This is a genomic window from Halorubrum aethiopicum (genome assembly GCF_001542905.1).
Taxonomy (GTDB): domain Archaea; phylum Halobacteriota; class Halobacteria; order Halobacteriales; family Haloferacaceae; genus Halorubrum; species Halorubrum aethiopicum.
Genome location: NZ_LOAJ01000001.1, coordinates 1 through 54640, shown reverse-complemented (window position 1 = coordinate 54640; position 54640 = coordinate 1). Strand labels below are relative to the sequence as shown.

Sequence of the window (54640 nt, the reverse complement as noted above, 5' to 3'; positions counted from 1 at the left end):
GTCGGTACAGAAGGGACCCGTCGCGGGCGCGGTGCGGTCCCAGACGAACTCGTAGACGTAGGTGCTCGGGGCCGCCGATCGGTGGTGGTAGTCGACCCACTCCTGGGCTCGCTCGCCCGGGAACTCGGTCACTTCGGGTGTTACCGTGTCACGGTCCATACACTGCCGTGGATCCCGACGGCGAAAAAACGGGGGGCTACCATGGGAGGAGGGTGCGCGAGGAACGTCTCCGGGGACCGCGTCCGCGTTTCGGCTCGTTCGGCTCGCTCGACGCCGGGGGTCGGGTCGGTCAGTGCTGGGTCGGGGGTCCGTCTAGTGCTCGATGTACGTGGTCTCCCACTCCGTGCGCGCGTCTATCTCGCGCCGCCCGCGTCGGGTGAGCGTGTAGTAGTTCGTCCGGCGGTCGCGCTGTCCCTTCTCGACGAGCCCCTTCTCGACGAGCGTGTCCAGGTTCGGGTAGAGCCGGCCGTGGTGGATCTCCTTCTCGTAGTAGTCCTCCAGCTCGTCCTTTATCGCCAGTCCGTGCGGCTCTTCGAGGCCGGCGATGACGTAGAGCAAGTCGCGCTGGAAACCCGTGAGGTCATACATGCTGGTGTCCGGACATATACGCGGAAAATAAATAAATATACCGTTACATCGAATCCCGAATACGGGGCCATCCGACACGTACCGCAGCGAAGTGACCCGTTCAGTACTGTCAATCGAAAGACCATCGTTCCCGTATCGAGGGCCGTTTTCGGCGTGCGAGTGGTGTTCGAGAATAGACACGAACGGGTCGAAACGTCGGGATCCGTCACCGGCGAGTCGAAGGATCGCCGACTCTCGGCGGCTCCGGTCACGACGGGTCGATGAGCCGAGGGCTCCGGGTTCGTCGTCGACTTCGAGTTCGATCGTCGAGAACGAACGCGGGCCCCACGCGGAAAAAAGCCGCGTGAGGCGAGCGTTCGAAATTGGTCCCCGCTGACGCTTCGGCCCTCCAGACGAAGCGTCACCCGACAGTACCGGGTTGATACTAATAAACCTATCGTGCGCGGGTCACATGTGTTCCTCTTCTAACACCCATCCGAGCGCGCGCTTGTAGTGGGTGAACAGTTCCTCGACGCCCCGGTGGGACATCTCCTCGTCGGCCAACTCCTCGCACAGGAACTCGTACTGCTCGCGGACCTCCTCTTCCGAGCGCATGCGAACCGGTAGGGCAGGCCGACTCAAAGGGTTGTGGTCGCCGCCGAACGCCCGTCCGGATCGCCGCCGAACGCCCGATCGAGATCGGTCCGGCGCGACCGCGAGCGACACGCCTATACGGCGACCGCGGATACTGGGTGGAACGATGGACGATCGGACGCGCGAGTACCTTCAGGGGCGGTTCGGGGACTACTACCGGAAGACCTCGCTGTCGCCGCCGCCGGACGCACACCTCCGCGAGTGGGGACACATCCCGTGGACCCCGGGCTCGGGCACGACGATGGTCCGCCACCAGTCGATGTACGACCTGGGCGACCTCGACACGTTCTTCGCCGACAACGCCCCGCGACACGCGTACTTCTCGGCCGCGCGATACGACGACCCGGGCGCGTCGACCATGTCGGAGAAGGGGTGGCGCTCCGCCGACCTCGTCTTTGACCTCGACGCCGACCACCTCCCGGGGGTGGACCCGGATGAGGCGACCTACCGGGAGATGCTTTCGGCGTGTAAGGAGGCCCTCCTGCGGCTGCTCGACTTCCTCGAGGACGACTTCGCGTTCGAGGACCTCTCCGTGGTCTTCTCCGGCGGACGCGGCTACCACGTCCACGTCCGCGACGAGTCGGTCCGGGAGCTGGGAAGCGAGGCCCGACGGGAGGTCGTCGACTACGTCCGCGCGATAGACCTCGACGTCGACGGGCTGATCCGCACCGTCTCCGACCGCGGAACCACGAAGCGCGTGCTCCGGACCGAGGGCGGCTGGGGGGCGCGCGTCCACGAGGCGCTCGTCGAGTACGCCGACGACCTCCGGGAGATGGACGACGAGGACGCCCGCGAGCGGCTCATGGAACTCGACGGGATCGGCGAGGGCCGCGCCGAGACGATCCTGGGCGCGTTCGACCGCAACCCCGACGCGGTCCGCGAGGGCAACGTCGAGGCCGGCGGGCCGGGCGTGCGCCGGCTCGTCTCCGCGCTCGCCGCCCGGGTGGCCGCGACCGACGCCGCCCCGATCGACGAGCCGGTGACGACCGACACGCGCCGGCTCATCCGCCTGCCCGGAACGCTCCACGGCGGGTCGGGGCTCGTCGTCACGCCGATCGACCGCGACGACCTCGACGCGTTCGACCCGCTTCGCGACGCGGTCCCCGACCGCTTCGTCGGCCGCGACATCCGGATCGAGACCGACGAGGACGCGACGGTAGAATTAAACGGCAAGAGGGTCACACTCCAAGCCGGCGAGAACACCGTACCCGAGTTCGCGGGCGTCTTCCTGATGGCCCGCGGCGAGGCGCGGAAGGCCCCCGAACGATGAACCTGGACGAACTCCGATCGGTACAGGCGAAGGAACGCCGCAAGGACAGCCTCCAGCACCTGCGGGACGCCTTCTACGACGACGTCGCCGCCTACGTCTCCGACCTGCGCGCCGCGCGCGACCGGCGCGCGGAGCAGGTGGACAACCCCTTCTCCGACGACGACGTCCGGCGGATGTCCGACGAGCTCGAGACCGCGGAGGAGGTCGCGGAGGCGCTGTACGAGCGCCGCGTCGGCAAGGTGGTCAAGCTCGCGTCGTTCGCGGCGGCGGACATGTCCGTCGAGACGGAGGGGATGACGAGCCAGGAGCGCGCGCTCTTCGACGACCTCGTCGCGCGGATCCGCGAGAACAAATCGGAGGTGCTCGCGACGCTGGCCGGCGACGCGCCGCCCGCCGGAGGCGACGCGTCGCCCGGCACGCCCGACGCGTCTCCCGGCACGCCCGGCACTCCCACGGATCCGGGTTCCTCCGGCGATCCCGATCGGCAGGACGCGACGGACGCCGTCCCGCCGGAGGTCGAGGAGCCGTCTCCGCCGGAAGCGGACGATCCGGTCCCGCCCGAGGCCGAGGAGCCGGCCCCGCCGGAAGCCGATCCCGATCCGGACGTGCTCGCCGGAGCGATGGGCGGCGATCCCGCGAGCTCGGCCGACGACGGGTCGTCTTCGGACCTTCGCGGCCCGACCGGTTCGACCGACTCCGCAGCCGGCTCCGCCACCGACGCCGAACCCGGTGCCGCGAGCACCGACGGCGGCCCGACGCCCGTGGAGCCCGACCCCGCGCCCCCCGGCGCGCCGGGCGCGGACGGTTCGGTCGACGGGGAGCCGGCGTCGGCGGCGAACGGGCCGGCCCCGGCCGAGGCGGACGCGCCGTCGCCGGCGGCCGACGCCGACGTGCCGGGGATCGACCGCGAGACGGTCAGGATCACCCGCGACGTCGGCGAGATATTCGGCGTCGACGAGCGCGAGTACGACCTCGCGAGCGAGGACGTCGTCACGCTCCCGACGGCGAACGCGGAGCCGCTCGTCGAGCGGGATGCCGCCGAGCGGATCGAGTGAGTCTCCGCCCGCTTTTCACGCCGGTCTTTTAAGCCGCTACTCGACGGCGTTCGACCATGGACGACGAGGGAAGCGTGGGAGAATCGATCGAGGAGCCGTCTCCGATCCCCGCCCGCGTCCTCGGCGCGGTCGCGACGCTCGCCGCGCTGGGCGGGATCGCCCTCGCGATACGCCTCGACCCGACGTTCTCGTGGACGGCGGACGCGCTCTCCGACCTGGGCGTCCGCGACCGGAGCGCCCCGGCGTTCAACGGCGGGTTGGTCCTCGGCGGTCTCGCGGGGCTCGGCTACGCGGCCGGGCTGTGGGTCCGCGCGCGGGAGAGCGCGGCGAGCGCCGCGGGCCGACTTCGGGCGGTCGTCTTCGCGCTCGCGATGGTCGCGATGGCCGGCGTCGGCGTCTTCGATCTCACGAGAGCGCTTCACGCGCCCGCGGCGGTCGGGTTCTACCTGCTCGTCACGGTCGTCTTCGGGATCGACGGGCTGGCGCGGCGAGACGCCCGGACCGGCCGGGTCGCGCTCGCGTTCGTCCCGGTCCACGTCGCCGTCTGGGCGACGTTCCTCGCGGGGCTCTGGCCGGTGACGGGGCTCGCGCTGCCCGAGTTGCCGGGCGCGTTCATGCTCGCGGCGTGGGTGTGGCTCGTCGGTCCCCTGCCGGTGGTCCGCCGGCGTTCCGTCCCGAGTCGCGGCGGCGATACCGACGGACACTAACCCGGCCGCGCGGTACGGACGCCATGGACGTCGAGTTCCTCGGCGGGGCCCGCGAGGTCGGCCGGAGCGCGGTCCTCGTCGACGACTCGCTGCTTCTCGACTACGGCCTGCTGACGGCCGACCCGCCGCAGTACCCGATCCGCGACCCCGAACCCGACGCGGTCGTGGTCTCGCACGGCCACCTCGACCACGTCGGCGCGGTGCCGGCGCTTCTGAAAGGCGACCGGCGGCCGCCGATCCACTGGACGCCGCCGACCGCCGACCTCGCGCGGGTCCTCGCGCGCGACACGCTGAAGCTCCACGGGAACAGTCCCCTGTGTCCCTTCTCCGAGGAACACGTCGCCCGCCTCGGCGAGGCGGAGGTGCGCCACGGCTACGGGGAGCCGTTCGCGGTCGCGGGCGGGGTCGACGGCGGCGGATACGAACTGACGTTTCTCAACGCGGGCCACATCCCCGGCTCCGCGCACGTGCTCGTGGACGACGGCGACACCCGTCTCCTGTACACCGGCGACTTCCACACCGACGACCAGCGACTGGTGTCGGGGACGACGGCGCGGCCCGACGCCGACGCCGTGATCTGCGAGTCGACCTACGCGGACGTGACCCACGAGGACCGCGCCGCGGTCGAGGCGCGCTGGGCGGAGCGCGTGCGGACGACGATCTGGGAGGGCGGCACCGTCGTCGCGCCCGCGTTCGCGATCGGTCGGACCCAGGAGCTGCTGCTCGTCGCCGCCGCCAATGACCTGTACCCCTACGTCGACGGGATGGGGATCGAGGTGACGCGACTGCTCCGCCGGCACCCCGAGTTCCTGCGCGACGCCGAGGCGCTCCGGCGCGCGACGGGGGCGGCGCGGTTCGTGACGGGACGCGACGGCCAGCGCGAGCGGATCGCCGCCGACAACGCCCTCGTGATCACCACGAGCGGGATGCTCGCCGGTGGGCCGATTCACTCGTACCTCCCGAGGATCCGAACGAACCCGACGAACGCGGTGACCCTGACGGGGTACCAGGTCGAGGGGACGCCCGGCCGGGAGCTACAGGAGCACGGACGGCTGGAGTTGAACGGGCAGGTGCGTCCCGTGAGCGCGCGCGTCGATTCTTTCGACTTCTCCGCGCACGCGGACCGGGAGGGACTGGAGTCGTTTCTGGACGACTATCGCGACGCGCGGGTGCTCGTGAACCACGGCGACCGGTGTGAGGCGTTCGCGGAGGACCTCCGGACGGAGGGGGTCGAGGCGAGCGCGCCGGAGTTGGGCGAGCGGGTGGAACTCTGACGACCGGATCTCACGACGCGACCGTGTCGGCGGAACTCGTGTTCGTGCCGTTTGTGGAGGTCGAGTTCACGGAATCGTTCAGTACTAACAGGTCACGGAGTGGCTGCGTTCCAGCGAGACGTTGACTCCCGAGCCGTTTCCGGTCGCCACGAACGTGAAATGGACCGTCTCGCCGGACGAACAGGACTCCGAGACCTCGATCCGTTCTGCCTCTCCCTGCGTGAGCGTGACGCTCGCGTTCTCACGATCCTGTCCGTCGACCTCGACCGTAACGTCGAGCGTCAGTTCGCCGCTGAACTGGTTGTGGTACTCCGCCTCGGCGGTGGCGGTAGTGGAGTTGTTGACGGTTTCGGTCTCGATGGTCATCTCGTAGCCGAGGTACGCGTCCTCGTCGTCGACCACGTTGGCCTCGATCCCGCGATCCGCCTCCATCGCGGAGAAGCCCGCGGTGCCGAAGACGAGTCCGACCGCCGCGGTGAACGCGAGCACGATGCTCAGGGTACGGAGCGCGCTCACGCGGGCCGGCGGCGTTCGGGTGGTGGTCATCTCTGAGTCGACTCGTTCGGATTTACTCGATCTTTCGGAGTTCGGGCGGCTTCTCCGTGTTGCCGAGGCGGGCGCGGCGGCCGACGACGTGGTGGACGACCGACGAGACGCCGAAGGCGGTGGCGGTGAAGACGCCCACGTCGAGCGGTTCGAACGCGGCGAACCCCGCCGCGCCGGTCGCGACCGCGAGCAGGAGCGAGGCGGCGACGCCCGCGAGCCCGACGTAGTAGAGGCTCCACGGGATCTCCTTGCTTCCCAAGGCTTCGACGTAGATGTCGAGGTCCTCGAGCGCGGGCGTCGGCTCGACCACGTTCTCCTCCTCGTTGAGGTCCACGATGTCCTTCTCCTCCAGTTTCGGCAGGTGGGTGCGCTGGAGCGTGCTGTACACGTTGCGGCGGTCCTCGTACTCGACCTCCTCCGGATCGACGTCGAGTTCCCACGCGGTGACGTGCGTGGACAGGTTGGACACCTCGATCGGGTCCTCCCTGCGTTTGAGCGCGTGGATGACGAACCGCCGCCGGCGGTTCGAGAGGACTTCGAATATCTCGTCTTGCGACAGTTCACCCCCGTTTCCGTTCGACTCGCTCGCCGTGGTGATCGCGAATGTCATCTGGGGCCCTCCGTGGTGTCCTGCCGGCCGGAAACCCCCGTAGTCCCGAACCGGCGGATCTCGCTTGGAACGTGTGTGAGGAAGTGGCATAAAGAGGTTGGATAATTAACTTGTAAGTTTCCGTTTTCTGATGATTGAAGCCCGCGCTCTGGACTCGCGAGAGGAACGGCTGAATCGCGGAACGGATCGCTTTCGATCCCTCATGGACTACTCAATGCCCACTATACGACTGCCTGAACCCTGCTGTGTGGGTAGTGTGGTATTCACGAGCATGGATCGATGTGGCCGTGAGCCGCGCTCGAAGCGCATCGAGCAGGCCCCGGAGGTCCATCGAGTCCGACCCGCGTACATGTCGAGGATCTCATAACGAAGTACCTTCCTCCACATGCCCTATCCGAGCGCTCTCGGCCCGGACGTCCGGGTTGCGGGGGTGCCCGAACGCAGGTGAGATACGATATGGAACGGCGCAAGTTCGTGATCGGTGTGGGATCGCTCGCTGCCGGCGGGGCAGCTGCAACAGGGACGGGTGCGTTCACGAGTGCGGTCGTGCCACGTAGTGCCGACGTTACGGTCCAAAACGACTCGAACGCATATCTCCAGCTCGAGGCTGGTGGAGCCCGTGGCGTTGGAGATCGGATCGGTCAGGAAAACGGCGAGCTATACATCGACTTCGACGACGAGGCGACCGGATCTGGTGTTAATGATAACGCGAGATACCAGATCGGCGCGATGAATGACGACGCGTTGGGCGACGGGATCTCCTTTGAAAGTCTCTATGATGACGATAGTACTCCGGCAGCGGCAGGGGACGGGGAGCCGTACGTGGAATCCTCGGATACAGATCAGTCAGCGTTCGTTGTTCGCAACATGAGCGGACAGACGCTCGATCTCGAGATCGGTATGAATACCGCATCGGCAAACGCTGGTGCGACGGTGTACCTCCAAGGCAAAGCGACTGCTATCAGCGGTGATGATGGATCAACTAGCACTGACGGCTCGAGCCAGCTAGACGGAGCGACGGCCACCAACACCAGCGAACTCGATCTCAGCGATCCGACTACTGGTCAGGATGGCGCCATGGAAGCCCTGAGCTTCAACAATGCAAACGATCCGGATGAGGCAATTCCTCCGGGGGCATCGGTGTACGTCTCCATCCAAGTGGACACGCGCGACGGTGATACGCCGGACGGTCGTTCGCTGGCTGAAGAGTTGACGATCAGTGCCAACGAGGCTGCAGACCCTGGCGAGGAATAATCGAATAACAGAGAGGTGTTCGACAGCCTACGACTACGCTGTCGACGGCTCTACTCCCCTTTTGATACGTTACCACCCACGAGATAAGAAAACGATGAAACGACTCATGCCCGCGGCCAGACGTAAGTTAGCGGTGCCACGAAGAGTGACCACGATGGGTATCGGAGCGTACGGGGAGACTCACCACGATGATCGAAGAGCCACCTAGAACGAGCAATGAAACGAAGAAAACTGCTCCTCGGATTGAGTGCGACCGTTGCGGGTGGTAGCGCGACTCTCGGAACGGGAGCGTTTACCACGGCTCAAGTGAATCGGGAGGTAGATATGTCGGTTGTCAACGACTCGAAAGGCCTCGTTGCTCTGATCCCGAACGACGAGGTTGCCGGTGTCGATGAAGGTGACAACGGTCAGCTATCGATCTCTATCACTGACCCGGGAATAAACGTCAACTCTCTCTACCAGTTCGGTTACCTTACCCACACGTATCCCAATATAACGCCGGATTGGTTCACGGTGGAAACGACGGATGATCCGATCGGTACCGATACCGATGACTTTAAATCCGCTTTCCTGATCGCGAACCAAACAAATAGCACGATGAGTGTCACCTTCACCTTAGATCCGACCAGTAGTAGCTCGGATGCCGGTGACACGAGATTCCTGTTCGAGATTCAGAATTCGAATGGAAAACTGACCGAAGTGCGGTACCCAAGTCAGACGGTAGCACCGTCGCTAGAACTCGATCCCGGTGACGCGTTAGGAGTCTCTTTCGTCGTCAACGCGCTTAACGGCGATGTCGGTGACTTCTTTACTGCGTCCCTAGAAGTTGAGGCTTGGGCTGTTTCCTAATCGATTTTTATTGACTCGGATCTGTAGGAATGTGTTCTGCTATGACATGGGATATCGAACGAGGAGTACCGGGTCCGTCTTACAGGTTACAGGTCCTTTTCACTATCTGAGACCATCGATCGATGCCCCATCGAGGACCGATTACTTTGGTATCTGTAGGTTGATGTTCCTACGATGCGTGCCCGCGGTTCGACGACACTGCTGGTCCTCGTCGTCCTCGGAGCTACCGCCCTAATTTTCTCCACCGGCGCCGCCTTCGTCGACGGCCCCGCCGACCGCCTCAACGACGAGGTCGCCCTCCAACCCGGCGACAACCCATACACCTACCTCGACGAGAACGGCGAACTCGTCATCGACGTGACCGAGGACAATCCCCGCCTCGACGCTGGCGGCGTCAACGTCGACGCGCTCACGGTCGAGGACGACCTCTTCTACGTCCTCTACAACGGGAGCGAGCCCGCCGAGGTCTGGATCGAACACGACTCGCAGGCGGTGACCTTCGTGATCGAGGGCCAGCCGGCGGAAAGCGGCGAGGATCCGGCACTCCTGACGTCCGAGGACGAGACCGTCCCGGTCGGCGTCAGGGTCGACACCCGCGTCGCCGACCTGATGCCCGGCGACCGGATCATCGACGAGATCTCGGTTCACGCGCGCCCCGCCGAGCCCGAGGCGATCACGCAGGAGGGCGGCGGGAGTGATGGAGACGGGGACGATGGAGACGGGGACGATGGAGACGACGATGACGAAGACGGCGATCCCTCGGACCCCACGGTCCTCGTCGACTCGCCGGATCCCACCGCCCGCCAGGTCGAGGTGTACTCGGTCGCAGTGGAGGAAGAGACCGAGGTCGACCTGGAGGGACTCGAGATGGGCGATCCCGCGATCCGGCTCGACCGGCTGTCGTTCGTGCGGAACCGCTCGGGCGATGTGGAGTTCTCGATCGAGGGAAGCGAGGAGCTCCCGGAGGAGATCGACCCCGTGGACCGGTCGGGCGTCGACCCGCTCGGCTACTACGCGGTCGCCTTCGCGGAGCCCGACCAGCCGATCGAGGCGGCGACCGCGGAGGTGGTCGTGGAGCGCGATCTGCTCCGACGAGCCGGCGTCGAGCCCGCGGACCTCGCGGCCTACCACGAGACCGGCGACGGCTGGGAGGCGACCGAGACGCGGGTGATCGGCGAGACCGACGGGACGGTCCGGCTCGCGATCGAGTCCGACGGCTTCTCCGCGTTCGCGCTCGCGGCCCACCGCCCCGCGCTCTCCGCTGTCGACGCCGCGGTCCCGACCGAGCGCGTCGCGCCCGGCGAGGCGACGACCCTCGAGGTGACGCTCGCGAACCGCGGTCCGGCCCCCACCAGCGACGAGCCGGTCGCGGTCAGGGCCGTCGACGCTGACGGGAACGCAGTCGACGCGCTCGCGGACGGCCCCCTCTCCGTGGACGTCGCGCCGGGCGAGACGGTCACCCGGACCGCGACCGTGCGACTCGACGACCCCGGAGAATACGACCTCGTCGTCGCCGGCGACCGGCTGGACGGCTCCGCCACCGTCGCCTCGCTCGCCGTGCGGGAACCCGAGCCGGACCCGGAGGGATCGGACGACGGAACTGGTCCGGACGACGGGACGGGGACGGACGACGGGGCCGGGACGCGATCCGACGGGACCGATCCGGACCCCACCCGCGGGACGGGGTCCGACGGCGAGGAATCGGTATCCGACGGGGGCGTGAGCGCCGACGACGCGGCACCCTCGACCGATCCGGGGTCGGCGAACCGGACGGAGCCGGCCGCGTTCGACCCCGCGGATTTCGCCGGGCTGGCGGTGCTCGTCGCCATCGTGCTCGCCACGCTGTTCCTGGTGCGGCGCGCGCCGCGGTGATCGACGAGGGACGAGGCCGGACGCGGTCGGACGGCGGTCGGAGAACGGATCGCGGGCTCCGGGAAAGGGTCGGAACTTCGAGAAGGGAGGCTCGCGGCGGGGTCCGGACCGATCCGCGGTCTACTTCCCGCCGTCGGTGTAGGCTCGGTCGGCGAGCACGCGCTCCGCCGCCTCGTTCGCCTCGGCGGGGGTCGGACAGTCGCCGCAGACGACCTCGTCGGCGAGTTCGCCCGCCAGCGTGTAGACGGCCGCGCCGTCGGCGCGCTCGGCGACCCGCTCGAACGTCGGCCGGTAGCCGGCGGCGGCGCGCTGGCCGATCTCGTCGAGCGAGGCGTCGATGGCGTACTCGAGCTGGCGAACCGCTTCCTCGGGTCTCATACGCGCCCATCCACCCTCGACGTACTTAAGTATACTCGGATTCGGAACTGAGTTAATACTGTCGCGATCCCCCTTCGTCGCCGGATCGACGTTTATACGCGTCCGGGAGCCGGATCCGGGGCCATGACCGACGTAGACGAGCGCGCGGCCCTCGCCGAGCGGGCCGCGCGAGCGGGTGCCCGCGTCGCGAGCGACGCCTTCCGGACCGACATCGACGTGGAGGCGAAAGGCGAGGACGACGTGGTGACCGAGGCCGACCGGGCCGCCCAGCGCGCCGTCATCGAGACGATCCGCGAGTCGTTCCCGGACGACGCCGTCGTCGGCGAGGAGGAGGACGCCCGCAAGCGCGTGCCCGACGAGGGGCCGGCGTGGGTGATCGACCCGATCGACGGCACGCACAACTTCGTCCGCGGGATCCGCGTGTGGGGGACCGCGGTGGCGGCCGTCGTCGACGGCGAGCCGGTCGCGGCCGCGACGGTCTGTCCCGCGCTCGAGGACGTCTACACCGCCGACGCCGACGGCGCGTACCGCAACGGCGAGCGGCTCTCCGTCAGCGACGCGACCGATCCCCGACGGGGAACCGTCGACCCGACGCTGTGGTGGGGTCACGACGCCAGAGCGGAGTACGCCAACGCCTGCGAGGCGATCGTGACCCGATTCGGCGACATGCGCCGGCTCGGCGCGGCACAGGTCGTGCTCCCGACGGTCGCCGCCGGCGGGCTGGAGGGAACGATCTCGAACCTCCGAGCGAACCCCTGGGACTCCGTCGCGGGCGTGTTCATGATCCGGCAGGCCGGCGGGCGGGTGACGGACCTCGAGGGGAACCGCTGGCGGCACGACTCCGTCGGGCTCGTCGCCTCCAACGGCGGCCTCCACGAGGACGTGCTGGCGGCGGCGCGGGCGATCGAGGGCGAGGACTGAACCGCCGGTTCGAGTCGTCGGAGCCGCGTCCCCGCGTATGAACGGTCTCCCCGTCTATCGGCCCAGATCCGCGTGCGCCGACGCGAGGTGTCGCGAGCCCAGCGCGGCGAGAAGCGAGAGCTCGCCCGCCAGCGCGCCCACCGCGATCGCCTCCGCGAGCGCGTCGGCGTTGCTGCCGGCGGGGTCGCCGCCGCCGCGAACTCCCAGGACCTCGAGACCGGCCGCCTGCGTCGGGAGCTTCGTCCCGCCGCCGACCGTGCCGACCTCGAGGCTCGCGATCGACACGGAGACGTAGAGGTCGCCGTCGGCGGTCGCCTCCGCGGTCGTGATCGCGTTCGACCCCTCGACGACCTGCGCCGCGTCCTGGCCGGTCGCGAGGAACATCGCCGCGACCGCGTTGGCGACGTGGGCGTTGAAGCCGAGCGAGCCCGCCTTCGCGGAGCCGACGTGGTTCTTGCGCGTGTTGATCTCGGCTATCGCCGCCGGCGTCGTGTGGAGCCGGTCCTCGACGACCTCGCGGGGGACCTCGACGTCGGCGGTCACCGACCGACCGCGCCCCTCGACCGCGTTGACCGCGGCGGGTTTCTTGTCCGAACAGAGGTTCCCCGAGAGCGCGACCAGCTCGGCGTCGGTCTCCGCCTCGACGACGTCGCAGGCCTCGCCAGTCGCGATGGTGACCATGTTCATCCCCATCGCGTCCTTCGTGTCGAAGCGGAACCGGAGGTAGACGTTGTTGCCGACGACGTACGGGGTGACGCCGCGGAGTTCGCCGTGGCTCGTCGTCGACTCGGCGGCCTCCCGCAGGGCCGGCTCGTTGTCGCGGACCCACTCGACGAGCGCCTCCGCCTCGGCCACGTCGGCCACGCGGAAGACGGGCGCGCGGGTCATCGAGCTCTTCGTGACGCGGGCGGTCGCGCCGCCCGCCGCGTCGATGACGGAGCAGCCGCGGTTGACCGAGGCGACCAGGGCCCCCTCGGTGGTCGCCATCGGGAGGTAGCGGTCGCCGTCGAACGCGCCGCCGTCGACGGGCACCGGCCCCGCGACGCCGAGCGGGACTTCGAGCCCGCCGATCATGTTGTCGATGTTGGGGTCGGCGGCGGCCGCGTCGAAGGCGTACTCGCCGACCGCGTCGAGGTCCGCGCCGGACTCGTCGGCGACCAGCCGGCGGCGAACGGTCGCGGCCGTCCCGGCGTCGACGTGGTCGTCCAGTTCGTGGAGCCGCACGTCGCCGTCGCGGACGCGCTCGAGGAGGTCCTCGGCTGTGGGATCGGTCATGCCCGCGTCTCCTCGCGGCGGGCGCTAATGCGTGTCGGTTTCGGGGGTCGGATCCTACCCGCGGACGAACTCCGAGAGCCGCTCGCGGAGGCTGTTCGGGCCCAGCGTGAGGTAGTAGGCGTCGCCGCCGTCCTCGTAGTAGCCGTCGATCCGGCGTTTCACCTCGAAGCCGATGTGCTCGTAGAAGCCGAGCGCCCGCTCGTTCGTGGTCCGCGCGTGACAGGAGACCGACTGGTACTCGTCGGCCACGTCGGCGACCAGCCGCTCGCCGAGGCCGCGTCCGCGGTGGTCAGGGTCGACGGCGAGAAAGAGCACGTAACCGTCCCGTCGGACCGAGGCGAACGCGATCACCTCGTCGTCCTCGAAGAGGAGATGCGTCGTGGACCGCCGGTAGGCGTCGGTGAAGAAGCCGCGTCGCTGGCGGAGCACCCCGTCGACGCGGTGGATCCGCTCTTTGAGTTCCCACGCCTCCCGGACGTGTTCGGCGTCGCCGGGCGGGTCCGTCCGTCGCTCCACGTTGACGCTCACTGGGAAAACGTAACACGCCTGTAGAATATAACTCCACCGGCCGCGCGCCGACGGCAGGCCGGTCCCGCGTCGGTTCGGTCGACCAACCGAAGCGTTTTGACGGACTCCGCCGTGTCTCCGCCATGGTCGGCGAACCGATATCGGGTCGGAGGCGGCTCCGGAGGGCGTTCCTGACGGGCGTGGCGGTGATCGTTCCGCTCGTCATCACGGTCGTGGTGCTCACGATCGTCTTCAACGCGGTGTACGACTACCTCGACGCGTTCTCCTCGGCGATCGCGGTCGTCTCCCCGGAGTTCGTCCTGCCGGGCGTCGGACGGGTCGGGCGCGAGCTGTTGATCGAGATCGTGACGCCGGTCGTGTTCGTCGCCCTGATCCTCCTCATCGGTCTGGCCGTCGAGTCCACGCGGTACGGGGAACTCGCCGTCGACTACGTCGACCTCGCGATGGAGCAGGTCCCCGGGATCGGCTCCGTCTACGAGGGGTTCAGACAGATGAGCGACGCCATGCTGGAGTCGGACGGCGGGAACTTCCGGGAGGTCGTGCTCGTCGAGTTCCCCACGGAGGGCACGTACACGCTGGCGTTCGTCACGAGCGAGACGCCCGAGGCGGTCGCCGCTCCGACCGGCTCCGCCGACGGCGAGGGGATGCGGACCCTCTTCATGCCGATGGCCCCCAACCCGGTGATGGGCGGACACGTCGTCTTCGTCCCCGAGAGCCGGATCGTGGAGATCGACCTGACGGTCCAGGAGGGGATCCGCGCGCTGGTGACGAGCGGCGTCGCCCTCGAGGGAGCGACGGACGATATCGGGGGGTTCTCGGACGAGGAGCTCCGCCACCTCTCCGTCCCCGACCGGGTGGAGGGGTGGCTCGACCCCTCGAGCGACGACGACGATGACAACGCGGAAACCGACCCGACCCGAACCGACGGACCGTGACCTACGAACTCCGGGACCACACGGCGGACGTCGCCGTCGAGGCGACCGCTCCGACCCTCTCGGCGCTGTTCGCGGCGGTCGCGGACGGGCTGACCGCGGCGAGCTGCGAGTCGGTCCCCCCGGCGGTCGGCGAGCGGTTCGCCCTCCGCGAGACCGCCGAGAGCCGCGAGGCGCTCCTCTTCGACTACCTCGACCGGCTGATCTACGAGCGCGACGTGCGGCTCGTCCTGCCCGCGGACCACGAGTGCCGAGTGATCGAGCCCGACGGGAACGACGACGGGGACACCCCTGCCGACGGCGACGCGCCCGCCGACGCCGACGTGCCCGCCGACGGCGACGACCCCGAGTGGACCGTCGAGGCCAGCGCCCGCGGCGTCCCCCTCGACGCGGTGGTCGCCAGGGAGGTCAAGGCGGTCACCTACTCGGAGATGGCGCTCGAACGGCGCGACGACGGGTGGTACGCTTACGTCGTCTTCGACGTCTGAGCCGGGCGAACCGCCGAGGCGACCGAAACCGTTATGATCTGTCGTGACTATTGTTACCGTATGCCACGAACCGAACCCGACGAGCGGAGCGCGTGGCGCGCGGGCGCGGCGGCCGGGCTCGTCGCGGGCGTCGCGATGGGGCTCGTGTTACACGGCGCCCTCGGGCTGATGCCCACGATCGGCGCGCTCGTCGGCGTCGAGACCGTCGCGGCCGGCTGGATCGTCCACCTGTTCAACAGCGCGACGTTCGGCCTCCTGTTCGCGGCCGTCTTCGACCGACCCTTCTTCGAGGACCTCCGGAGCGACGCCGGCGGCTGCGTCGCGCTCGGGGTCGTCCACTCGGCCGCGCTCGGCGTGGTAACCGGCGGGCTGTTGTTGCCCGCGTCGCTCGCGCTCGCCGGCGCGACGTCGCTGCCGGTCCCCACGCTCCCGCTGCCCGGCGTCACAGCGAGCTTCGAGTTCGGCGCGGTCATCGCGGTCGCCCACCTGCTGTACGGGGTGGTGTTGGGGCGCGTCTTCGCCGGCCTCACCCTCGCGGACGACGACGTCGCGTGGCTGCCGGGCGATCCCGCGGACCGGTAGCGATCCGCCCGCTCCGACGCTCCCGCTTCGACCCGCCCGCCCTCTCGACGACCACACGTAACGCCCTTCCCCTCCGCCGTCGAACCTCCGCGCATGACCACGCGCGAGTTCGACGGGATCCGCCTGGAGAAGGTGCGAGAGCACGTCTGGGAGATCCCGCGCGAGGGGGAGATGAACGTCCCGGCGCGGGTGCTCGCCAGCGAGGACCTCCTCGAGGAGATCGGCGAGGACGACACCCTTCGACAGCTCAAGAACGCCACGCACCTCCCCGGGATGGTCGAGCCCGCGCTGTGTATGCCCGACGGCCACCAGGGGTACGGGTTCCCGGTCGGCGGCGTCGGCGCGATCGACGCCCGCACCGGCTGTATCTCGCCCGGAGCCATCGGGTACGACATCAACTGCGGCGTCAGGATGGTCCGCACCTCGCTCGAGTACGACGACGTCCGCGGCCGCGAGGCCGAACTCGTCGACGCGCTCTTCGAGGCGATCCCGTCGGGGCTCGGCGGCGGCGGCGTGATCGACGGCGACGCCGACGCGATCGAGGGCGCGCTGGAACGCGGCGTCGAGTGGGCGGTCTCGGAGGGGTACGGGATCGAGAGCGACCTGGCGCACTGCGAGGACGAGGGCCGACGGCCGGACGCCCGCCCGGAGTTCGTCTCCCAGAAGGCCATGGACCGGGGCCGCAACCAGATGGGATCGCTCGGCTCCGGCAACCACTTCCTCGAGGTCCAGCGTGTCACCGATGTCTTCCGCGACGAGGTCGCCGAGGCGTACGGCCTCTCGGAGGGGCAGATCGTCGTCCTCATCCACTGCGGGAGCCGCGGGCTCGGCCACCAGACGTGTAACGACTACCTCCGGCGGATCGAGACCGAGCACGCCGACCTCCTCGAGTCGCTGCCGGACAAGGAGCTCGCGGCCGCGCCCGCGGGATCCGAACTGGCCGAGGAGTACTACGGCGCGATGGGGGCGTGTATCAACTTCGCGTGGGTGAACCGCCAGCTGATCACCCACCGGACCCGCGAGGTGTTCGGCGACGTCTTCGACGCCGACCCGATCGAGGACCTCGGGATGGAGCTCCTGTACGACGTGGCCCACAACATCGGCAAGAAGGAGACCCACGAGGTCCCCGTCGGCCCCGACGGCCGGCCCGCCGTCGCCGAGGAGGCGGTCGACCGCGCCGACCGCGAGCTGTACGTCCACCGCAAGGGCGCGACGCGGGCGTTCCCCGCGGGCCACGAGGCGGTCCCCGAGTCGTACCGCTCGGTCGGCCAGCCCGTGATCATCCCCGGCAGCATGGGCGCGGGATCGTACGTGCTCCGCGGCGGCGCGGAGTCGCTGTCGGTCTCGTTCGGCTCCACGGCGCACGGGGCCGGCCGGCTGATGAGCCGGACGCAGGCGAAACAGGAGTTCTGGGGCGGCGACGTGCGCGACGACCTCGAGCGCGAGCAGGCGATCTACGTGAAAGCGCAGTCGGGCGCGACCGTCGCCGAGGAGGCCCCCGGCGTGTACAAGGACGTCGACGAGGTGGTCCGGGTCAGCGACGAACTGGGCATCGGCGACACGGTCGCCCGCACGTTCCCGGTGTGTAACATCAAGGGGTGAGCGATCCGCCGGGGGACGCTCCGCGTCACTCGTCGGCCGCGCGCTCCCCATCGACCCGCTCGGGGCGCTCGCCGGTCCGAAGCACGTGACAGTCGCGACACCGGGCCTCGTAGGACTCCTCCGCGCCGACGAGGATCGTCGGGTCGTCGACGTGGGCGGGCTCGCCCTCGATGAGCCGCTGGTTCCGGGTGGCGGGCTCGCCGCACACCGTACAGATCGCCCGGAGCTTGTCGACGTACTCGGCGGTCGCCATGAGTCGGGGCAGCGGCTCGAACGGCTCGCCCCGGAACGTCTGGTCCGTCCCCGAGACGATCACCCGCGAGCCGCGGTCGGCGAGCGCGTTACAGACCTCGACGAGCGCGTCCGAGAAGAAGTTGGCCTCGTCGACGGCGACGACCTCGGCGTCCGGGCGGTCCAGTATCTCGAGCGGGCCGTCCCCCTCGTTGTCGACGACGACCGCGTCCCACTGGCGGCCGTTGTGGGTGCCGATCGTGGTCTCGCCGTAGCGGTCGTCGACGGCGGGCTTGTAGACGGCCACCGACTGGCCGGCGATCTCCGCGCGTCGCAGCCGGCGGAGGAGCTCCTCGGTCTTCCCCGAGAACATCGAACCGGAGATGACCTCGACCCACCCGGACTGGGTGATCGCGTGCATGGACTCTCCGGGTCGATCCAGCGACTAAACGGTTTCTCTCCGGCCGGGCGATCGGCGGCCCGGAATCTCCGGCGCGAGTCTCGAGATCAGGCTCGGTGAACCGTCTCGCCGCCGAGGACGACCTGCGAGACGTCCGCGCTCCCGGCGCGGCGCACGACCGCCCGGACGAGGTCCTGCGCGCCCGCGAGGTTGTCGGAGTCGCCGTCGAGCACGAGCAGGTCCGCCCGCCGCCCCGGTTCGATGGTGCCCCGGTCGAGTCCCGCAATCTTTGCCCCGTTCAGCGTCGCCATCCGGAGCACCTCGCGGGCGGGCAGGTCGGAGAGCTTCGCCGCGAACTCCATCTCGCGGAACATCGACGGCGAGTCCAACATGACGTTGTCGGTGCCGAGCGCGACGGTCGTCCGCTCGGCGAGCTCGCGGATCGGCGGCACCCCGACGTTCGTCACGAGGTTCGACCGCGGGCAGACGACGACGGGCGTCCCCCGGTCGGCGAGTCGGTCGAGGTGGATCGGCTCGGCGTGGACCATGTGGACGAGGAAGTCCGGGTCGAGGTCCATCGCGGCGTTGACGTCGTCGGCGTCCCGCTCGCCCGCGTGGATGCCGAACAGCTTCCCCGCCTCGCGGGTCGCGGTCCGGACCGAGTCGAAGTCGGCGTCGCGCGCGCCCGACGCGCCGTAGCCGTCGGCGACCGGGAGCACGTCGGGGTCGTCGCGGCCGAGCACCACCGCCTCGAGGTCCCGCTCCGCGAACTCGATCCCGTCGCCCGCGAGCGCATCCCGCAGCGCGCGGACTCCTTCGACGCCGCCCTCGCGGAACTCGAGGAAGGTTCCGGTCCCCGTCGACTCCATGTACCGGAGCGTCCGCGCCATCGCCGTCACCTTCTCCTCGTGACTCGCGGACCGGAGCAGGCGGTGTTTCAGCCCGTCCGGCGGCGCGACCAGCTCGTCGAGCGAGAGCCCCGCGCCGGCCTCCTTGGCGATGGAGTCGCCGATGTGGGTGTGCGCGTTCACGAACGCCGGGAGAACCACGGCGTCGCTCTCGGTCGCCCGCTCCTCGACGTCGACGACCTCCGATCCCTCGACGACGACGCGTCCCTCGACGGGCTCGAAGTCGGGGCCGCGGAGGACGGTCCCTTCGATCTCCATACGCGGGCCTCTCCGTCGCGAGCATAAAACGTACCGGGACGGGCCGGCGGGGAGGGAGCGCCGGTCGGCGGAGTGATCCGCCCCGCCGCGACGCCGCGTCAGAACTCGTCGAGCGTCGTCGAGATCGCCTTCCGCACCTCGATCACGAGCGCGTCGGGGTCGAGCCCGAGCACCTCGGCGGCCGCCCGCCCGACCCGGTCGGTCGCCGAGTCGGGCGCGTAGACGCCGAGCCGCCACTGGTTCCGCTGGGCGACCCGCAGCGCGGAGACGAGTGGCGACTGCCGCTCCAGCCGCCGCACCTCGCCGTTGACCGTCACCCGCGCGGTCGACTCGCGCATCGACGGCTCCGCGGGGACGTCGAGGATCACGTCCTCGCGGTCGACGCCGGCCTCCGCCGCGATCTCGCGTTCGAGCGCCAGCTCGGTCGCGTGGTCGGCGTCGTGGACGCGGTCCGGGACGTCGCCGTACTCCGCCCACACCGCCCGCTTGTAGAGGTCGCGCTCGTCGTACCGCCGCGAGAGCTCCGCCGCCGCCGGGCAGTCGCGGATCGCCGCCAGGAAGTCGTGGTCGTCCATCCGGCGCAGTTCGGCCGCGGTCGTCGCCGTCGCGTCGAGCAGCTCCGCGGCCGCCCGGCGCAACATCGCCTTCGAGATCCGCGCGACGTGGTGGGTGTACACGACCGGATTCATGAGGGCCCGCGCGAGGAGCAGGCTCTCCGCCGTCTGGACGTTCCCCTCGTCGAGGACGAGCGCGGGCGAGCCCGCGCCGTCGACGCGGTCGGCGTCGCTCGCGCGGTCGGCGTCGCCGATCCCCTCGACGAAGGTGAGCTCCCGGACGAACCGCTCGGTGTCGATGGTCCCGTAGGGGACGCCCGTGTGGTAGGCGTCGCGCACGAGGTAGTCCATGCGGTCGACGTCCAGCTCCCCCGAGACGAGCCCGGCGTACTTGCCCTCGCCGGCGACGATCCCGGCGACCTCCTCCGGATCGAGGTCGTGCTCGCGGAGGACCTCCCCCACCTCGCCGCCCTCGAGCAGCTCCGCGACGTCGTCGTGGTACTTCCCGGTCCGGCGGTGGGTGAGCGACTCGAGGTTGTGGCTGAACGGGCCGTGTCCCACGTCGTGAAGCATCGCGGCGGCCTCGATCCGGTCGGCCTGCCGCCCCTCGATGCCGAGGCCGTCGAGCGCCTGTCGGGCGAGGTGGTAGACGCCGAGGCTGTGTTCGAAGCGGGTGTGGTTCGCGGAGGGGTAGACGAGCTGGACGGTGCCGAGCTGTTTGACGTGGCGCAGCCGCTGGACGGCGGGCGTGTCGAGGAGGGCGGCGGCGACGCCGTCGATCTCGATGTGGTCGTGGACGGTGTCCTTGACCGTGGTCATGCGGGCCCTTCGTCGGGATCGGTTAAAAACGCGGGCGTCGGGACCGATCGGGAACGCGGCCGTCGGCGTCGGCGCGGCCGTGGGTGTCGTCGCGGTCGTGGGTGTCGTCGCGGCCGTCGACGGACGCGAGAACCGTCGGCACCGTTTATTATCCCCCGCGATCGAGCGTGTGACATGTACGACGTGCTCATCGCCGTCGACGACGACGAGGCGCGAGCGACCGCCCAGGCGCGCGCGGTCGCGGACCTGCCGAGTGCAGATGACGACGTGACCGCCCACCTCTGTCACGTGTTCACCGACAACCCCGAGGGGGCGTCGGTCAACCAGCTCGCGGCGGTCAGGCGCGCCCGCGAGGCGCTCGAGGCGGCGGGGGTCTCGGTCGCCCACCACGAGGCGAGCGGGGATCCCGGGCCCGAGATCGTCGCCGCGGCCGCCGAGGTCGACGCCGACGCGATCTGCGTCTCCGGTCGAAAGCGCCGGCCGAGCGGGAAGGCCGTCTTCGGGAGCGTCACCCAGGACGTGATCCTCTCGAGTGACCTCCCCGTCTTCACGGTCCCGAAGCCGACGCCCGAGTGAGCGTCGCGAGCGGAGCCGGTCCCCCTCCGATCCCCCTCCGGTCACTCCGCGATCCGGAGCCCCAACGCGTCGCGGGCGGCCCCGCGAACCGCGTCGACGCGGTCGCCCGGACAGTACACGCCGAGCCGCCAGCGCCCCCGCTCCGCCGCCCGGATCCCGGCGACGAGCTCCGAGGCGTCCGACAGCCGCTGGGTGATCCCGTCGACGACGACGGCGGAGCCGGACTCCTTGAGCCCCGGCCGCGACGGGACGTCGACGACGACGCTTCCGGGGTCGACGCCGGCCCGGTCGGCGATCTCGCGTTCGGCCGCGAGCGCCGCCGCGTGGTCGGCGTCGACGGTGCCCGCCGGGACCTCGGCGAGCCCGGCCCAGACCGCCCGCTTGTACAGGTCGCGGCGCTCGATCCGCCGCCCGAGCTCCGGGACGTGCTCGCGGAGCTCGACGAGCAGATCGTGGTCGGCCATCCGTCGGAAGGTCTCGACGTCCGTCCCCGTCCGGTCGAGGTAGCGCTCGCAGGCGCGCTCGAGCATCGCGCCGGCGACGCGGGAGACGTGGTGGCGGTAGACGACCGCGTTCATCAGCGACCGGGCCAAAAGCAGGCTCTCCGCGGTGGCGACGTTCCCCTCGGCGAGCACGAGGTCGGCGTTCGCGGGGTCGTGGTCGCCCTCGCCGCCGTCCCCTCCGCTCCCGCCGCCCCGTCCGTTCCCGCCGCCCCGTCCGTTCCCGTTCCCGACGAGCCGGAGCTCGTTCACCAGCCGCCCGGTGTCGACGGTGCCGTAGGGGACGCCCGTGTGGTGGGCGTCGCGCACGAGGTAGTCCATCCGGTCGACGTCGAGCTCACCCGAGACGAGCGCGCCGACGCCGCCCTCGCCCGCGATCAGCGCCGCCACTCGCTTCGGGTCGAGGCCGTTGCGCTCGAGGACGCGGGTGACCTCCCGGTCGGGGTCGGTCAGGAGCCACTCGACGTCGTCGTGGTCGCGGCCCGTCCGCCGCCGGATGATCCCCTCGGTCTGGTGGCCGTAGGGGCCGTGTCCGGCGTCGTGAAGCAGCGCGGCCGCCCGGACGTGCGCGGCGGTGTCGGGGTCCAGATCGAGGCCGTCGAGCGCCTGCCGGGCGAGGTGGTAGACGCCGAGGCTGTGCTCGAAGCGGGTGTGGTTCGCGGAGGGGTAGACGAGCCGGACCGTGGACAGCTGTTTGATGTGGCGCAGCCGCTGGAACGCCGGCGTGTCGATCAGCTCGGTCGCGACCGGGTCCAGCCGGACGTGGCCGTGGACGCTGTCCTTGATCGCGTTCATTCGTCGACCGTCCTCATTCGTCGCTCGCCTTCGTTCGTCCCGTCCTTCGTTCGTCGACGGGGATCATTCGTCGACGAGCGTCACGTCGAGGCGCTCGGCCACCGCGCGAACGACGGAGCCGCCGACGCCGGCGGTCGCCGCCCGGCCGTCCTCGATCGCCAGCAGGTCGTCCTCGTCGATCCCGAGCTCCGCGGCCAGCTCCTCGACGGTGAGTCCCGCCTCCTGACGGGCCTCCGTCGTCACGTCGCCGTACCCCGAGACGAGGTAGGGGAGTCTGTCCTCCTCGTAGTTCGTCCCCTTCTCCTCCCAGTGGGAGGAGTCGCCGGTCGCGGCGTCGTACACCTTCGCCTGCTTGTTGGCGATCTCCTGTTTGCGGCTGCGCGGGCCGTCGCTTCCGTCCGCGCCGCCGGGGCTGCCGGAGCCGCTCCCGCCGCGCCCGCCGCCGCTCCCGGAGCCGCCGCCTCGGCCGCCCCCGCCTCCCGATCCCCGTCTCGAGTCGTCGTGCGGGCGGCAGTTCGCACAGACGAGCAGGCGCGCGCCCGCGACGTTCGCTCGCTTGAGGTTGCCCGTCTCGCGTCCGCAGAGCTCGCAGGCACCCCCGTCGTCGTCGCCGCCTCCGCCGCCCGTCGAGTACTTCGGCATACCCCACGTAGCACCCCCGGCGCGGTAAAACCTGGCGGGCCGGCGGTCGGCTCACCCGAGCCGCTCGAGCGCGGACAGGATCCGCTCGCGCCGGCGGTACCCCACGACCGCGGAGCCGACGAGCACCGCGAGGAGGACGAGCGACGCTCGGAGGTCGCCGCTCGCGAGGCTCGACCCCGACAGGGTGACGACGACGTACGCCGGCGTCCGACCGACGACCATGACGGCGACGAGCCGCCGGAGCCGGATCTCCGTCAGCCCGCCCGCGAAACAGAGCAGGTCGTCGGGTATCCCCGGGATCAGGAACGCGAGGAACAGCCCCGGTAGTCCGGCCTCGGCGACGAACGCGTCGAAGCGGTCCATGGCGTCCGTCCGGACGACCGCCTCGACGAACGGCCGGCCGTACCGACGGGAGAGCCAGAACGCGATCGAGCTCCCGAGCGCGACGCCGGTCAGGCTGTAGACGGTTCCGAGGAACGCGCCGAACAGGTAGCCGCCGGCGAAGCCGATCACCTGCCCCGGGATCGGCGCCACGACCACCTGCGCGGCCTGGATGGCGACGAAGACGAGCGGCGCGAGCGGCCCGTACCCCGCGACGAACGCCCGTAGCTCCGCGCCGTCGGTGAGGAACGGGGCGTACTCCCGGACGAGTACGTAGAGCCCGGCGAAGGCGACGAGCAGCCCGACGGCCGCGAGGACCGTCCGTCGGCGGCTCTCGGGGGATCTGAACACTCGCATGGGGACGCGTGGTCGGAGGGTTCGCTCGGCTCGTCATCAAACCGACGGTCGTCGCGTCGGGATCGATGACACCGTCCCGTCCGCATTGACCGTCGTATCCTGCGTGCTTATACGACGGGTGTTTCGTGAATGATCGAGGTGATGAGAACGGTGTCGTTGCTGGCGCAGTGATCACGATCATGGAGACCATCTCCAAAGCCCCAGCCGGCTCCGGTCGAGGGCCTCGCTGCGGTCCTCGTCGCTCACTATGTTCGCTCCTGCGGTCCTTACGTCGGCCGTCTTTCCGGAGCCGGCTGCCCCTTTGAGTCCCACCCCGTACAGCACCGCACCTCACGCCTCCCCAGCCTCGCGGCTCCTTACAGTCGCCGCGTCCCTCGCGGGCTCCTCGCGCCCTATCGGGCGCTCGGAGGCGCGCCACTACAATCACTCGTTGCTTCGTTTGTATTGAGCGATTCGCCGATGGCGGAGCAACCTATTTGTCCCCGCTGTCGGTAGCCGGTCGCATGGCGTTCACTCTCGGCATCCACGAGTCGGTCGAGTTGATCTTCCCGCCGACCGTCCTGCGCGACGCCCTCGACTCGGAGGACGGCTCCGAGGTCTGTGTCGTCGGCTCCGCGGCCGACCTCGAGGCGTGCGACGCGCTGGTGACGTTCGCCTACGAGGACGCGTTCCTGTCGGCGGGGCTCTCGTGGATCCACTCGATCCAGGCCGGCGTCGACCGGTTCCCGTTCGACGAGTTCGAGTCGCGGGGGATACGGCTCACGAACAGCACCGGGATCCACGGCGACGCCGTCGGCGAGACCGTCCTCGGCTACATGACCCAGTTCGCCCGCCGGCTCCACCGCTACCGGGATCGCGGGCGGGAACGGGAGTGGGCGCATCCGGAGTGGGACGAGCCGTTCACCCTCTCCGGCGAGTCGCTCTGCGTCGTCGGCCTCGGGACGCTCGGACGGGGGATCGCCGCCCGCGCCGACGCCTGCGGGATGGACGTCGTCGGCGTGCGCCGGACGCCGACCCCCGTCGACCACGTCCGCGAGGTGTACACGCCCGGCGAGATCGAGGCGGCCGTCGGGGGCGCGCGGTTCGTCGCGGTCGCCACCCCGCTGACCGAGGAGACGCGGGGCCTGATCGGGGCCGACGCGCTGGCGGCGATGCCCGACTCCGGCTACCTGTTGAACGTCTCCCGCGGCGGCGTCGTCGACGAGGCGGCGCTGCTCGAGGCACTCGAGGCGGACCGGCTCGCGGGCGCGGCCCTCGACGTCTTCGAGACGGAGCCGCTGCCCGAGGACTCCCCCTTCTGGGACCGCGACGACGTGATCGTCACGCCGCACGCCGCGGCGGCGACCCGCGACTACTACCGCCGGATCGCCGACATCGTCCGCGAGAACCGCCGACGGGCGATCGCCGGCGAGTCGCTCGTGAACCGGGTGATCTGACGCGGGGACGACTCGGCCGCGGACCCGTTCCCCTACTCCGCCGGCTCACGCTCGGTCCAGATCACGGTCACGACCGTCTCGCCGTCCTCGACGGTCTCGTGGCGGTACCCCCGGTCGTCCAGCCGCGGGTAGAGGTGTCGCGGCCGGCGGTCGTTGAACTGGACCAACGCCACGTCGTCGTCGAGCGCCGCCAGCCGCTCCAGGGTGTCCTTGAGCGGCCGGGGCGGCGGGAGGTCCCGCGCGTCGAGCGTCTCGCGTTCCCGGTCCGCCGGGACGTCCGTCCGGTCGAGAAGCGCGGCCACGTCGGGCATGTCTCGAGGTACGGCGTCCGCCCTCCAGTACCTTCACCCGAAGACGTTCGGGAGAACCGCTAGGCCGGTCCGGTTCCGGGATCCGGTATGCGCGCGAACCGATCCGAAGCGGACCGACACGAGGCGGACCGACCCGAGACGGACCGAACGCTCGACGTTCGTGACGTCGACGGGGAGCCGTTCGACCGCATCGTGGCGGAACTCGAGACGCTCCCGCCGGACGAGTCGCTCCTGCTGGTGAACGGCTTCGAGCCCGAGCCGCTGTACGCGGTCCTCGAACGCCGCGGGTTCGAACACGAGGCGACGGCGGACCGCGAGGACGGCTGCGAGGTGTGGTACGTCGAGATACGCCATGCCTGAGGGCGGCGCGGGCGGCTCCGGAACGACGGCCGAGGCGCGGTGCGACCCGCGGCCAGACCCGGAGCGCGCCCGACGATCCCGACAGCTCCGCCGACTCCGGCGGCGCGCGGCCCGGATCGAGCGGCGCGAACGCGAGCAGGCGCTCTCCGCGCTCGAATCTCGGGGGACGCTCACCGACGAACAGCGGGAGACGGTTCGGGCGCTCGCGGCGACCCTGGTCGCCGAGCTGACCGCGGGACCGGCGGCCGCGCTCGGGGGACCGAGGGAGTCGGAGTCGGAAACGCAAGGGACGATCGACCGGAGGCGGGCCCGCACGGTCGGGAGGCTCCTCGAACTCGAGACGGGATAGCGTCGCGTGCCGGCGGAGCGCAGCCGTGCGATCGGCCCGCGATCCGTCGACCGCGCCGACGACGCTACTCCTCCGCCTTCGGGAACGCCGCGACGAACTCGTTTTCCGCCTCCCGGCGCACCTCGTACCCGTCCTCGTCGAAGGAGGGTACCTCGGCGGCCATCTCGTAGAACAGCGGCTTCGGCTCGTGGTCGTTGACGATCGTCAGCGTCTCCCCGGGGTCCATGGCCTCGAACTCCTCGTGGATCCGATCGTGACGGTTCACCGGCGGGACGTCGCGGACGTCGAGTGTCGGCATGCGACCGTGGAGAGGGCGACCGGCCGTATCGGCCTTGAGCCGAACGGGTTCGGGGACACCGACTCCTCGTCGCCGCCCCTCCGGTCGGCCGTGACCGAACCGAACCGCGGAACCCCGACTCCGACCGCCGCGCGTGGGACAGTCGAGAACCGCTCCGGCCGACCGACCGGGAGGGGTGAGTGACGTGCCGGCGACCGACCTCGACGCCGAGCGCGTCCGCGACGCCGACCGATTCGCGACGAGCGGGGTCTTCCGGAGCGACCGGATGAAGGTCGTCTGCGGGTACTTCGAGCCGGGACAGTTCATCCCGGTTCACGCCCCCGACAGCGACGTGGCGATCGTCGTTCAGTCGGGCTCGGGGGTCGTCCGGGAGGGGGAGACGGACCGCCCCGTGGCCCCCGGCGACCTCGTCGTCGTGGAGGCGGGAACCGCACGCGGGGTCAAAGCGAGCGACGGGGAGCGCCTCGAGGCGGTGCTCGTCACCGCGCCGCCGCCGACCGACGCGGAACACGAGCCGGTCCGGGAGGGGATACGTCGCGGGACGTTCGATCCCCGGGAGGGATCGGAGTGACGGTCGTCGAGTCCCTCGCGGAACTCGACGGGACGCCACACGCCGCCGTCTTTCCCGGCACGGAGCCGAAGACGGTCCGCCTCCGGCTCGACGCGGGCGAGTCGGTCCCCGCGCACACCCATCCCGACAGGCGGGTCCTCCTCTACGTGGTCGACGGGGTCGTCGAGCTGCGAGTCGGCGACGAGGAGCACGAGCTGAGCGCCGGCGATGTCGCCCGGTTCGACGGCTCGCGGGAGGTCTCGCCCCGGGCGGTCGAGGCCGCGACCGCGCTCGTCGTCCTGGCGGAGCGGGTCGACGACTGAGCCGGCCGTTTTCCGGCGGAGATCCCCCTACGTCACGGGATACCTCGCTCCTACGGACCGAGATACCCCCACGCCTGGAGTCGGTCGCCGTCGCCGTCGATCCAGCGCTCGCCGATGTCGTCGCGGTAGTACATGTTCGGCATCACGACCTCGTCGATCCGGTCGTACGCCTGCTCGCGGGCGGCCCCCATCGTGTCGCCCTTGCCGGTCACGACGATCGGCATCCCGTTGTCGCCGGCGACGCGCCACTGGCCGTCGACCTGCTTCGCGTCCTCGAGGTGGATCCCCTCGCGGCTCTCGGTCTCGAAGACGACGGCGGCGTTCCGGGAGTTCTCGTCGTAGGTCTTCTCGTCGTCGAACGGGAACGGCGGGAGGACGACCCGCACGCCGATCTGGTATCCTCGATGGACCTCCGGGTCGGGGTCGTTGCCGTGCGCGAGGTCGTGGAAGAACTCGCCGGTCGAGGACTCGATCGACTCCTCCTGGAGGGCGATCGTCGGGTAGCCGAACCGCGGCGTGAACTCCAGCGGGTAGATCCCGTTCTCGTTGACGATGCAGTTGATGTCGATACTCCCGACGTACCCCTCGTCAGCGAGCCACCCTTCGATCTTCCCGAAGGTCTCCGTGAAGAGTTTGTTCTGGCCCGCCCAGAACATCGAGGTTCCCATCTCGCCGGTCGAGGGGCCGATGTTCCCGGGAAACAGTTTCTTGTGCTCAAAATTAAAATTGACTTTATCGATGAACTCGTTGCCGTCGAAGAACCCGCAGATGGCGATCTCGACGCCCTCGACCTTCCGCTGTAGCTGGAACCCCTTCATCCGGTGGCCCCACGCCTTCTTGTACGCCTTCAGTACGTCCACGATGTCGCTCCCGTCGTCCTCGTTGCCGACGTAGAGCAGGCGCTTCACGTTCTGGACCTCGCCGAGCGGTTTGATGACGTACGGGGCGGGATGTTCCCTGACGTGTTGGATCCCCGCGTCGAAACTATCGAAGACGTGGTGTTCGACGGTGTTCACGCCGTGGTCCTCGAGGACCTCCATCGCGTATCCCCGGTCCTCCTCGAGGCGGTCGGTGTTCGGCGTCCCGCCGACGACGGCGTGCCCGTCCTCCCGCAGCTCCTCGGCGAGCGCGCCGGTCCCGACGTCGGAGCCGACCCAGATGTCGTCGAAGACGACCACGTCGGCCCACTCGACGTTCGCGCGCCAGTCGTCCGTCTTCGGGACGAAGCCGTCGCCGATCTCCCGGTCGCTTTCGGCCTCGATGTAGTACTTCACGTCGTGGCCCTCGCGATGTACCTGCCAGGCCAGGTCGGTGATCAGCGCGGCGTCGGCGGAGACGAACAGGAAACGCTTGGTGTCCATGGGGGCTCGTCTCGCGGCGAGACCTTTAGTGTGTGCCGCGTCGGCGTCGGACGGAGGCTCGTCCCGGACGGATCGGAGCCACGGACCCCGATCGCCGGTGTTTTTGGCTTATAAACTATTGTTTTTAAATCCGAAATAAGAGTTTTGTGTTATATATCGTGCTGCGAAGAGTAGCCAGCTTTTTATTCGAGGTACTGAAAGCACTGGTGACGCCGAATGCGTGACGACGCCGCTTCCGGGACGAGTCCCTCCGACACCGCTACGCCGGGCGTTCTCGCTCCGGCGGCGGCCTCGAGGGGTCCCGGGTTCGACGGGCGGATCCCCCGGACGCGTTCGGTGGTACGAACACGAACGACGCAACCACGATCTCACTCATAATGCCAAGAGACAACTCCGATTGGTGGCCGAACCAGCTGGACCTGGATCTCCTCGACGAGCACGCCGGTAACCCCGGACCGCTCGACGAGGAGTTCGACTACGCCGACGCGTTCGAGGAGCTCGACCTCGACGCGGTGAAGGCGGACATCGAGGAGGTAATGACGACGTCACAGGAGTGGTGGCCGGCCGACTACGGCCACTACGGCCCGCTCTTCATCCGGATGGCGTGGCACAGCGCCGGCACGTACCGAACGCACGACGGCCGCGGCGGCGCGGCCGGCGGCCGACAGCGGCTCCCGCCGCTCAACAGCTGGCCGGACAACGTCAACCTCGACAAGGCGCGGCGACTGCTCTGGCCGGTCAAACGGAAGTACGGTCGAAAGCTCTCGTGGGCGGACCTGATCGTCCTCACCGGGAACGTCGCCCTCGAGTCGATGGGCTTCGAGACGTTCGGCTTCGCGGGCGGCCGCGAGGACGAGTTCAAGCCCGACGACGCCGTCGACTGGGGTCCCGAGGACGAGTGGGAGTCCACCTCCGCGGAGCGCTTCGAGGAGGACGGACGCCTCGACGACGCGCTCGGGAACACCGTCATGGGCCTCATCTACGTGAACCCCGAGGGCCCGAACGGCGAGCCGGACCTGGAGGGGTCCGCGGCGAACATCCGCGACACCTTCAGCCACATGGCGATGAACGACAAGGAGACGGTCGCGCTCATCGCCGGCGGCCACACCTTCGGCAAGGTCCACGGGGCCGACTCCGGCGACAACCTCGGCCCGGAGCCCGAGGACGCGCCGATCGACCTCCAGGGACTCGGCTGGGACAACGAGTTCGGCGAGGGGAAAGGCCCCGACACGATCACGAGCGGGATCGAGGGGCCGTGGAACGCCACGCCGACCTCGTGGGACCTGAGCTACGTCAACAACCTGCTCAGCTACGAGTGGGAGCCGGAGAAGGGCCCCGGCGGCGCGTGGCAGTGGACCACGAAGAACGACGAGCTCGACGGTGCCGCCCCGGGCGTCGCCGACCCCGGGGACAAGGAGGACGTGATGATGCTGACGACGGACGTCGCGTTGAAACACGACGACGACTTCCGGGCGGTCCTAGAGGAGTTCCGCGACGACCCCGACGAGTTCCAGCAGTCGTTCGCGAAGGCGTGGTACAAGCTCATCCACCGCGACATGGGCCCGCCGGAGCGGTTCCTCGGCCCCGAGGTCCCCGAGGAGACGATGCTCTGGCAGGACCCGCTTCCCGACGCCGACTACGACGTCGTCGGCGAGGCCGAGATCGCCGACCTCGAGGAGCTGATCTCGGAGTCCGACCTCTCGGTCTCCGAGCGGGTCGAGACCGCGTGGGCGTCCGCGTCCACGTTCCGCCACAGCGACAAGCGCGGCGGCGCGAACGGCGCGCGGATCCGCCTCGAGCCCCAGCGGAGCTGGGAGGTCAACGACCCCGACCAGCTGGCGTCCGTACTGGAGACCTACGAGGGGATCCAGGCGGAGTTCAACGACTCGCGCGACGACGACGTGCGGGTGTCGCTCGCCGACCTGATCGTCCTCGGCGGGAACCTCGCCGTCGAGGAGGCCGCCGCGGCCGCCGGCCACGACGTCGACGTCCCGTTCGAGCCGGGACGCGTCGACGCCACCCAGGAGGAGACGGACGAGGAGTCCTTCGAGGTGCTCGAGCCGGAGGTCGACGCCTTCCGCAACTACCTCGGCGAGGACCTGCCCCGCGAGCCGGAACACGAGATGGTCGACAGGGCCGAGCTGCTGACGCTGTCCGTCCCCGAGCTGACGGTCCTCGTCGGCGGCATGCGCGTCCTCGACGCGAACTACGACGGTTCCGACCGCGGCGTGTTCACCGACGAGCCGGAGACGCTGACGAACGACTTCTTCGTCAACCTGCTCGACTTCGATCGCGACTGGGAGCCCGTCGACGAGGAGGAGGAGGTCTTCGAGCTCCGCGACCCCGAGACCGGCGAGGTCGACTGGACGGCGACGCGGCTCGACCTGATCTTCGGGTCGAACGCCCGCCTCCGCGCCGTCGCGGAGGTCTACGGCGCCGAGGACGGCGAGGAGAAGTTCGTCCGGGACTTCGTCGACGCGTGGAGCAAGGTCATGACGCTCGACCGCTTCGACCGCTGAGGGGTCCGTAGCCGACGACTCCTCGGCAACGCCGGCCGATTGAGGTACCGTTTTCCCCGGATCTCGCGATGGACCGGTAGATGTTCGACCGCCTCGGGTTCGATTCCGTGCCCCGTGAGACCGCCCTCGTGATCGGACTCGTGAGCGGGTCGCACGTCGTGAACCACCTGTATCTCGTGTTGTTCCCGCCGATCCTGGCGACGCTCGCCGCCGACTTCGACGTGGGGCTCGCGGCGCTGGGCGTCGCGATGGGCGTCCAGGCGTTCGTCAACACCGCCCTCCAGCTGCCGTACGGCTACCTCTCCGACAACTACGACCGCGTCGTCACGCTCGCGTGCTGTCTCGGGCTCGGCGCGCTCGGCGCGGGGATCCTCGCGGTCGCGCCCACCTTCGAGGTCCTCCTCGTCGGGCAGGCCGTGTTGGGCGCGGGCATCGCCGGCCACCACCCGGCGCACTTCCCGCTGCTCTCGGACGCCAGCAGCGCCGACCTCCGCGGGAAGGCCTACAGCGCGCACGGCTTCGCCGGAAACCTCGGGTTCGCCGCCCCGCCCGTGATCATCCTCGGGGTCACGTCGCTGTCCGGCGCGACGTGGCGGCACGCGTTCGGGCTCATCGCCGCCGTCGGGGCCGTCTACGGCGCGATCGCCTGCTACGTGCTCGCCAGACACGTGAGCGACGAGGTGACGCGACCGAACCCCGACGCCGGCGACGCCCGCACGGAGGCGACCTCCCGGCTCGCCCGGATCCGCGAGGAGCTCCGCGCGCTCGGCGCGTCGCGGCCGATCCTCGGGCTCGGCGTGGTCGCGCTGCTCGCCTCGACGGCGTTCTGGGGCGTCTCCTCGTACCTCGTGGTGTTCTTGGAGAACGGCTACGGCGTCGCCTCCGGGATCGCGAGCCTCTCGCTCACGGCGATGTTCGTCGCGGGCGCGGCCCTGATACTCGCCGGCGGGGTGTTGGCCGACCGGTTCCGACCGGGTCCGATCCTCGCGGTCGCCTACCTGCTCGTCGGCGTCGCCGTCTTCGCGCTGGCGTCGGAGATCGCCCCGCCGCTCGTCGCGGTCGGGATCGGCGTGCTCGCCGGGAGCCTCGGGAGCCTCGGCCTTCCCGCCCGCGACAAGCTCGCCGACCTGCTGTCGGCGCGCAGCGACATCGGGCGCAACTTCGCGGTCGTGACGATCGGGATCATGATCGGGAACACGGTCGCGCCGCCGCTGTTCGGCGCGCTCATCGAGTCGAGCGGCTACCGCGCGACGTTCGCGCTCGTCGGCGCGTTCGCCGTGCTCGCCGCGGTCGCGACGGTCGTCATCGTGGCCCGCTACCGCGACGGCATTCGGGACGGGGCGGCGGCGGCCGCGGCGGGGGAGTGACCCGCCGGTCGCCGTCGTCGTCGGCGGTAGCGGCGTCGGCCCACCCCTCACCACGCCGGAACGAGAAGTAGCGCGACGGTGAGCGAGATGAAGACCAGCTTCAGCGCCGTGTTGACGACGATCACCTTCGTCCCGAACGACGCCCCCCAGATCCCGTACTGGAACGGGATCGAGCGCCGGAACGTCGAGACGGCGAACGAGAGGATGCCGCCGATGAGCAGGGTCGCGACCGCGGTCCGGGGGATGAACGCCGTCCCCAGAAGCGGCTGGATGGCGACCGCGCCGGCGGTGGTATCGAGAGTGTACACCGCGATCACGGGGACCGCGGCGCTCGGCAGCCCGAGCGCGCCCGTGAGCGGCTCCGCGACCGCCGTCAGCGACTCCACGTCGTAGTTGGCCACGAACGCGATCACGAGCGTGTACACGACCGCCAGCCGGGGGACGATCCGCCGGAGCGTCGACCACGACTTCTCGGCGGCCTCGCGGACGCGTTCCTCGCGGGTCCGGTCGTCGGCGTCGGGGCCGGCGGCGTCGACCTCGGCGAGCGCCGACCGGTCCACGTTGCGTTCGGAGACGAGGATCCCGCCGAGGAGTACGCCCGTGACCGTGATCGCGAGCGCGATGCCGGCGCGCGCGGAGACGTAGAGGACGCCCGTCGTCGCCCCGAGGATCGGGATCAGGACCGGGACGTAGTAGGTGAACACGTGCTGGACGAACCCGAAGAACGTGTTGATGACGACGGCGACGAGCGTCGCGCGGTCGTCGAGCAGCCCCGATTCGCGGTACTCCGCGAGCGTGGCGTACCCCGCGGTCGTCGACGCCGCGGTCGTGAGGATGGCGGTGCCCACCTCGTCCGGGAGGTTCGCGGGCCGCGTGAGGTACCCCGAGAGGCCGGCCACGTACCGGATCAGCCCGAACGCGACCGCGACGTTCGCGGCGAACACCCCGGCGGCGATAAACGCGGAGATCCGCGCGAGCCGCGGCAGGACCTCGGCGAGCAGTCCCGCGAGCTCGGCGACGACCGATTGCACTCGCGGGGGTACGCCCCGGCCGGCCAAATGGCCATCGGAACCGGTCGAAACCCGGCGACGGGGTCCCCGTGCGGTCCGCGTTCGAGCCCGCGGGGGGCTTATGTCCCCCGAGCGAGAACCCCCCGCCGATGGCACCCGCCGAGGACGACATCTCGATCGAGGAGAAGCGCGTGTACGCCGGCTCCGCGGGCCGGACCGACGCGTACGTCGCGACCGAAACCGGCGTCGTCCGGGCCGCGATCTCCGGCGACAAGATCGGCGAGTTCGAGCTGGCCGTCCGCGCTCCCGCCCGCGACGTCGCCGTCCTCGGCCGTCCGGGGACCGCCGACCTGCTCGCCGTCGCGACGGCGGAGGCGCTGTCGGTCGCGCCGGTCGGCGACGACCCCGCGTTCGTCCCCGCGGGGATCGGCCCCGCCGTCGCGGTCGGCGTCCACGGCGGGGCGTTCCTCGTCGCGGACGCCGGGGGCGCGATCCACCGGGTCGACGTCGACGCCGAGCCCGGGGCGGACGAGATCTCGGGGATCGACGCGAGCCGGATCGGGAGCGTCGACGACCCGCGGGCGATCGACGGGCCGCTGGTGGCCGCGGCCGACGGCGTTCACCGGGTCGTCGGGGCCGTGGGACCGAGCGCGGTCGGCGGCTCCCCGACCGTCGAGGCCGCCGGGCTGGAGGACGCCCGCGACGTCGCGGGGACGGGCGTCCCGCTCGCGGCGACGTCGACGGGACTCCACTGGCTCGGAAACGGGTGGATGACGGCGAACGAGGGGGACGCGATCGCCGTCGCCGCCGACGGCGACGGCCACGCGATGGCGGTCGTCGACGGGGACCTCCGCGTTCACCCCGGCGCGGACGGGGTCCCCGCCGCGCCGACCGGCGGGGTCGTCGACGACGGCTGGGACGCGGACGCCTGGACCGACGCGTCGCTTCCGGTCGAGGAGCGGCCGGCCGCGCTCGGCTACGGCCCCGGCGTGTCGGTCGCCGTCACCGACGCCGGGACGCTGTGTGTCGACGCGGGCGACGGCTGGCGACACCAGGCGCTCGGCGTCCCCGGGGTCGCGGGCGTCGCGCTGGCGGCCGTGGAGTGAACCTTCCGACGCTCGTTCAGGGGCTCGGCAGCGCGACCTCCTCGCCGTCGGCGTAGACGGTCGGGTTCCGGATGATCCCGTCGAGATGGAGCGGCGCGTCGGTCTCGCCCCCGATCCCGGCGTTATCGCCGATGGCGACGTGGACCGTCCCCGCCGCCTTCTCGTCGAGGAGGACGGAGCCGACGAGCTCCTCGACGCCGACGTTGGTGCCGATCCCGAGCTCGGCGAGGTTGTAGGCGGCGTCGCCGACCTCCTCCGCGGCGGCCTCGACGTCGGCGCGGATCGCGTCGTCCTCGATCGCGGTGACCAGGCCGTCCTCGACCTCGAAGGCGAGCGCCTCGCCGTCGTCGAGCAGGCCGTGGGGCATCATCGTCCCGTCGACGACGTAGGTCCCGGTCGCGGTCTCCGGCGCGACGAACACCTCGCCGGCCGGCAGGTTCGAGAAGTCGCCGGGGTCGTGGACCATCCCCGTGTCGGCGAGCCACTCGCGGTCGCCGATCCCGAAGGTGACGTCCGTTCCCGCCGGCGACGTGACGCGGATCTCCTCGGCGTCGCCGACCGCGTCGAGCGTCCGGTCGCAGGCGGCGTCGATGGCGGCGTAGTCGGCGTCGAGCCCGGTGACGAACACCTCCTCCGTGATCCCCGGGAGCGTCGCGCCGCGCGAGCCGGCGTCGCAGGCGGCCCCGCGGGCGCGGGTGTGGCTCAGGCTCTTCGTCGTGGGCGCACAGAAGACGTCGCTCTCGGCCATCGCGGCCGCGACGGGGGCGGGCGGCTCGGTCCCGTGTTGGTCGCTCGGCGGGTACTTCAGCAGCGTCGCGTCGTCGGTGGCCGCGGTCGCCGCCGCGTACAGCGCCTCCCCGATCGGCTCGCGCTCGTCGTCGGTGACGACGACCACTGACTCGTCCGCCTTCACGTCCAGGCACTGGTCGACGGCGGTCCGGGCCGCCTCCGCGAGGTGATCGCTCATGTCACGCCGTGGGTCGCCGCGGGCGTTAGTCCTTGCCATCCCGTCCCGGTCGATCCGGGACGCGGCCGGAGACCGGCCGATCGAGCGCACACGCGACCGATTACTCTATTATTACTGAGTTACGGAACAAGGTTGTATCTCTCTCCCGGCGCGAATTAACGGAGTCGTTACTCACGAAGTAGTTAATTTCTTATTATTTTACTCGAAAAGATTATAGGGTGTCATAGTGGACATAAAGATATGATACGCGTGGGCGTCAACGGCTACGGGACGATCGGGAAACGCGTCGCGGACGCGGTCGCGGCCCAGCCCGACATGGAACTCGTCGGCGTCACGAAGACGAAACCGAACTACGAGACCGAGGCGGCGGTCCAGCGCGGCTACGACCTCTATGCCGCGATCGCCGATCGCGCGGACGAGTTCGAGACCGCGGGCGTCGGGATCGCCGGCACCCTCTCCGACCTGCTCGAGGCCGTCGACGTCGTCGTCGACTGTGCGCCCTCCGGGATCGGCGCGCAGAACCGGTCGGTGTACGCGGCCCACGACACGCCCGCGATCTTCCAGGGCGGCGAGGACGCCGACGTGGCGGACGCCTCCTTCAACGCCCGGACGAACTTCGAGGCCGGCCGCGAGGCCGACACCCTGCGCGTGGTCTCGTGTAACACCACGGGGCTCGCCCGCCTCCTCGCGCCGCTGGAGGAGTCGTACGGGGTCGAGAAGGCCCGCGTCACCCTGGTCCGGCGCGGCGGCGACCCGAGCGAGACCGAGCGCGGCCCGATAAACGACGTGGTGCCCGACCCGACGACGGTCCCCTCCCACCACGGCCCGGACGTGAACACCGTCCTGCCGGACGTCACCGTCGACACCGCCGCGCTGAAGGCCCCGGTGACCACGATGCACACCCACAGCGTCAACGTCACGCTCCGGGAGTCCCCGACCACCGAGGCGGTCCGCGACCTGCTCGCCGACGAGCCCCGGATCTTCACCATCCCCGAGGCGGCCGCCATCGACGGGGCCGGCAAACTGAAGGAGTACGCGATGGACCGCGGTCGACCCCGCGGCGACCTCTGGGAGAACTGCGTCTGGGAGGAGTCGATAAACGTCTCCGGACGCGACCTGTACCTCTTCGAGAACGTCCACCAGGAGGCGGACGTGGTCCCCGAGAACGTCGACGCGATCCGCGCGCTGACGACGGACCTCTCCGCGGCGGAGTCGGTGGAGCGCACGAACGAGGCGCTCGGCGTCGGGTTGGAGAGCCTCCTCTCGTCCGGGGACGACGCCCGTAACCCGATCACCGCGGACGACTGACGCCGGCCGTTTCTCGGTCTTCGTCCCGATTCCGCCTCCCTTCTCGTTCCGAGCTCCTACCGCGACCGCGACGCGGTCCCTTCCGTCGGCGTCGCCACGAGGTACGTCCGCCCGCCGCGGCGCTCCAGGTGGACCTCGCCGCCGGCGACCCGGTTCGACCGGACCCGGTCGGCGATGCGGTCGGTTCGACACTCCGTGACGTCCACGCGCGTCGGCGACGCGTACCGCGGCCGGTCCTCCGATGACACGCTCATACCTGCGGGTTCGAACGGAACGCCCCTATAACCGAGCCAACCGCGGAGTGAAACTGAAAGTGAAGCGCTCCCGAACGGTCGCGGCCGGGAGCCCGGTCCGACGGTCGACCCGCCTACGCGAACCGCTCCGGCGGCCGGCGGGGCTCCGCCGCCCGCTCGTAGGCGTACCCGAGCTCGAGGAGCCGCGGCTCGGCGAACGGCCGGCCGAGGAGTTCGAACCCGACCGGCAGTTCCTCGCCGTCGGCGTCGGCGAACCCGGCGGGCAACACGATCGAGGGAAGCCCGGTGTGGGCGGAGAGCTCACAGCGCATCTCCGAGAACGGCTGGTGGTCGGGGATCTCGACCGGCAGCGCCATGGAGGGCGGGTACAACAGCGCGTCGAGGTCCTCCGTGACCAGCCGGTTCACCGTCTCGGTCCGGACCGTCTCGCGTCGCGCGAGCGCCCGCTGGTACTCGAGGTCGTCGTCCACCCCCTCGGCCACGCCGAGGATCCCGCCGTCGAGGACGCGCTCCTCGACGCTCGGGGCCATCGTCCCGCTCTCGGCCAGCTCCCGCAGCGAGTCGACGGGCGTCCCGTCGTGCGCGGCGAGGTACGCGTCGAAGTCGCGCTCGAACTCCTTGCCGACGACCCGCGCGGAGTCGAGGAACTCCCGGTCGACGACCTCGACCGGATCGACGAGAGTCGCGCCCGCCGCCTCGAGTTCCTCCATCGCGGACTCGACGACGGAGACGACCGCCTCCGCGGTGTCCGCCGCCGGGTTCTCGGGGTCGGACACCTCGAAGAGGTCGCGCGCGACGCCGATCCGCGCGCCCTCGAGCCCGTCGGCGTCGAGGTGCGCCGCGTACCCCTTCTCCGGCACCTCGCCGACGCCGAGCGCCGTGACCGGGTCGTCCGGGTCGTATCCGACCATCGCCTCGAGCGTCCGCGCCGCGTCGGCGACGGTTCGGGCGATCGGCCCCGCGGTGTCCTGCGTCGCCGAGAGCGGGACGATCCCCGTGCGGCTCACGAGCCCCCGCGTGGGCCGGACGCCGACGAGGCTCGCGAACGCCGGCGGGGACCGAACCGACGAGCAGGTGTCGGTGCCGGTGCCGACCGCCGCGAGGTTGCTCGCGATCGCCGCGGCGGTCCCGCCGCTCGATCCCGACGGCCGCCGGTCGAGCGCGTAGGGGTTCCGCGTCTCGCCGCCGAGCGAGCTCACGGAGTCGACGCCGAAGGAGAGCTCCTGGAGGTTCGCCTTCGCGAGGATCACCGCGCCCGCCTCCCGGAGCCGCTCGACGACGAACGCGTCCTCGTCGGGAACGAACTCCGCGAACAGCTCCGACCCCGCCGTCGTCGGCATGTCGGCGGTGTCGTGGTTGTCCTTGATGACCGTCGGGACCCCGTGGAGCGGGCCGACGGGGCCGTCGGCCGCGAACCGGTCGTCCAACTCCCTGGCGCGAGAGAGTGCCGCCTCGTTCACCGTCAGGATCGCGTTGAGGTCGTCGGTGTGTTCGTCGATCCGGTCGAGGTACGCCCCGGTGAGCCCCTCGGCGGTCAGCGTCCCCGCCTCGAAGGCGGCGTGTATCTCGTCGACCGTCGCCTCCAACAGGTCGAACTCGTCGTCGATCGTTCGGTCGTCCATCTAGCGGGGGAGACACCCCCCACCCAAATAGCCTCTTCCCCGGAGTCGGGCGTGGCGTCCGAGCCTTACCGGCGGAGGCCGGCCTCCTCGTCGTCCTCGACGAACCGCACCGTGAAGTAGTCGTAGCCGCCGTAGGCCGTCTCCAGCGCGCCCATCCACCAGTTCCAGCGTTCGACGAGCGACGAGCCGTCGGGCGCGTCCGAGAGGTGCCGGACCACGCCGGGGACGGTCAGCGCGTGTCCGCGGTCGGTGGAGGGCTTCCCGGAGTCGGCGAGGTCGCTGGCGGCTCGGGCGACCACGCGCCGCTCCGCGCCGGTCCCCCCGAACTCCTCGGCCAACGTCCGCTCCAGCCGCTTGCGGTCCATGTTTCCGGATAGGGCGTACGGCTATTTGAGTCGTCCGGTGAGGGTGATCTCTCGGACGGCTCGAACCCGCTCGCCGGCGGGTCACGACGGTCCGCCGCCGGGTCACAGCCGGGCCGCGAGCGCCAGAAACAGGAGGGTGAACGGCGCGGAGAGCAGCCCCAACGCGATCCCGCCCCCGTCCGCCCCGGCGACCGACATCGCCAGGCCGACGACGAGCGAGCTGCTCCCGAGGATCGCGAGGGTGACCCGTTCCGGCACGCTCGCCCGGTCGGGGCCCGGAGAGCGCGCGAGCACGTCGTCGAGGGCCGCCTCGACCGCGTCGGCCCGCTCGCTCGGGACGAACAGCCACGGCGTCGACCGGTACCAGGCGTTCCCCCGGTACGCCAGGAGGAACAGCGTCGTCCACGGCAGGTCGATCCGGCGGGTCCGGATCACGGAATCGAGGTCGTCCGATCGGGTCCGGTCGTGCGTGTGGTCCGTCCGCTCGACGACGCGCTCCGCGGGGTCGAGTCGGACCGACGTTCCCTTCGATCCGACGAGGACCGGCAGGAACCAGATCAGCGGGAAGAGGTAGAACAGCCCGATCTCGGTCGGCGAGGGGCCCCACACCCAGAGCGCGCCGATCGGGAGCGCGCCCGCGAGCACCCACGCGGGCCGGATCGACTCTCGCGAGAGCGAGTAGTCGCCGAACGTCGACCGGATCCGCTCCCGCGCTCCCTTCGTCGACCGGTCGTAGGCGATCAGGAGGTAGAGAAGCGAGAACGGGCCGCCGACGAGAAGCAGCACGGCGAGCACCCACAGCTCGCTTCCGCCCCCGAGCGTTCCGTCGCCGGTCGCCGCAGTCCACGCCGCGCTCGCCACGCCGACGGCGACGATCCCGGCGACGAGGAGGATCCCGACGACGACGAGGAGCGTCACGCCGAGCGCGAGCGACCGGAGCCGATCGTGTCGTACCGGACCCCACTCGACCGGATCGGGGACCGTGTCCGGGGCAGCGGTGGAGTCCGGGTCGGTCGTCGTCTCCGACTCGGCATCGCTCGCCGACTCGCCGGTCGTCTCTGACGGGGCGGCCGCCTCGACCGTCTCGGTCGTCTCCCCGGCGGAACCGCTCTCGGAGGGCATCTCGGCTTCCGATAGACGCGGCGCGCTGTTAAACCTGACCGCCCCCGTCGAAACCTTCGGATCGATGGAGGGTCACGGTCGCGGTCAATGGAGTCTAAACACTGACCGATCGCGGTGGCGCGCCTCCGAGCGCCCAATGGGCGCGAGGAGCCCGCGAGGGACGCTGCGAACGAAGTGAGCAGCGAGGCTGGGGAGGCGTGAGGTGCGAGGCTGTGCGGGACGGGTGGGACTCAAAGGGGCAGTCGGCTCCGGGAAGACGGCCGACGTAAGGACCGCAGGAGCGAACATAGTGAGCGACGAGGACCGCAGCGAGGCCCTCGACCGGAGCCGGCTGGGGCTTTGGGGATGGTCTCCGTGATCGTGATCACCGCGCCAGCAACGATTTTCTTCGTATCACCTCGATCACTCACGAAATACCCGTACCACTAACACTCGAGATACGACGGCCGGTTCAGACGATGGCGTGTCCGAAAATAGGATCTCATCGGGATCACCAAACCGGATCCGGACTCGCCGGGGACTACTCCGTCGTTTCAGTCGAGTCGGTCGCTCCCGTCGCAACCGCAGGCTCCGGCGGTTCCCTCGCCTCCGGCGGCTCCGCCGGCTCGACGCTCCCGAGCCGGAGCGCGTTGCCGGTGACGCCGAGGCTCATCCCCATGTCGCCGACGATCACCGCCATCGCGACGGTGACGTAGCCGAACGGCGCGCCCGCGGCGAGAAGCGCCTTCACGGCCAGCGACGCGCCGATGTTCGTCCGGATCGTCCGTCCGGCGCGCGCCGAGAGGTCGATCACGTACGGCAGGCGGGTCAGGTCATCGGCCATGAGCGCCACGTCCGCGGTCTCGAGGGCGGTGTCGGTGCCGGCCGCGCCCATCGCGATCCCGACGTCGGCGGCCGCCAGGGCGGGAGCGTCGTTGATCCCGTCGCCGACCATCGCGACCCCGCCGTCGCTTTCGTCGCCGATCTCGCGGACGGCGGCGACCTTCTCGTCCGGGAGCAGCTCGGCGCGGACCTCGTCGACGCCCACGGTCTCGCCGATCGCGCGGGCGGTCCGCTCGTTGTCGCCGGTGAGCATCACGACGCGCTCGATCCCGAGCGCGTGGAGCCGATCGACGGCCCACGCCGCCTCCGGCCGGACGGCGTCGGCGACCGCGATGACGCCCTCCAGCCGCTCCTCGGTGCCGACGAGCACGACCGTCTTGCCCGCGGCCTGGAGCCGGGGGATCGTCTCGCCGGCGAGGTCGAGGTACTCGCCGTGTTCGCAGGGCTCGGGCTCGTCGAGCCGATCGGTGCCGTCCGACGATCCGCTTCCGTCGACCGCGCCGGTTTCGTCCAACCGCTCGAGGCGTCCCCCGTCGGTCCGGACGTGGGCGTGACCCAGGTCGAAACCGAGCTCCTCGAACAGCGACGGCTTGCCGGCGTAGTGGGTCTCGCCGCCGATCTCCGCCCGGACGCCCTCGCCGGCGAGCGCCTCGAAGCCGGTCACGTCGCGGTCGGTGTCGTCGCGGACGGGGTCGTCGCGGTCGGCACCGCCGTCGCTTCCGCCGGCCTCCTCGCCGGCGTCCTCTCCGTACGCCACGATCGCCTTCGCGACGGGGTGTTCGCTCCGGCGCTCCAGGGCGGTCGCACACGCGAGGAGATCGTCGGCGTCGGTGCCGCCGAGCGGGACGGCGTCGGTGACCGCGAGGTCGCCGGTCGTGAGAGTCCCCGTCTTGTCGACGGCGACGGCGTCGACGTCTCCCGCGGCCTCCAGGTGTTCGCCGCCCTTGATCAGGACGCCGTTTCGCGCGGCGGCGGTGACCCCGGAGACGACGCTGACGGGCGTCGAGATGACGAACGCGCACGGACACGCGATCACGAGCAGGGTGAGTCCGCGGACGAACCACGTCTCCGTCGGGCCGCCGACGACGACGGTACCGAGGACGACGGTCGCGACCGCGGCGGTCACGACGATCGGCGTGTAGACGGCCGCGAACCGGTCGACGAACCGCTCGGCGCGGGTCTCCTCGGCCCCCGCCGCCTCGACGAGTTCGACCACCTGCGCGATGGTCGACTCCTCGGCGGGCGCGGTGGCCTCGACCTCGAGGTAGCCGGCCTCGTTGATCGAGCCGGCGTACACCTCGTCGCCCGGCTCCTTCTCCGCGGGCACCGACTCGCCGGTGATCGGCGACTCGTCGACGGCTCCCGACCCCTCGCGGACCACCCCGTCGAGGGGGACGCGCTCGCCGGGTCGGACCGCGAGCCGCTCGCCGACCGCGACCGCCGCCGCCGGGACGGTCTCCTCCGCGCCGTCGCGGATCACGACCGCCTCGTCGGGCGAGAGCTCCATCAGCTCCCGCAGCGAGGTGCGCGCGCGGTCGATCGAGAAGCGCTCCAGCAGCTCCGCGGTCGAGAACAGCACCGCGAGCGTCGCCGCCTCGAACGGGAGGTCGATCAGCAGGGCGGCGACCACGCCGATCGACATCAGGAGGTCGATGTCGAGGCTCAGTCCCCGCAGCGAGTAGTAGCCGTTCCGGAGGATCGGCGGGGCCGCGACCGCGATCGCCAGCAGGTACGCGAGCGACGCGCCCGAGACCTCCCACGGGCCGACGATTCCGACGCCCCCGCCGACGGTGGCGAAGACGGGGTTCGCTCCCGGAAGGAGCCACTCGAGGACGAGTCCGAGGATAAGGAGGATCCCGCCGGCCGCGGTCGCGATCGCTCGCGGGCTCCGCCACAGGTCGTCGGCGACCGTGTCCGCGTCCGCGTCGGCGACGTCGTAGCCCGCGCCCTCGACCGCCGCGACGACCGCGTCGGCGTCGAGCACCGCCGGGTCGTGGGTGACGACGACGACCCCGGTCGTCGGCCGCGTGTCGACCGAGAGGACGCCCGCGCGGTCGAGGGCTCCCTCGACCTTGCCCGCACAGGACGCACAGTCCATGTCGGGGACCGTGAGCCGGAGCTCGGAACCGTGAGTCTCGGGACCGGCACCGCCGGGATCGCGGCCTTCGGGCGCGCCGCCCTCGGCGTCGCCGGATCCGGTGTCGGTCGTCCCGTTTCGTTCGCTCATTGGCGATCCCTAACCGAGCCACGGTTATTAATCCATCTGCCAGAATACGCCGTATATTTATAAGTAGTTCATATTCTACAAGAAATATTTAATAATACGGGCGGCGAACGACGGCGAGTATTTATCGCCGGGTCGGCTACGAGCGGGCATGACCGACTGGCGCGCCGTCGGCTACGGGTTCGTCGTCACCGTGATCGCCGGGTTGCTGGCGACGTTCGCGCCCGTGATCGGCCACGTGGGTGCCGGACTGATCGGCGGGTTCGTCGCGGGCTACGTCGCCGGCGGCGGCCTGCTGTCGGGGACGTGGCACGGCCTGCTCGCCGGCTCCGTGAGCGGGGTCGTCGTCACGCTGCTGCTCGCCGCGTTCGGCGGACTGCTCGGGCTCGCGGGCGGCCCGCTCGGCGGATTGTTAGGCGGCGCGGGCGTCCTCGTCGTCGGACTCCTCCTCACGTTCCTGTTCGCCATCGACTCCGCGCTCGCGGGGGCGATCGGCGGCGTCCTCGGGGAGTGAGGGTCGAAAAAGAAGTTTTGTCAGGTCTTTCGAGGATCGATCTCGATCGCGGTGGCGCGCCGGTGAGCGCCCGGAGGGCGCGAACCGCTCGCGAGGGACGCTGCGAACGAAGTGAGCAGCGAGGCTGGGGAGGCGTGAGGTGCGGGGTGGGACTCAAAGGGGCAGTCGCGAGGACGAAGCACGGCGACGTAAGCACTGGAAGGAGCGAGCAACGCGAGCGACTGAAGCGCACAGCGAGCCGCGCGAGTCCTCGCGACCGGGGCTTTGAAGATGTTCTTCCCGAGCGTGGCTTCAGTAGTGGATTGCCGAGCGGCTGGCGGGTTGGATTCGTCCTCCGCGACCACGTCTTCCGTTTCGTATCCTCGGCCGAAACCGGACGTATCGCCGCCTCACTCCCGGTCGAGATACTCCTGCTGGACCGCGACGACCTCGCTCGAGTCCGCGCAGTCGGCGTACCGCCGCAGCGGCTCCTCGTTGAGTTCGAGGAACGTCTCGCCCCAGGTGAACTTCGCCATGACCCGCTCGGCGTGGTCCGGCTCGCCGAGGATCGACAGGGCGGCCGCGAACGCCTCGACCGTCGTGAGCCGCATCGGCCGGCCGAAGTTCACGGGGTTTCCGGCGACGAGGTACGGCAGCGCGCGGTGCTCGCCCGGAAGCGAGAACGTCTTCTCGCCCGCCGACTCCCACGAGCAGTCGAGCGCGACGAGCGCCTCCTCGCGGGCTATGTCGGCGTCGGCGGGCGAGAGCGCCCGCTCGGCGTGGGGATTGAGGACGACCCCGTAGGGGGTGGCCCGGTCCGACCGGTGGAGTTCCGCGAGGTCGAACCGCGCGAGCTTCCGGGCCGTACACTTGTCGGGGTCGTCGTCGCCCTCGTACCGGACGTGGAGATCCACAAGTACGAGATCGGCGGAGTCGTTTATAAGGTGTGCGGAGCGGTCGAGTACGATCTCATCTCGATGAGTGAAGGGATGTGAGACACGTCCGACGCTCCAGCCGCTCGACTGTACACGACTGCTAGCCCGGAGACGATCTCCAAAGCCCCAGCCGTGAGGCGGGCGCACGCTCGCTGCGGTCCTCGCTCGCTCACTTCGTTCACTCCCTGCGGTCCTTACGTCGCCTGCGCCCGCCTCACGGCTGCCCCTTTGAGTCCCACCCCGCACAGCACTGCACCTCACGCCTCCCCAGCCTCGTCGACTGCCCTCCGCTTCACTTCGGCCAGCCGACTCCTTCGCGCGGTGCCGTTCGCGGCCGCCGAGGGCGGCCGCTCACGGGCACGCGCCACCGCATTCGTGTATAAACCATCGTGTCGGCGGATCCGGTTCACTGGGTACCGTCAAGCGGGCCCGGTACCGGCGGGGTTTTTCCTCGCCGACGCGCAGGGTCGTGTATGGAGCTGTTCGCCGTCCCGGACCTCCCGGAGATCCGGGAGGGAGACGACCTCGCGGCCATGATCGGCGAGCGCGTCGACCTCCGAGACGACGACGTGGTCGTCGTCGCCAGCACCGTCGTCTCCAAGGCGGAGGGGCGCACGCGCGACCTCGACGACTTCCCGGCGAGCCCCCGCGCGAACGAGATCGCCGACCGGCTCTCCGAGATCGCCGGCGAGGAGAAGGACCCCCGGTTCGCGCAGGCGGTCCTCGAGGAGTCCACCGAACTGATCATGGAGGCTCCCTTCCTGCTCACGGCGACCCGCTTCGGCCACGTCGGCGTCAACGCCGGGATCGACCGCTCGAACGTTCCCGACGGCGACCTGCTGTTGCTCCCGAAGCGCCCCTCCGAGAGCGCGGCGCGGATCCGCGAGGGGCTCGCGGCCGACCGCGTGGTCGTCAGCGACACCTGCGGCCGGCCGTTCCGCCACGGGCAACGCGGCGTCGCGATCGGCTGGGCCGGCATGCCGGCGAGCCGCGACTGGCGCGGCGAGCGCGACCGCGACGGCCGCGAGATGGGCGTCACCGTCCAGAACGTGATCGACGAGCTCGCGAGCGCCGCCAACCTCGTCGCCGGCGAGGGCGACGGGGGAACCCCCGTCGTCGTCGTCCGCGACTGGGCGTTCGGCGACCACGACGGCTCGGACAGCCACTTCCGCGAGGTCGAGGGCGACTTCGTCCGGCAGGCGTTACGCGGCTGGAACTACGAGGCGTAGCCACACGACACCACCAATGCTCGGCATCGAACTCACCCCCGAACACGACCCGCACCGCGTCGTCGACCTCGGCGTCCGCGCCGAGGCCGCCGGCTACGACGCCGTCTACTCGACGTGCCACTACAACAACCGCGACCCGTGGGCGGTCCTCTCGCGGCTCGCGGCGGCGACCGAGTCGGTCCGGCTCGGCCCCGGCGTCGCCAACCCCTACGAGACCCACCCCGTCACCCTCGCCTCGAAGGTCGCCACCCTCGACGAGCTCTCCGACGGTAGAGCGGTCTTCGGGCTCGGCCCCGGCGATCCCTCGACGCTCCGGAACCTCGGGCTCGAGGACGATCGCGGGCTCCGGCCCGTGTTGGAGGCGTTCAAGACCGCTCAAAAGTTGTGGGCCGGCGAGCGCGTCGACCACGACGGGACCTTCGAGGCGAGCGGCGCGGGGCTCAACTACGAGCCCCCGCAGGGGGCGTCGATCCCGGTCCACGTCGGCGGCGAGGGGCCGCACATGTGCCGGATGGCGGCGAAACACGCCGACGGTCTCCTGTACAACGGTTCGCACCCGAAGGACCTCGCGTGGGCCCGCGAGCAGGTCGACGACGGGCTCGCCGACCGCCCGGACTCGCGGGGCGGGTTCGACCTCGTCGCCTACGCCGCGGTGTCGGTCGCCGAGGACGGCGCGGCCGCCCGCGAGGCCGCCCGTCCCCCCGTGGCGTTCATCGCCGGCGGCGCGGCCCCGCCCGTCCTGAAGCGGCACGGGATCGACGCCGACGCCGCCGCGGCGATCGGCGAGCGCGTCTCAGCCGGCGACTTCTCCGCCGCCTTCGATCTGGTGACGCCCGACATGATCGACGCGTTCTGTATGGCGGGAACGCCCGAGACCGTCCGCGAGCGCGCGAGCGCCCTGGCGGAACACGCCGACGGGCTGGTCGTCGGGTCGCCGCTCGGTCCGGATCTCGAGGCCGGCGTCGACCTCGCGGCCGAGGCGCTCTCGGGGCTCTTTTGAGCCCGGATCGCGGGGAGACGGATTCGGGCGGCGGGACCCGAGAGACCGGCTACTCGCTCCGACCGCGGCCGCCGAGCGAGGGGAGTTTGAGACCGATCTCCCCGAGCAGCGCGCCCAGGGCGGCGTAGCCGAGCACGGCCACGGAGGCGAGTATCAACACCTGGCCGACGATAACCAGAAGCGCCGAGAGCGGGTCGCCCGCACCGAGGATCAGGTCGTTCGCGAAGATGTCGACGAAGCGGCCGACGTCGCCGACCAGCCGGGAGACGAAGTCGATGAGCGCGATCATGTGTCGACGTTGGGCAGGGGGGTACTTGGGGTTTTAGTTCGCGGGAGGCGGGGACCGGCCCGGGACGTACCCGACCCACCGGATCCCGGTTCACCGAACCGAACGCCTTACACCCGGCCGACCCTGACGGGTTCGACATGAACACGGTGCTGTGGGTCCTGACGGGGATCCTCGCGTACACGGCGGCCATGACGTGGCTCCGGAACCGGGGGATCCTCCCGGACTCCGTGCGGGTCTCCGGCCCGCTCACGACCCTCCACACCCGTCGCGGGCGGATGTTCCTCGAGCGACTGGCCGGGCCGCGGCGGTTCTGGCGCGCGGTCGCGAACCTCGGGCTCGGCGGCGCGCTCGTCGCGATGGTCGGATCCTTCGTCCTCATCGTCTCTTCGGGCATGTCGGCGCTGTCGGCCACGCAGCCCTCCGCGATCCAGCAGCCGCAGAACTTCCTCATCATCCCCGGCGTCAACGAGTTCCTCCCGCTGTCGGTCGCGCCCGAGATCGTCGGCGGGCTCGCGATCGCGATGGTCGTCCACGAGGGGGCCCACGGCCTGCTTTGTCGCGTCGAAGACATCGAGATCGACTCGATGGGGCTCGTCTTCCTCGCGATCCTCCCGGTCGGCGCGTTCGTCGAACCGGACGAGGAGGCGACTCGGGAGGCGTCCCGCGGCGCGCGCGCCCGGATGTTCGCCGCGGGCGTCACCGCGAACGTCGTCCTCACGGTCGTCGTCTTCGCGCTGCTCTTCGGGCCCGTCGTCGGCGCGATGGGCGTCGCGCCCGGCTACGCGGTCGGCGAGGTGAACCCGGGGTCGCCGGCGGCCGAGGCGGACCTCGCGCGCGGCGACCGGATCGTGGCGGTCGCCGGCGAGCCGGTCGCGGACGCCGCCGAGTTCGAGGCCGCGCTCGCGGACGCCGACGCGGACGTCTCGCTGCTCGTCGACGACGGCGACGGGGAGCGCGAGGTCACGGTCGAACGCGAGCTCCAGGCTATCGGCTCCGCCGGCGCCAACCCCTTCGGCGTCACGGTCGACGACGACCCGATCGTCGTCGCCGCCGTGAACGGCGAGCCGGTGCGGACCGAGGGCGCGTTCCTCGCGGCCGTCGGCGACGACGAGCGCGCGACCGTGACGACCGAGACGGCCGACGGCGGGAACGCCACGGAGACCGAGGTGCCGATCGGCGCGTACGTCGTCGGCGTCCAGGAGGACGGCCCGATCCACGACGCGGGCGCGGCGGTCGGCGAGCCGCTCACGATCGTGGAGATCGACGGCGACCGGATCCGCGACGACGCGGAACTCGCGTCGACGCTTCAACGGCGCGAGCCCGGAGCGACCGTCGAGGTGATCGCGTACACCGCCGCAGACGAGCGCGTCGCCTACGACGTCGAGCTCGACGCCCACCCCAACCGCGAGGGCGGGTTCATCGGCGTGAGCGTCTTCCCCGGCACGAGCGGGCTCGCGCTCGACGACGTCGGCGTCTCCGAGTACCCCGCGGGCGCGTACCTCGAACTGCTCGGCGGCGACGGCGGCGAGGGGGCGCTCGACGGGGTCCCGATCGGCGGGCTCGCGGACTCCGCGCTCGGGCTCGTCTTCGTCACGCTGATCCTCCCGCTCGGCAGCCTCTTCGGGCTCCCCTTCAACTTCGCCGGCTTCGCCGGCGGGATCACCAACTTCTACGTCCTCGAGGGCGGGCTCGCGTTCCTCGGCGGCGGCGCGTTCCTGTTCGCGAACCTGCTCTTCTGGACCGGCTGGATCAACATCCAGCTCGCGCTGTTCAACTGCCTGCCGGCGTTCCCGCTCGACGGCGGCCGGATCCTGCGGATGGTCGCCGAGGCGGTCGTGAGCCGGCTCCCGATCGGCGACCGGCACGCGGCCGTCCGGACGATCACGGTCTCCTCCGGGCTGGTCATGCTCTTCGGGCTGGTGGCGATGGTGTTCGGCAACCGGATCCTCTCGGCGCTCGGGCTGATCTGAGCGGTCGCCGGGGGAGTTCGACCCGTTTCGCCGTCGGCCGCCGTCCGCCGCCGGCGCCACGTCGACGCTCCGTCACCACCCCGTCGACGCCACCGACAGCAACGCCGGCCGCAGGGGAAACCGGTTTCTCCGCGGGGGGACACGGGGAGGTATGAGCCACTCGCGAACCGTCGAGATCGAGGGACACATCATCGACAGCGGGACGATGCAGCGGTGTTTCGGTGCGGTGATGGACCTCGGTGGGTCCTTCGACGTCGAGCAGTTCGACGTGGGAACCCACGAGGAGGCCGAGTCGTACTGCCGGATGCGCGTCTCCGCCGACGACGAGGGGACGCTCCAGGCGATCCTCCACGAGCTCCACCAGAACGGCGCGGTGTTGGAGGATCCCTCCGACGTGACCCTCGTCGCCGCCCCCGACGACAAGGTCGTCCCCCCCGACTTCTACTCGACGACGAACCACCCGACCGAGGTGCGCTACGACGGCGAGTGGATCGACGTCGAGCGGATCGAGATGGACTGCGCGCTGATCGTCGACCCCGACGGCCCCGACGGGGAGCCGCGGGCGTACACGAAGGTGCTCAACGGCGTCGAGGAGGGCGACCTCGTCGCGACCGACGAGTCGGGGATCCGCGTCAACCCGCCCGAGCGCCCCCGCGGCTCCGGCGGCGCGTTCGGCTTCATGCAGGGCGGCGTCTCCTCGGAGCGGCCCTCCGAGTCGACGATCCGCGAGGTGGCCGCGGAGCTGCGCGACGTGAAGACGGCGGGCGGGAACGTGATGGTCGTCGCCGGGCCCGCGGTGATCCACTCGGGCGCGGGCGACGCGCTCGCGGACCTCGTCGCGGCCGGCTACGTCGACTCGCTGTCGGCCGGCAACGGCTTCGCGACCCACGACCTCGAGCGCTCCCTGTACGGCACCTCGTTGGGGATGGACGTCGAGACGCTCGAACACCCGCGGAAGGGACACAAACACCACATCTGGACGATCTCGGAGATCATCCGCGCCGGCGGGATCGAGGCCGCGGTCGAGGAGGGTATCGTCACGGAGGGCGTGATGTACGAGTGCGTGCGAAACGACGTCGACACCGTGCTCGCGGGGTCGATCCGCGACGACGGCCCGCTGCCCGACACGGTCACGGACGCGGTGGAGGCGCAGGACGCGATCCGCGATCAGGCCCACGACGCCGACATCGTGTTGATGCTCGCCACCTTGCTCCACTCGGTCGCGGTCGGGAACTGCCTCCCGTCGACGACGAAGACGGTCTGTGTCGACATCAACCCCGCAACCGTCACGCAGCTGCTCGACCGCGGCTCCGCGCAGGCGATCGGCATGGTCACCGACATCGGCACGTTCGTGCCCACGCTCGCGGAGTTCGTGCTGGAGGGCGACGACGCGGCGGTCGCCGAGGCGGGTGAGAGCGCGTGAGCGTCGCGCTCCGTCCCTACGACGCGACGACCGACGCCGACGGACTCTACGACCTGAAGCTCGCCTTCGAGCGCGGGCTCGGCGAGAACACCGGCGGCGACCAGAAGGCGGCGACCTACGCGGGCAAGCTCACCGACGACTACCGCGAGTCGTGGCTCGCGTGGGTCGACCGCTGCGTCGCCGACGACCCGCGCTGCGTGACCGTCGCGGTCGACGAGGCGGCGGCGGGCGCGGACGGTCCCTCCCTCGTCGGCTACGTCTTCTGTCTCCCCGAGCGGCTGGCGTTCATTTGGGACGCGGCCGTGATAAACGAACTTTACCTCGCGCCCGATCACCGAGGGAGCGGGGTCGCCGACGACCTCATGGACGCCGCGGTCGACCTCGCCGCCGACCAGGACCTCCCGCTCGACCGGATCGTGCTCGACGTCGACGCCGCGAACGAGCGCGCGCAGGCCTTCTACGCGCGCCACGGATTCGAACACTGGGGCGAGATGGTCGCGCGCCCGGTCGGCCACGAGGACGACTGAACGGCGGCGGACCGCGTCGATCGGCTCGCGGCAGGGAGCCGGACCGCGACCGATCGCCGCCGTCCGAAGGCTATTGGCTCGCGGTCGAGTAGGGGGGACATGCCCGACACCACGCGCGAGTGGACCCTGGCCGAGCGGCCCCGCGGCGAACCGGACCTCGACTGCTTCGACCTCCGAGAGCGAGACCGGCCGGAGCCGGACCCCGGCGAACTGCTCGTCCGCGTCCGCTACCTCTCCGTCGACCCGTACATGCGCGGCCGGATGCGCGACGCGGAGTCGTACGCGGAGCCGTGGGCGGTCGGCGACGCGCTGAAGGGCGGCGTCGTCGGCGAGGTCGTCGAGAGCGCCGACGACCGCTACGACGCCGGCGACCTCGTCACCGGCAACGGGACGTGGGCCGACCACGCGCTGCTCGACGCCGACGACGCCGCGCCCGTCGACCCCGCGGTGGCCGACCCGCCGGCGTACCTCGGCGTGCTGGGAATGCCCGGCCGGACCGCGTACTTCGGCCTGCTCGAGGTCGGCGAGCCGAAGCCGGGCGACACGGTCGTCGTCTCCGGCGCGGCGGGCGCGGTCGGCTCCGTCGTGGGCCAGATCGCGAGGCTGAACGGCTGTCGCGTCGTCGGCTTCGCGGGCACCGACGAGAAGACGGCGTGGCTCACGGAGGACCTCGGCTTCGACGCCGCGATCAACTACCGCACGACCGACGACTACGGCGCGGCGCTCGCCGAGGCCGCCCCCGACGGCGTGGACGTCTACTTCGACAACGTCGGCGGGCCGATCACGGACGCCGTGTTCGGGGAACTGAACCTCGACGCGCGGGTGGCCGTCTGCGGCCAGATCGCCCACTACAACGACGAGGAGACGCCGACCGGGCCGCGGAAGCTCCCGCTCCTCATCGCCCCGCGAGCGAGGGTTCAGGGACTCCTCGTGAGCGACTACGCCACCCGGTTCGGGGAGGCTGCCGAGCGGCTCGCGGGCTGGGTCGCCGACGGCGAGATCGCCCACCGCGAGACCGTCGTCGAGGGGCTGGAGAACGCGCCCGACGCCTTCCTCGGGCTCTTCTCCGGCGACAACGTCGGCAAGCAGGTCGTGCGGGTGTCGTCGCCGGAGTGAGATCGGCGGAACGCGTTCGCCTCAGGGAGCGTGGCACCGAGTCGTCGGCGACCGCGAGGCGTGTCGCTGGCAGGTGACTCAAGCGGGTGTTTGACCGTACCGTAGGGACTTATCGGGGAGTCCGGTACACACGCGTATGAAACGCCGAGCGGTTCTGGCGGCCGTCGGAGTCACGGGCCTCTCGACCGCCGGGTGTCTCCGGGTGCCGGGCCGTGACGGACGTTCGGATTCGTGTGCCGACGGCACTCACTTCTCCTTACAGCGGGTGACGGCGTCTCACGTCCAAAACGAGTTCACTACCTACATCGAATCGCTGCCGTACGCCACACGGACTCTCGTGGCTCGCGCACTCGAGTCGGAGACCGGTGCGGCTACCTCTCGGAGCTATTACTCGCTACACCCGCCGAAGGAGTACGTCGTCACGGAGTCGACGGACTTCTATCGCGTCGAAGCGACCGATCTCGACGCGACGGAGACGACGGGGTACGTGTACTCGGTCGACCTCGACGTCGATGAGTCGTCGCTTCCGAACGACACCCGCATCCACGCGTTTACGGATCTCCCGGCTCACGACCGCGAGTCGCTCCTCAGTGCCGTCGGGAATCCACATCTCCTTCACGCACCGCATTATTCGTTCTCGGCCGTGTTCGCGTACGAAAACGAGGAACTGCGGGACCGATCGATGTTCGTCCCCGAGACGGACAGCCGCCATCTCCGCTGGAACGACGTACTGCTACGACTGGTCTTCGACGAGCGACGAACGGTCGAGATCACGAGCACGACCGTCTCTACGGAACTCGTGGCTGGATCGCCGGAGGCGTTTTTCGGACATATCCGGAGGGAACGCGGTACCGTCCTCGACCCGCTCACGGACCGACAGCGAGACGTCATCACGCAAGCGATCGACGGGACATACACGGAGTGTCGACCGTATTCGGACGCGTTCGGTGATCTCCGCGGTCAACTCACCGATGAGGACGGGAGACACGACGCACTTGCTCGGTACGACGGCGACTGGTACTTCGTCCACTTGTCTCGGTGATCCGACCCGTTCTCGCACCGACTAGCGCCCCGTGCTCAACGGGTCCGTCGGAACTCGCCGACCGGGAGGGTCGATACGGCCGATCCTCGCCGGGACCGCCCGATCGCACGACGGATCCGCGATGCGGCCTCGCCGGCGCGTCGTGCCGGCCGCCAGCGGCCTTCCGATTCCCGTTGGAGTCGCTCGCCCGCCACGAGCGACGGGGCGGGGACGAGTGACGTTCGGAGCGCCGACGGCGTTCACCGCGCCGTCGACGACGGACGATCGAACCCTTCCGCCGGGGCACGTTCACGCCGCGACCCCCCACAGCCCGATCGCGACGAACAGGACGCTCACGAGGAACGGGAAGACGGCTCGTCGGAGCCGCGAGAGCGCGAATCCGCGGACCGACCGGTCCGTGATCACGAGGTCCCCGGCGAGCGCGGGGCGTCCTCCTTCCTCGCGCTCGACCGTCCCGGCGACGAGGTACGTTTCACCGGGCGTGATCCGTCGCTCGACGTACCGGCGCGTGCCGAAGAAGGGGATCGCCGCGATCCAGCCGGCGACCGGATCGAGTCCCTCGCGGGCGTCGACGAACCGCCGGATCCGGTCCGGGGGCGTCTCCGTCGCCCCGACGCGGACGACCGTCGACGCCGTGTCGAGCGCGAACCGCCGCGACGACGGGCGGACGGCGAGACTCCCGTTCGACCCGTCGGGACCCTCCAGGGCGAACCCGGCGGTCGCGACCCCGTCGTCGAGGTGGGCGTTGAGCCACGGGATCCCGACCGCGAACGGCTGGCGCTCCGTGACCTCGAACTCGAAGCCGAGGCAGTCGGATCCGGAGAACGGGGCCGAGAGCGTCTCTCCCGCGTCGATCGCGGTTCCACGGACCGCGAGGAACGCCCCGTCGTCGGCGTCGGCCGCGGTCTCGGGCGTTTCGACCGCCGCCCGAAGCAGCCGCGGAAGGACCGCGAGCGGCCGGAGCCCGTACCACGCCATCGCGAGGCCGAGCCCGACGAAGAGGGCCCCGAGGAGGGTCAGATACATCGGCGGAGAACGGGCGGGGTCAAGCGACTGGTCGAGGACGCGCGCGCGGACGAGGCGGTCGTGAAGGCGATCGCGTCGGTCGTGGAGGTCGTGAAGGGGGTCGTGGAGGGGGTCACGTCGCACGGTTCGGA

General features: G+C 70.5%; 57 protein-coding genes (1 of these 57 cut by a window edge). 30 read left to right on the top strand and 27 right to left on the bottom strand.

The genetic code is table 11. The features are described 5' to 3' along the window. The 3 genes from AXA68_RS00280 to AXA68_RS16950 form a co-directional block, all read right to left on the bottom strand. A protein-coding gene (locus AXA68_RS00280; protein WP_066411262.1) for an aminotransferase class III-fold pyridoxal phosphate-dependent enzyme crosses the window boundary here: on the bottom strand, positions 1 to 159 show its 5' portion. The gene continues 1182 nt to the left of window position 1, outside the view; 159 of the gene's 1341 nt are visible here — the first part of the coding sequence; the start codon lies at positions 157 to 159; its stop codon lies beyond the left edge, outside the window. A gap of 153 nt (positions 160 to 312) precedes the next feature. After that, a complete protein-coding gene (locus AXA68_RS00275; RefSeq protein ID WP_066411259.1) occupies positions 313 to 588 on the bottom strand; it encodes a PadR family transcriptional regulator in 276 nt (91 codons plus the stop codon). Between the two features lie 447 nt (positions 589 to 1035). Then, positions 1036 to 1182 carry a hypothetical protein gene (locus AXA68_RS16950; protein ID WP_179233942.1) on the bottom strand — a complete coding sequence of 49 codons (147 nt, stop codon included), beginning with the start codon at positions 1180 to 1182 and terminating at the stop codon, positions 1036 to 1038. A gap of 145 nt (positions 1183 to 1327) precedes the next feature. On the opposite strand from AXA68_RS16950, the gene priS reads away from it, so the two are divergent. From priS to AXA68_RS00255, 4 genes are read left to right on the top strand one after another with little or no spacing between them, the layout of a single operon-like run. Further along, entirely contained in the window at positions 1328 to 2491 is a 1164-nt protein-coding gene (gene priS / locus AXA68_RS00270) for a DNA primase small subunit PriS (protein ID WP_066411257.1), read from the top strand. Then, a complete protein-coding gene (locus AXA68_RS00265; RefSeq protein ID WP_066411255.1) occupies positions 2488 to 3546 on the top strand; it encodes a DNA replication complex subunit Gins51 in 1059 nt (352 codons plus the stop codon). The genes priS and AXA68_RS00265 overlap by 4 nt, the downstream gene beginning before the upstream one ends. A 56-nt stretch (positions 3547 to 3602) precedes the next feature. Next, positions 3603 to 4253, top strand: coding sequence for a DUF998 domain-containing protein (locus AXA68_RS00260; RefSeq protein ID WP_066411252.1), 651 nt, complete (start codon positions 3603 to 3605; stop codon positions 4251 to 4253). A gap of 23 nt (positions 4254 to 4276) precedes the next feature. Next, a complete protein-coding gene (locus AXA68_RS00255; RefSeq protein ID WP_066411249.1) occupies positions 4277 to 5527 on the top strand; it encodes an MBL fold metallo-hydrolase in 1251 nt (416 codons plus the stop codon). A gap of 84 nt (positions 5528 to 5611) precedes the next feature. Here the strand turns inward: AXA68_RS00255 and AXA68_RS00250 are convergent, their stop codons facing one another. Together AXA68_RS00250 and AXA68_RS00245 are read right to left on the bottom strand one after the other, a co-directional pair. After that, a complete protein-coding gene (locus tag AXA68_RS00250) occupies positions 5612 to 6073 on the bottom strand; it encodes a hypothetical protein (protein WP_066411246.1) in 462 nt (153 codons plus the stop codon). 22 nt (positions 6074 to 6095) lie between these two features. Next, the gene (locus AXA68_RS00245) at positions 6096 to 6683 is read right to left on the bottom strand and encodes a DUF7344 domain-containing protein (RefSeq protein WP_066411244.1); all 588 of its coding nucleotides are present in this window, start codon (positions 6681 to 6683) and stop codon (positions 6096 to 6098) included. Positions 6684 to 7139: 456 nt separating this feature from the next. Between AXA68_RS00245 and AXA68_RS00240 the strand changes: the two genes are divergently transcribed. The 3 genes from AXA68_RS00240 to AXA68_RS00230 all read left to right on the top strand — a co-directional run bounded on the left by AXA68_RS00240 (position 7140) and on the right by AXA68_RS00230 (position 10658). Continuing rightward, complete coding sequence (locus AXA68_RS00240; RefSeq protein ID WP_157884761.1) at positions 7140 to 7937, top strand: hypothetical protein; 798 nt, start codon at positions 7140 to 7142, stop codon at positions 7935 to 7937. A gap of 324 nt (positions 7938 to 8261) precedes the next feature. Beyond that, positions 8262 to 8786, top strand: a complete 525-nt coding sequence (locus tag AXA68_RS00235) for a hypothetical protein (protein ID WP_066411237.1) — start codon at positions 8262 to 8264, stop codon at positions 8784 to 8786. A 174-nt stretch (positions 8787 to 8960) separates the two neighbouring features. After that, positions 8961 to 10658, top strand: coding sequence for a DUF1102 domain-containing protein (locus AXA68_RS00230; RefSeq protein WP_066411235.1), 1698 nt, complete (start codon positions 8961 to 8963; stop codon positions 10656 to 10658). A 120-nt stretch (positions 10659 to 10778) separates the two neighbouring features. On the opposite strand, the gene AXA68_RS00225 is transcribed toward AXA68_RS00230, so the two are convergent. Beyond that, a complete protein-coding gene (locus tag AXA68_RS00225) occupies positions 10779 to 11036 on the bottom strand; it encodes a hypothetical protein (protein ID WP_066411233.1) in 258 nt (85 codons plus the stop codon). Between the two features lie 123 nt (positions 11037 to 11159). On the opposite strand from AXA68_RS00225, the gene AXA68_RS00220 reads away from it, so the two are divergent. Next, positions 11160 to 11957, top strand: a complete 798-nt coding sequence (locus AXA68_RS00220) for an inositol monophosphatase family protein (protein ID WP_066411230.1) — start codon at positions 11160 to 11162, stop codon at positions 11955 to 11957. Positions 11958 to 12011: 54 nt separating this feature from the next. Here the strand turns inward: AXA68_RS00220 and hmgA are convergent, their stop codons facing one another. Then, the gene (gene hmgA / locus AXA68_RS00215) at positions 12012 to 13232 is read right to left on the bottom strand and encodes a hydroxymethylglutaryl-CoA reductase (NADPH) (RefSeq protein WP_066411228.1); all 1221 of its coding nucleotides are present in this window, start codon (positions 13230 to 13232) and stop codon (positions 12012 to 12014) included. A 54-nt stretch (positions 13233 to 13286) separates the two neighbouring features. After that, entirely contained in the window at positions 13287 to 13760 is a 474-nt protein-coding gene (locus tag AXA68_RS00210) for a GNAT family N-acetyltransferase (RefSeq protein WP_066411225.1), read from the bottom strand. A gap of 122 nt (positions 13761 to 13882) precedes the next feature. Here AXA68_RS00210 and AXA68_RS00205 point away from each other — a divergent pair, with 122 nt between their 5' ends. The 4 genes from AXA68_RS00205 to AXA68_RS00190 all read left to right on the top strand — a co-directional run bounded on the left by AXA68_RS00205 (position 13883) and on the right by AXA68_RS00190 (position 17364). Next, positions 13883 to 14695: a DUF502 domain-containing protein gene (locus AXA68_RS00205; protein ID WP_080505120.1), complete on the top strand. Its 813-nt coding sequence runs from the start codon at positions 13883 to 13885 to the stop codon at positions 14693 to 14695. Continuing rightward, entirely contained in the window at positions 14692 to 15180 is a 489-nt protein-coding gene (locus AXA68_RS00200; RefSeq protein WP_066411224.1) for an archease, read from the top strand. The genes AXA68_RS00205 and AXA68_RS00200 overlap by 4 nt, the downstream gene beginning before the upstream one ends. Before the next feature lie 60 nt (positions 15181 to 15240). Continuing rightward, complete coding sequence (locus tag AXA68_RS00195) at positions 15241 to 15762, top strand: hypothetical protein (protein ID WP_106388637.1); 522 nt, start codon at positions 15241 to 15243, stop codon at positions 15760 to 15762. 93 nt (positions 15763 to 15855) lie between these two features. Beyond that, positions 15856 to 17364: an RtcB family protein gene (locus AXA68_RS00190; RefSeq protein ID WP_066411221.1), complete on the top strand. Its 1509-nt coding sequence runs from the start codon at positions 15856 to 15858 to the stop codon at positions 17362 to 17364. 25 nt (positions 17365 to 17389) lie between these two features. On the opposite strand, the gene AXA68_RS00185 is transcribed toward AXA68_RS00190, so the two are convergent. The 3 genes from AXA68_RS00185 to AXA68_RS00175 form a co-directional block, all read right to left on the bottom strand. Then, entirely contained in the window at positions 17390 to 18016 is a 627-nt protein-coding gene (locus AXA68_RS00185) for a thymidine kinase (protein ID WP_066411218.1), read from the bottom strand. An 86-nt stretch (positions 18017 to 18102) separates the two neighbouring features. After that, positions 18103 to 19161 carry an amidohydrolase family protein gene (locus AXA68_RS00180; RefSeq protein ID WP_066411216.1) on the bottom strand — a complete coding sequence of 353 codons (1059 nt, stop codon included), beginning with the start codon at positions 19159 to 19161 and terminating at the stop codon, positions 18103 to 18105. A gap of 98 nt (positions 19162 to 19259) precedes the next feature. After that, positions 19260 to 20534: an HD domain-containing protein gene (locus tag AXA68_RS00175; protein ID WP_066411213.1), complete on the bottom strand. Its 1275-nt coding sequence runs from the start codon at positions 20532 to 20534 to the stop codon at positions 19260 to 19262. 174 nt (positions 20535 to 20708) lie between these two features. On the opposite strand from AXA68_RS00175, the gene AXA68_RS00170 reads away from it, so the two are divergent. Next, positions 20709 to 21110, top strand: coding sequence for a universal stress protein (locus AXA68_RS00170; protein WP_066411211.1), 402 nt, complete (start codon positions 20709 to 20711; stop codon positions 21108 to 21110). A 41-nt stretch (positions 21111 to 21151) separates the two neighbouring features. Here the strand turns inward: AXA68_RS00170 and AXA68_RS00165 are convergent, their stop codons facing one another. The 3 genes from AXA68_RS00165 to AXA68_RS00155 form a co-directional block, all read right to left on the bottom strand. After that, positions 21152 to 22405 carry an HD domain-containing protein gene (locus tag AXA68_RS00165; protein ID WP_066411208.1) on the bottom strand — a complete coding sequence of 418 codons (1254 nt, stop codon included), beginning with the start codon at positions 22403 to 22405 and terminating at the stop codon, positions 21152 to 21154. Positions 22406 to 22468: 63 nt separating this feature from the next. Next, positions 22469 to 23047, bottom strand: a complete 579-nt coding sequence (locus AXA68_RS00160; RefSeq protein ID WP_066411207.1) for a helix-turn-helix domain-containing protein — start codon at positions 23045 to 23047, stop codon at positions 22469 to 22471. 51 nt (positions 23048 to 23098) lie between these two features. Then, positions 23099 to 23785 (bottom strand): TVP38/TMEM64 family protein, encoded by a 687-nt coding sequence (locus tag AXA68_RS00155; protein ID WP_066411203.1) that lies wholly within the window; start codon positions 23783 to 23785, stop codon positions 23099 to 23101. A 503-nt stretch (positions 23786 to 24288) separates the two neighbouring features. Here AXA68_RS00155 and ddh point away from each other — a divergent pair. Further along, complete coding sequence (ddh, locus tag AXA68_RS00150) at positions 24289 to 25221, top strand: D-2-hydroxyacid dehydrogenase (protein ID WP_066411202.1); 933 nt, start codon at positions 24289 to 24291, stop codon at positions 25219 to 25221. Positions 25222 to 25253: 32 nt separating this feature from the next. Here ddh and AXA68_RS00145 read toward each other — a convergent pair whose 3' ends face one another. Then, the gene (locus AXA68_RS00145) at positions 25254 to 25532 is read right to left on the bottom strand and encodes a DUF2249 domain-containing protein (protein WP_066411201.1); all 279 of its coding nucleotides are present in this window, start codon (positions 25530 to 25532) and stop codon (positions 25254 to 25256) included. A gap of 87 nt (positions 25533 to 25619) precedes the next feature. On the opposite strand from AXA68_RS00145, the gene AXA68_RS00140 reads away from it, so the two are divergent. Both AXA68_RS00140 and AXA68_RS00135 read left to right on the top strand, forming a co-directional pair. Then, positions 25620 to 25892 (top strand): DUF2249 domain-containing protein, encoded by a 273-nt coding sequence (locus AXA68_RS00140; protein WP_066411200.1) that lies wholly within the window; start codon positions 25620 to 25622, stop codon positions 25890 to 25892. After that, complete coding sequence (locus AXA68_RS00135) at positions 25885 to 26241, top strand: hypothetical protein (protein ID WP_080505119.1); 357 nt, start codon at positions 25885 to 25887, stop codon at positions 26239 to 26241. Before AXA68_RS00140 ends, AXA68_RS00135 begins: the two co-directional genes overlap by 8 nt. A gap of 64 nt (positions 26242 to 26305) precedes the next feature. Here the strand turns inward: AXA68_RS00135 and AXA68_RS00130 are convergent, their stop codons facing one another. Continuing rightward, the gene (locus tag AXA68_RS00130; protein ID WP_066411198.1) at positions 26306 to 26539 is read right to left on the bottom strand and encodes a DUF2249 domain-containing protein; all 234 of its coding nucleotides are present in this window, start codon (positions 26537 to 26539) and stop codon (positions 26306 to 26308) included. Positions 26540 to 26723: 184 nt separating this feature from the next. Here AXA68_RS00130 and AXA68_RS00125 point away from each other — a divergent pair, with 184 nt between their 5' ends. Both AXA68_RS00125 and AXA68_RS00120 read left to right on the top strand, forming a co-directional pair. After that, a complete protein-coding gene (locus AXA68_RS00125; protein WP_066418269.1) occupies positions 26724 to 27110 on the top strand; it encodes a cupin domain-containing protein in 387 nt (128 codons plus the stop codon). Continuing rightward, positions 27107 to 27412 (top strand): cupin domain-containing protein, encoded by a 306-nt coding sequence (locus tag AXA68_RS00120; protein ID WP_066411196.1) that lies wholly within the window; start codon positions 27107 to 27109, stop codon positions 27410 to 27412. The genes AXA68_RS00125 and AXA68_RS00120 overlap by 4 nt, the downstream gene beginning before the upstream one ends. A gap of 50 nt (positions 27413 to 27462) precedes the next feature. Here the strand turns inward: AXA68_RS00120 and AXA68_RS00115 are convergent, their stop codons facing one another. Beyond that, the gene (locus tag AXA68_RS00115; protein ID WP_066411190.1) at positions 27463 to 28773 is read right to left on the bottom strand and encodes a phosphoribosylamine--glycine ligase; all 1311 of its coding nucleotides are present in this window, start codon (positions 28771 to 28773) and stop codon (positions 27463 to 27465) included. A gap of 377 nt (positions 28774 to 29150) precedes the next feature. Here AXA68_RS00115 and katG point away from each other — a divergent pair, with 377 nt between their 5' ends. Both katG and AXA68_RS00105 read left to right on the top strand, forming a co-directional pair. Then, positions 29151 to 31292 (top strand): catalase/peroxidase HPI, encoded by a 2142-nt coding sequence (katG, locus tag AXA68_RS00110; RefSeq protein WP_066411188.1) that lies wholly within the window; start codon positions 29151 to 29153, stop codon positions 31290 to 31292. 80 nt (positions 31293 to 31372) lie between these two features. After that, a complete protein-coding gene (locus AXA68_RS00105; RefSeq protein WP_066411187.1) occupies positions 31373 to 32659 on the top strand; it encodes an MFS transporter in 1287 nt (428 codons plus the stop codon). A gap of 47 nt (positions 32660 to 32706) precedes the next feature. Here the strand turns inward: AXA68_RS00105 and AXA68_RS00100 are convergent, their stop codons facing one another. Beyond that, entirely contained in the window at positions 32707 to 33690 is a 984-nt protein-coding gene (locus AXA68_RS00100; RefSeq protein WP_066411185.1) for a nucleoside recognition protein, read from the bottom strand. Positions 33691 to 33818: 128 nt separating this feature from the next. Between AXA68_RS00100 and AXA68_RS00095 the strand changes: the two genes are divergently transcribed. Beyond that, positions 33819 to 34775 (top strand): HVO_0234 family beta-propeller protein, encoded by a 957-nt coding sequence (locus AXA68_RS00095; protein ID WP_066411184.1) that lies wholly within the window; start codon positions 33819 to 33821, stop codon positions 34773 to 34775. Between the two features lie 16 nt (positions 34776 to 34791). On the opposite strand, the gene AXA68_RS00090 is transcribed toward AXA68_RS00095, so the two are convergent. Beyond that, the gene (locus tag AXA68_RS00090; protein ID WP_066411176.1) at positions 34792 to 35742 is read right to left on the bottom strand and encodes an aminopeptidase; all 951 of its coding nucleotides are present in this window, start codon (positions 35740 to 35742) and stop codon (positions 34792 to 34794) included. Positions 35743 to 35982: 240 nt separating this feature from the next. Between AXA68_RS00090 and AXA68_RS00085 the strand changes: the two genes are divergently transcribed. Beyond that, entirely contained in the window at positions 35983 to 37050 is a 1068-nt protein-coding gene (locus AXA68_RS00085) for a type II glyceraldehyde-3-phosphate dehydrogenase (RefSeq protein WP_066411173.1), read from the top strand. Between the two features lie 56 nt (positions 37051 to 37106). On the opposite strand, the gene AXA68_RS00080 is transcribed toward AXA68_RS00085, so the two are convergent. From AXA68_RS00080 to AXA68_RS00060, 5 genes are all read right to left on the bottom strand, one after another. Beyond that, positions 37107 to 37304 carry a hypothetical protein gene (locus AXA68_RS00080; RefSeq protein WP_066411171.1) on the bottom strand — a complete coding sequence of 66 codons (198 nt, stop codon included), beginning with the start codon at positions 37302 to 37304 and terminating at the stop codon, positions 37107 to 37109. Between the two features lie 113 nt (positions 37305 to 37417). Further along, positions 37418 to 38926, bottom strand: a complete 1509-nt coding sequence (locus AXA68_RS00075) for an amidase family protein (RefSeq protein WP_066411168.1) — start codon at positions 38924 to 38926, stop codon at positions 37418 to 37420. Positions 38927 to 38991: 65 nt separating this feature from the next. Beyond that, positions 38992 to 39291: a hypothetical protein gene (locus AXA68_RS00070; protein WP_066411167.1), complete on the bottom strand. Its 300-nt coding sequence runs from the start codon at positions 39289 to 39291 to the stop codon at positions 38992 to 38994. A gap of 102 nt (positions 39292 to 39393) precedes the next feature. Next, the gene (locus tag AXA68_RS00065) at positions 39394 to 40413 is read right to left on the bottom strand and encodes a hypothetical protein (RefSeq protein ID WP_066411165.1); all 1020 of its coding nucleotides are present in this window, start codon (positions 40411 to 40413) and stop codon (positions 39394 to 39396) included. Between the two features lie 520 nt (positions 40414 to 40933). Further along, positions 40934 to 43462 (bottom strand): heavy metal translocating P-type ATPase, encoded by a 2529-nt coding sequence (locus tag AXA68_RS00060; RefSeq protein WP_080505118.1) that lies wholly within the window; start codon positions 43460 to 43462, stop codon positions 40934 to 40936. 148 nt (positions 43463 to 43610) lie between these two features. On the opposite strand from AXA68_RS00060, the gene AXA68_RS00055 reads away from it, so the two are divergent. Beyond that, entirely contained in the window at positions 43611 to 43973 is a 363-nt protein-coding gene (locus AXA68_RS00055) for a DUF5518 domain-containing protein (protein ID WP_066411164.1), read from the top strand. A gap of 389 nt (positions 43974 to 44362) precedes the next feature. Here the strand turns inward: AXA68_RS00055 and AXA68_RS00050 are convergent, their stop codons facing one another. Further along, positions 44363 to 44866 (bottom strand): DUF367 family protein, encoded by a 504-nt coding sequence (locus AXA68_RS00050; protein WP_066411162.1) that lies wholly within the window; start codon positions 44864 to 44866, stop codon positions 44363 to 44365. Between the two features lie 494 nt (positions 44867 to 45360). On the opposite strand from AXA68_RS00050, the gene AXA68_RS00045 reads away from it, so the two are divergent. After that, the gene (locus tag AXA68_RS00045) at positions 45361 to 46116 is read left to right on the top strand and encodes a coenzyme F420-0:L-glutamate ligase (protein ID WP_066411159.1); all 756 of its coding nucleotides are present in this window, start codon (positions 45361 to 45363) and stop codon (positions 46114 to 46116) included. Positions 46117 to 46132: 16 nt separating this feature from the next. Further along, the gene (locus tag AXA68_RS00040) at positions 46133 to 47116 is read left to right on the top strand and encodes a 5,10-methylenetetrahydromethanopterin reductase (RefSeq protein WP_066411157.1); all 984 of its coding nucleotides are present in this window, start codon (positions 46133 to 46135) and stop codon (positions 47114 to 47116) included. Between the two features lie 49 nt (positions 47117 to 47165). Here AXA68_RS00040 and AXA68_RS00035 read toward each other — a convergent pair whose 3' ends face one another. Further along, entirely contained in the window at positions 47166 to 47405 is a 240-nt protein-coding gene (locus AXA68_RS00035) for a hypothetical protein (protein WP_066411148.1), read from the bottom strand. Positions 47406 to 47542: 137 nt separating this feature from the next. Between AXA68_RS00035 and AXA68_RS00030 the strand changes: the two genes are divergently transcribed. From AXA68_RS00030 to AXA68_RS00010, 5 genes are all read left to right on the top strand, one after another. Further along, complete coding sequence (locus AXA68_RS00030) at positions 47543 to 49375, top strand: site-2 protease family protein (protein ID WP_066411146.1); 1833 nt, start codon at positions 47543 to 47545, stop codon at positions 49373 to 49375. Positions 49376 to 49526: 151 nt separating this feature from the next. Continuing rightward, positions 49527 to 50798, top strand: a complete 1272-nt coding sequence (locus AXA68_RS00025) for an ornithine cyclodeaminase (RefSeq protein WP_066411144.1) — start codon at positions 49527 to 49529, stop codon at positions 50796 to 50798. Continuing rightward, on the top strand, positions 50795 to 51325 hold the full coding sequence (locus tag AXA68_RS00020; protein ID WP_066411137.1) for a GNAT family N-acetyltransferase: 531 nt from the start codon (positions 50795 to 50797) through the stop codon (positions 51323 to 51325). The genes AXA68_RS00025 and AXA68_RS00020 overlap by 4 nt, the downstream gene beginning before the upstream one ends. A gap of 99 nt (positions 51326 to 51424) precedes the next feature. Then, positions 51425 to 52441: an NADP-dependent oxidoreductase gene (locus tag AXA68_RS00015; protein WP_066411135.1), complete on the top strand. Its 1017-nt coding sequence runs from the start codon at positions 51425 to 51427 to the stop codon at positions 52439 to 52441. A gap of 136 nt (positions 52442 to 52577) precedes the next feature. Next, positions 52578 to 53483 (top strand): hypothetical protein, encoded by a 906-nt coding sequence (locus AXA68_RS00010; protein WP_066411132.1) that lies wholly within the window; start codon positions 52578 to 52580, stop codon positions 53481 to 53483. Between the two features lie 288 nt (positions 53484 to 53771). Here AXA68_RS00010 and AXA68_RS00005 read toward each other — a convergent pair. Beyond that, on the bottom strand, positions 53772 to 54640 hold an 869-nt coding region (locus AXA68_RS00005), incomplete at its 5' end, for a hypothetical protein (protein ID WP_232745031.1).

Excerpts from the sequence above, each read along its gene's own strand:
- AXA68_RS00275 (WP_066411259.1), bottom strand. The coding sequence starts at position 588 with ATGTATGACCTCACGGGTTTCCAGCGCGACTTGCTCTACGTCATCGCC.
- AXA68_RS16950 (WP_179233942.1), bottom strand. The coding sequence starts at position 1,182 with ATGCGCTCGGAAGAGGAGGTCCGCGAGCAGTACGAGTTCCTGTGCGAG.
- priS (WP_066411257.1), top strand. The coding sequence starts at position 1,328 with ATGGACGATCGGACGCGCGAGTACCTTCAGGGGCGGTTCGGGGACTAC.
- AXA68_RS00265 (WP_066411255.1), top strand. The coding sequence starts at position 2,488 with ATGAACCTGGACGAACTCCGATCGGTACAGGCGAAGGAACGCCGCAAG.
- AXA68_RS00260 (WP_066411252.1), top strand. The coding sequence starts at position 3,603 with ATGGACGACGAGGGAAGCGTGGGAGAATCGATCGAGGAGCCGTCTCCG.
- AXA68_RS00255 (WP_066411249.1), top strand. The coding sequence starts at position 4,277 with ATGGACGTCGAGTTCCTCGGCGGGGCCCGCGAGGTCGGCCGGAGCGCG.
- AXA68_RS00250 (WP_066411246.1), bottom strand. The coding sequence starts at position 6,073 with ATGACCACCACCCGAACGCCGCCGGCCCGCGTGAGCGCGCTCCGTACC.
- AXA68_RS00245 (WP_066411244.1), bottom strand. The coding sequence starts at position 6,683 with ATGACATTCGCGATCACCACGGCGAGCGAGTCGAACGGAAACGGGGGT.
- AXA68_RS00240 (WP_157884761.1), top strand. The coding sequence starts at position 7,140 with ATGGAACGGCGCAAGTTCGTGATCGGTGTGGGATCGCTCGCTGCCGGC.
- AXA68_RS00235 (WP_066411237.1), top strand. The coding sequence starts at position 8,262 with ATGTCGGTTGTCAACGACTCGAAAGGCCTCGTTGCTCTGATCCCGAAC.
- AXA68_RS00230 (WP_066411235.1), top strand. The coding sequence starts at position 8,961 with ATGCGTGCCCGCGGTTCGACGACACTGCTGGTCCTCGTCGTCCTCGGA.
- AXA68_RS00225 (WP_066411233.1), bottom strand. The coding sequence starts at position 11,036 with ATGAGACCCGAGGAAGCGGTTCGCCAGCTCGAGTACGCCATCGACGCC.
- AXA68_RS00220 (WP_066411230.1), top strand. The coding sequence starts at position 11,160 with ATGACCGACGTAGACGAGCGCGCGGCCCTCGCCGAGCGGGCCGCGCGA.
- hmgA (WP_066411228.1), bottom strand. The coding sequence starts at position 13,232 with ATGACCGATCCCACAGCCGAGGACCTCCTCGAGCGCGTCCGCGACGGC.
- AXA68_RS00205 (WP_080505120.1), top strand. The coding sequence starts at position 13,883 with ATGGTCGGCGAACCGATATCGGGTCGGAGGCGGCTCCGGAGGGCGTTC.
- AXA68_RS00195 (WP_106388637.1), top strand. The coding sequence starts at position 15,241 with ATGCCACGAACCGAACCCGACGAGCGGAGCGCGTGGCGCGCGGGCGCG.
- AXA68_RS00190 (WP_066411221.1), top strand. The coding sequence starts at position 15,856 with ATGACCACGCGCGAGTTCGACGGGATCCGCCTGGAGAAGGTGCGAGAG.
- AXA68_RS00185 (WP_066411218.1), bottom strand. The coding sequence starts at position 18,016 with ATGCACGCGATCACCCAGTCCGGGTGGGTCGAGGTCATCTCCGGTTCG.
- AXA68_RS00180 (WP_066411216.1), bottom strand. The coding sequence starts at position 19,161 with ATGGAGATCGAAGGGACCGTCCTCCGCGGCCCCGACTTCGAGCCCGTC.
- AXA68_RS00175 (WP_066411213.1), bottom strand. The coding sequence starts at position 20,534 with ATGACCACGGTCAAGGACACCGTCCACGACCACATCGAGATCGACGGC.
- AXA68_RS00170 (WP_066411211.1), top strand. The coding sequence starts at position 20,709 with ATGTACGACGTGCTCATCGCCGTCGACGACGACGAGGCGCGAGCGACC.
- AXA68_RS00165 (WP_066411208.1), bottom strand. The coding sequence starts at position 22,405 with ATGAACGCGATCAAGGACAGCGTCCACGGCCACGTCCGGCTGGACCCG.
- AXA68_RS00160 (WP_066411207.1), bottom strand. The coding sequence starts at position 23,047 with ATGCCGAAGTACTCGACGGGCGGCGGAGGCGGCGACGACGACGGGGGT.
- AXA68_RS00155 (WP_066411203.1), bottom strand. The coding sequence starts at position 23,785 with ATGCGAGTGTTCAGATCCCCCGAGAGCCGCCGACGGACGGTCCTCGCG.
- ddh (WP_066411202.1), top strand. The coding sequence starts at position 24,289 with ATGGCGTTCACTCTCGGCATCCACGAGTCGGTCGAGTTGATCTTCCCG.
- AXA68_RS00145 (WP_066411201.1), bottom strand. The coding sequence starts at position 25,532 with ATGCCCGACGTGGCCGCGCTTCTCGACCGGACGGACGTCCCGGCGGAC.
- AXA68_RS00140 (WP_066411200.1), top strand. The coding sequence starts at position 25,620 with ATGCGCGCGAACCGATCCGAAGCGGACCGACACGAGGCGGACCGACCC.
- AXA68_RS00135 (WP_080505119.1), top strand. The coding sequence starts at position 25,885 with ATGCCTGAGGGCGGCGCGGGCGGCTCCGGAACGACGGCCGAGGCGCGG.
- AXA68_RS00130 (WP_066411198.1), bottom strand. The coding sequence starts at position 26,539 with ATGCCGACACTCGACGTCCGCGACGTCCCGCCGGTGAACCGTCACGAT.
- AXA68_RS00115 (WP_066411190.1), bottom strand. The coding sequence starts at position 28,773 with ATGGACACCAAGCGTTTCCTGTTCGTCTCCGCCGACGCCGCGCTGATC.
- katG (WP_066411188.1), top strand. The coding sequence starts at position 29,151 with ATGCCAAGAGACAACTCCGATTGGTGGCCGAACCAGCTGGACCTGGAT.
- AXA68_RS00105 (WP_066411187.1), top strand. The coding sequence starts at position 31,373 with ATGTTCGACCGCCTCGGGTTCGATTCCGTGCCCCGTGAGACCGCCCTC.
- AXA68_RS00095 (WP_066411184.1), top strand. The coding sequence starts at position 33,819 with ATGGCACCCGCCGAGGACGACATCTCGATCGAGGAGAAGCGCGTGTAC.
- AXA68_RS00090 (WP_066411176.1), bottom strand. The coding sequence starts at position 35,742 with ATGAGCGATCACCTCGCGGAGGCGGCCCGGACCGCCGTCGACCAGTGC.
- AXA68_RS00085 (WP_066411173.1), top strand. The coding sequence starts at position 35,983 with ATGATACGCGTGGGCGTCAACGGCTACGGGACGATCGGGAAACGCGTC.
- AXA68_RS00080 (WP_066411171.1), bottom strand. The coding sequence starts at position 37,304 with ATGAGCGTGTCATCGGAGGACCGGCCGCGGTACGCGTCGCCGACGCGC.
- AXA68_RS00075 (WP_066411168.1), bottom strand. The coding sequence starts at position 38,926 with ATGGACGACCGAACGATCGACGACGAGTTCGACCTGTTGGAGGCGACG.
- AXA68_RS00070 (WP_066411167.1), bottom strand. The coding sequence starts at position 39,291 with ATGGACCGCAAGCGGCTGGAGCGGACGTTGGCCGAGGAGTTCGGGGGG.
- AXA68_RS00065 (WP_066411165.1), bottom strand. The coding sequence starts at position 40,413 with ATGCCCTCCGAGAGCGGTTCCGCCGGGGAGACGACCGAGACGGTCGAG.
- AXA68_RS00060 (WP_080505118.1), bottom strand. The coding sequence starts at position 43,462 with ATGAGCGAACGAAACGGGACGACCGACACCGGATCCGGCGACGCCGAG.
- AXA68_RS00055 (WP_066411164.1), top strand. The coding sequence starts at position 43,611 with ATGACCGACTGGCGCGCCGTCGGCTACGGGTTCGTCGTCACCGTGATC.
- AXA68_RS00045 (WP_066411159.1), top strand. The coding sequence starts at position 45,361 with ATGGAGCTGTTCGCCGTCCCGGACCTCCCGGAGATCCGGGAGGGAGAC.
- AXA68_RS00040 (WP_066411157.1), top strand. The coding sequence starts at position 46,133 with ATGCTCGGCATCGAACTCACCCCCGAACACGACCCGCACCGCGTCGTC.
- AXA68_RS00035 (WP_066411148.1), bottom strand. The coding sequence starts at position 47,405 with ATGATCGCGCTCATCGACTTCGTCTCCCGGCTGGTCGGCGACGTCGGC.
- AXA68_RS00030 (WP_066411146.1), top strand. The coding sequence starts at position 47,543 with ATGAACACGGTGCTGTGGGTCCTGACGGGGATCCTCGCGTACACGGCG.
- AXA68_RS00025 (WP_066411144.1), top strand. The coding sequence starts at position 49,527 with ATGAGCCACTCGCGAACCGTCGAGATCGAGGGACACATCATCGACAGC.
- AXA68_RS00015 (WP_066411135.1), top strand. The coding sequence starts at position 51,425 with ATGCCCGACACCACGCGCGAGTGGACCCTGGCCGAGCGGCCCCGCGGC.
- AXA68_RS00010 (WP_066411132.1), top strand. The coding sequence starts at position 52,578 with ATGAAACGCCGAGCGGTTCTGGCGGCCGTCGGAGTCACGGGCCTCTCG.